Annotated in this window: 53 protein-coding genes and 1 pseudogene (2 of these 54 only partly in view); 38 read left to right on the top strand and 16 right to left on the bottom strand. The window is 43.3% G+C overall.

What is annotated here, in order from left to right:
* Both AAJP47_RS02615 and AAJP47_RS02610 read left to right on the top strand, forming a co-directional pair.
* Positions 1-268, top strand: the 3' portion of a protein-coding gene (locus AAJP47_RS02615; RefSeq protein ID WP_346716343.1) for a hypothetical protein. Its footprint begins 44 nt before the window's first position; only the last 268 of its 312 coding nucleotides appear in the window; the start codon falls outside the window, past its left edge; the stop codon is at positions 266-268.
* A 200-nt stretch (positions 269-468) separates the two neighbouring features.
* Positions 469-780 carry a hypothetical protein gene (locus tag AAJP47_RS02610; protein WP_346716342.1) on the top strand — a complete coding sequence of 104 codons (312 nt, stop codon included), beginning with the start codon at positions 469-471 and terminating at the stop codon, positions 778-780.
* Positions 781-903: 123 nt separating this feature from the next.
* Here AAJP47_RS02610 and rpmG read toward each other — a convergent pair whose 3' ends face one another.
* Together rpmG and rpmB are read right to left on the bottom strand one after the other, a co-directional pair.
* Complete coding sequence (gene rpmG / locus AAJP47_RS02605) at positions 904-1,059, bottom strand: 50S ribosomal protein L33 (RefSeq protein WP_010201403.1); 156 nt, start codon at positions 1,057-1,059, stop codon at positions 904-906.
* Positions 1,060-1,189: 130 nt separating this feature from the next.
* On the bottom strand, positions 1,190-1,426 hold the full coding sequence (gene rpmB, locus AAJP47_RS02600) for a 50S ribosomal protein L28 (RefSeq protein WP_346716341.1): 237 nt from the start codon (positions 1,424-1,426) through the stop codon (positions 1,190-1,192).
* Positions 1,427-1,909: 483 nt separating this feature from the next.
* On the opposite strand from rpmB, the gene AAJP47_RS02595 reads away from it, so the two are divergent.
* Together AAJP47_RS02595 and purU are read left to right on the top strand one after the other, a co-directional pair.
* A complete protein-coding gene (locus tag AAJP47_RS02595) occupies positions 1,910-3,949 on the top strand; it encodes an Ig-like domain-containing protein (RefSeq protein ID WP_346716340.1) in 2,040 nt (679 codons plus the stop codon).
* Positions 3,950-4,149: 200 nt separating this feature from the next.
* Positions 4,150-5,082 (top strand): formyltetrahydrofolate deformylase, encoded by a 933-nt coding sequence (gene purU / locus AAJP47_RS02590; RefSeq protein WP_346716339.1) that lies wholly within the window; start codon positions 4,150-4,152, stop codon positions 5,080-5,082.
* 167 nt (positions 5,083-5,249) lie between these two features.
* Here the strand turns inward: purU and AAJP47_RS02585 are convergent, their stop codons facing one another.
* A complete protein-coding gene (locus AAJP47_RS02585; RefSeq protein ID WP_346716562.1) occupies positions 5,250-6,050 on the bottom strand; it encodes a cytochrome C assembly family protein in 801 nt (266 codons plus the stop codon).
* 406 nt (positions 6,051-6,456) lie between these two features.
* Between AAJP47_RS02585 and ffh the strand changes: the two genes are divergently transcribed.
* From ffh to AAJP47_RS02550, 7 genes are all read left to right on the top strand, one after another.
* Positions 6,457-8,004 carry a signal recognition particle protein gene (gene ffh, locus AAJP47_RS02580; protein ID WP_346716338.1) on the top strand — a complete coding sequence of 516 codons (1,548 nt, stop codon included), beginning with the start codon at positions 6,457-6,459 and terminating at the stop codon, positions 8,002-8,004.
* Positions 8,005-8,250: 246 nt separating this feature from the next.
* The gene (tsaB, locus tag AAJP47_RS02575) at positions 8,251-8,943 is read left to right on the top strand and encodes a tRNA (adenosine(37)-N6)-threonylcarbamoyltransferase complex dimerization subunit type 1 TsaB (RefSeq protein WP_346716561.1); all 693 of its coding nucleotides are present in this window, start codon (positions 8,251-8,253) and stop codon (positions 8,941-8,943) included.
* A 90-nt stretch (positions 8,944-9,033) separates the two neighbouring features.
* The gene (locus tag AAJP47_RS02570) at positions 9,034-9,876 is read left to right on the top strand and encodes an undecaprenyl-diphosphate phosphatase (RefSeq protein WP_346716337.1); all 843 of its coding nucleotides are present in this window, start codon (positions 9,034-9,036) and stop codon (positions 9,874-9,876) included.
* Between the two features lie 177 nt (positions 9,877-10,053).
* Positions 10,054-10,938: a class I SAM-dependent methyltransferase gene (locus AAJP47_RS02565; RefSeq protein ID WP_346716336.1), complete on the top strand. Its 885-nt coding sequence runs from the start codon at positions 10,054-10,056 to the stop codon at positions 10,936-10,938.
* Positions 10,939-11,166: 228 nt separating this feature from the next.
* The gene (locus AAJP47_RS02560) at positions 11,167-11,406 is read left to right on the top strand and encodes a hypothetical protein (RefSeq protein WP_346716335.1); all 240 of its coding nucleotides are present in this window, start codon (positions 11,167-11,169) and stop codon (positions 11,404-11,406) included.
* A 13-nt stretch (positions 11,407-11,419) separates the two neighbouring features.
* Positions 11,420-12,358, top strand: a complete 939-nt coding sequence (gene ubiA / locus AAJP47_RS02555; protein ID WP_346716334.1) for a 4-hydroxybenzoate octaprenyltransferase — start codon at positions 11,420-11,422, stop codon at positions 12,356-12,358.
* A complete protein-coding gene (locus AAJP47_RS02550; RefSeq protein ID WP_346716333.1) occupies positions 12,351-13,010 on the top strand; it encodes a DUF4112 domain-containing protein in 660 nt (219 codons plus the stop codon). Before ubiA ends, AAJP47_RS02550 begins: the two co-directional genes overlap by 8 nt.
* A 252-nt stretch (positions 13,011-13,262) precedes the next feature.
* Here the strand turns inward: AAJP47_RS02550 and AAJP47_RS02545 are convergent, their stop codons facing one another.
* From AAJP47_RS02545 to AAJP47_RS02520, 6 genes are all read right to left on the bottom strand, one after another.
* Entirely contained in the window at positions 13,263-13,883 is a 621-nt protein-coding gene (locus AAJP47_RS02545) for a hypothetical protein (protein ID WP_346716332.1), read from the bottom strand.
* 229 nt (positions 13,884-14,112) lie between these two features.
* A complete protein-coding gene (locus AAJP47_RS02540) occupies positions 14,113-14,550 on the bottom strand; it encodes a secondary thiamine-phosphate synthase enzyme YjbQ (RefSeq protein ID WP_346716331.1) in 438 nt (145 codons plus the stop codon).
* Positions 14,551-14,799: 249 nt separating this feature from the next.
* The gene (gene mnmC2 / locus AAJP47_RS02535) at positions 14,800-16,863 is read right to left on the bottom strand and encodes a tRNA (5-methylaminomethyl-2-thiouridine)(34)-methyltransferase MnmC2 (RefSeq protein WP_346716330.1); all 2,064 of its coding nucleotides are present in this window, start codon (positions 16,861-16,863) and stop codon (positions 14,800-14,802) included.
* Between the two features lie 112 nt (positions 16,864-16,975).
* Positions 16,976-17,374, bottom strand: coding sequence for an SH3 domain-containing protein (locus tag AAJP47_RS02530; protein ID WP_346716329.1), 399 nt, complete (start codon positions 17,372-17,374; stop codon positions 16,976-16,978).
* A gap of 44 nt (positions 17,375-17,418) precedes the next feature.
* Positions 17,419-17,760, bottom strand: a complete 342-nt coding sequence (locus AAJP47_RS02525; RefSeq protein ID WP_346716328.1) for a YciI family protein — start codon at positions 17,758-17,760, stop codon at positions 17,419-17,421.
* Positions 17,761-18,096: 336 nt separating this feature from the next.
* Positions 18,097-18,648, bottom strand: coding sequence for an inner membrane-spanning protein YciB (locus AAJP47_RS02520; RefSeq protein WP_346716327.1), 552 nt, complete (start codon positions 18,646-18,648; stop codon positions 18,097-18,099).
* A gap of 204 nt (positions 18,649-18,852) precedes the next feature.
* Here AAJP47_RS02520 and AAJP47_RS02515 point away from each other — a divergent pair, with 204 nt between their 5' ends.
* Together AAJP47_RS02515 and AAJP47_RS02510 are read left to right on the top strand one after the other, a co-directional pair.
* Entirely contained in the window at positions 18,853-19,734 is an 882-nt protein-coding gene (locus AAJP47_RS02515) for a PHP domain-containing protein (protein WP_346716326.1), read from the top strand.
* 155 nt (positions 19,735-19,889) lie between these two features.
* Positions 19,890-21,335, top strand: coding sequence for a GGDEF domain-containing protein (locus AAJP47_RS02510; protein ID WP_346716325.1), 1,446 nt, complete (start codon positions 19,890-19,892; stop codon positions 21,333-21,335).
* Between the two features lie 160 nt (positions 21,336-21,495).
* Here the strand turns inward: AAJP47_RS02510 and truD are convergent, their stop codons facing one another.
* A complete protein-coding gene (gene truD, locus AAJP47_RS02505; RefSeq protein ID WP_497198676.1) occupies positions 21,496-22,641 on the bottom strand; it encodes a tRNA pseudouridine(13) synthase TruD in 1,146 nt (381 codons plus the stop codon).
* 367 nt (positions 22,642-23,008) lie between these two features.
* Here truD and AAJP47_RS02500 point away from each other — a divergent pair, with 367 nt between their 5' ends.
* Positions 23,009-24,616: an FAD-dependent oxidoreductase gene (locus AAJP47_RS02500; RefSeq protein ID WP_346716323.1), complete on the top strand. Its 1,608-nt coding sequence runs from the start codon at positions 23,009-23,011 to the stop codon at positions 24,614-24,616.
* Positions 24,617-24,709: 93 nt separating this feature from the next.
* Entirely contained in the window at positions 24,710-25,306 is a 597-nt protein-coding gene (locus AAJP47_RS02495) for a GNAT family N-acetyltransferase (RefSeq protein WP_346716322.1), read from the top strand.
* Positions 25,307-25,454: 148 nt separating this feature from the next.
* Here AAJP47_RS02495 and AAJP47_RS02490 read toward each other — a convergent pair whose 3' ends face one another.
* Positions 25,455-25,670: a hypothetical protein gene (locus AAJP47_RS02490; protein ID WP_346716321.1), complete on the bottom strand. Its 216-nt coding sequence runs from the start codon at positions 25,668-25,670 to the stop codon at positions 25,455-25,457.
* Positions 25,671-25,874: 204 nt separating this feature from the next.
* On the opposite strand from AAJP47_RS02490, the gene AAJP47_RS02485 reads away from it, so the two are divergent.
* Positions 25,875-26,243 carry a hypothetical protein gene (locus AAJP47_RS02485; protein ID WP_346716320.1) on the top strand — a complete coding sequence of 123 codons (369 nt, stop codon included), beginning with the start codon at positions 25,875-25,877 and terminating at the stop codon, positions 26,241-26,243.
* 198 nt (positions 26,244-26,441) lie between these two features.
* Here AAJP47_RS02485 and AAJP47_RS02480 read toward each other — a convergent pair whose 3' ends face one another.
* Positions 26,442-26,894 carry a threonine/serine exporter family protein gene (locus tag AAJP47_RS02480; protein ID WP_346716319.1) on the bottom strand — a complete coding sequence of 151 codons (453 nt, stop codon included), beginning with the start codon at positions 26,892-26,894 and terminating at the stop codon, positions 26,442-26,444.
* Between the two features lies 1 nt (position 26,895).
* A complete protein-coding gene (locus AAJP47_RS02475) occupies positions 26,896-27,684 on the bottom strand; it encodes a threonine/serine exporter family protein (protein WP_346716560.1) in 789 nt (262 codons plus the stop codon).
* A 131-nt stretch (positions 27,685-27,815) separates the two neighbouring features.
* On the opposite strand from AAJP47_RS02475, the gene AAJP47_RS02470 reads away from it, so the two are divergent.
* From AAJP47_RS02470 to AAJP47_RS02445, 6 genes and pseudogenes are all read left to right on the top strand, one after another.
* Positions 27,816-28,097: a DUF503 domain-containing protein gene (locus AAJP47_RS02470; protein ID WP_346716318.1), complete on the top strand. Its 282-nt coding sequence runs from the start codon at positions 27,816-27,818 to the stop codon at positions 28,095-28,097.
* 336 nt (positions 28,098-28,433) lie between these two features.
* Positions 28,434-29,276 carry a M48 family metallopeptidase gene (locus AAJP47_RS02465; protein ID WP_346716317.1) on the top strand — a complete coding sequence of 281 codons (843 nt, stop codon included), beginning with the start codon at positions 28,434-28,436 and terminating at the stop codon, positions 29,274-29,276.
* 183 nt (positions 29,277-29,459) lie between these two features.
* Positions 29,460-29,621: pseudogene (locus AAJP47_RS02460) on the top strand (DUF503 family protein); the annotation flags it as partial.
* Positions 29,622-29,966: 345 nt separating this feature from the next.
* Positions 29,967-30,932, top strand: coding sequence for a P63C domain-containing protein (locus tag AAJP47_RS02455; protein WP_346716316.1), 966 nt, complete (start codon positions 29,967-29,969; stop codon positions 30,930-30,932).
* A 30-nt stretch (positions 30,933-30,962) separates the two neighbouring features.
* A complete protein-coding gene (locus AAJP47_RS02450) occupies positions 30,963-31,238 on the top strand; it encodes a hypothetical protein (RefSeq protein ID WP_346716315.1) in 276 nt (91 codons plus the stop codon).
* A 172-nt stretch (positions 31,239-31,410) separates the two neighbouring features.
* Positions 31,411-32,040: a LysE family translocator gene (locus tag AAJP47_RS02445; protein ID WP_346716314.1), complete on the top strand. Its 630-nt coding sequence runs from the start codon at positions 31,411-31,413 to the stop codon at positions 32,038-32,040.
* Positions 32,041-32,264: 224 nt separating this feature from the next.
* On the opposite strand, the gene AAJP47_RS02440 is transcribed toward AAJP47_RS02445, so the two are convergent.
* Positions 32,265-34,130: a P-loop NTPase fold protein gene (locus AAJP47_RS02440; protein ID WP_346716313.1), complete on the bottom strand. Its 1,866-nt coding sequence runs from the start codon at positions 34,128-34,130 to the stop codon at positions 32,265-32,267.
* 123 nt (positions 34,131-34,253) lie between these two features.
* The gene (gene uvrA, locus AAJP47_RS02435; protein WP_346716312.1) at positions 34,254-37,160 is read right to left on the bottom strand and encodes an excinuclease ABC subunit UvrA; all 2,907 of its coding nucleotides are present in this window, start codon (positions 37,158-37,160) and stop codon (positions 34,254-34,256) included.
* Positions 37,161-37,935: 775 nt separating this feature from the next.
* On the opposite strand from uvrA, the gene AAJP47_RS02430 reads away from it, so the two are divergent.
* The 13 genes from AAJP47_RS02430 to AAJP47_RS02370 all read left to right on the top strand — a co-directional run bounded on the left by AAJP47_RS02430 (position 37,936) and on the right by AAJP47_RS02370 (position 52,984).
* Positions 37,936-39,300: an MFS transporter gene (locus AAJP47_RS02430; protein ID WP_346716311.1), complete on the top strand. Its 1,365-nt coding sequence runs from the start codon at positions 37,936-37,938 to the stop codon at positions 39,298-39,300.
* A 143-nt stretch (positions 39,301-39,443) separates the two neighbouring features.
* The gene (gene ssb, locus AAJP47_RS02425) at positions 39,444-40,049 is read left to right on the top strand and encodes a single-stranded DNA-binding protein (RefSeq protein ID WP_346716310.1); all 606 of its coding nucleotides are present in this window, start codon (positions 39,444-39,446) and stop codon (positions 40,047-40,049) included.
* A gap of 927 nt (positions 40,050-40,976) precedes the next feature.
* Positions 40,977-41,636: a hypothetical protein gene (locus tag AAJP47_RS02420; RefSeq protein WP_346716309.1), complete on the top strand. Its 660-nt coding sequence runs from the start codon at positions 40,977-40,979 to the stop codon at positions 41,634-41,636.
* Between the two features lie 91 nt (positions 41,637-41,727).
* A complete protein-coding gene (locus AAJP47_RS02415) occupies positions 41,728-42,246 on the top strand; it encodes a BLUF domain-containing protein (protein WP_346716308.1) in 519 nt (172 codons plus the stop codon).
* Between the two features lie 53 nt (positions 42,247-42,299).
* Positions 42,300-42,737 (top strand): BLUF domain-containing protein, encoded by a 438-nt coding sequence (locus AAJP47_RS02410; RefSeq protein ID WP_346716307.1) that lies wholly within the window; start codon positions 42,300-42,302, stop codon positions 42,735-42,737.
* Positions 42,738-43,458: 721 nt separating this feature from the next.
* The gene (locus tag AAJP47_RS02405; RefSeq protein WP_346716306.1) at positions 43,459-43,782 is read left to right on the top strand and encodes an H-NS histone family protein; all 324 of its coding nucleotides are present in this window, start codon (positions 43,459-43,461) and stop codon (positions 43,780-43,782) included.
* Between the two features lie 234 nt (positions 43,783-44,016).
* Positions 44,017-44,841, top strand: a complete 825-nt coding sequence (gspN, locus tag AAJP47_RS02400) for a type II secretion system protein N (protein ID WP_346716305.1) — start codon at positions 44,017-44,019, stop codon at positions 44,839-44,841.
* Between the two features lie 2 nt (positions 44,842-44,843).
* Positions 44,844-45,731 carry a type II secretion system protein N gene (locus AAJP47_RS02395; RefSeq protein WP_346716304.1) on the top strand — a complete coding sequence of 296 codons (888 nt, stop codon included), beginning with the start codon at positions 44,844-44,846 and terminating at the stop codon, positions 45,729-45,731.
* 169 nt (positions 45,732-45,900) lie between these two features.
* Positions 45,901-48,168: a type II secretion system secretin GspD gene (gene gspD, locus AAJP47_RS02390; protein ID WP_346716303.1), complete on the top strand. Its 2,268-nt coding sequence runs from the start codon at positions 45,901-45,903 to the stop codon at positions 48,166-48,168.
* A 464-nt stretch (positions 48,169-48,632) separates the two neighbouring features.
* Positions 48,633-48,818: a hypothetical protein gene (locus AAJP47_RS02385; protein WP_346716302.1), complete on the top strand. Its 186-nt coding sequence runs from the start codon at positions 48,633-48,635 to the stop codon at positions 48,816-48,818.
* Between the two features lie 174 nt (positions 48,819-48,992).
* The gene (locus tag AAJP47_RS02380) at positions 48,993-50,003 is read left to right on the top strand and encodes a TatD family hydrolase (RefSeq protein ID WP_346716301.1); all 1,011 of its coding nucleotides are present in this window, start codon (positions 48,993-48,995) and stop codon (positions 50,001-50,003) included.
* Positions 50,004-50,282: 279 nt separating this feature from the next.
* Positions 50,283-51,164: a tRNA threonylcarbamoyladenosine dehydratase gene (locus AAJP47_RS02375; protein WP_346716300.1), complete on the top strand. Its 882-nt coding sequence runs from the start codon at positions 50,283-50,285 to the stop codon at positions 51,162-51,164.
* Positions 51,165-51,184: 20 nt separating this feature from the next.
* Positions 51,185-52,984 carry a GAF domain-containing hybrid sensor histidine kinase/response regulator gene (locus AAJP47_RS02370; protein ID WP_346716299.1) on the top strand — a complete coding sequence of 600 codons (1,800 nt, stop codon included), beginning with the start codon at positions 51,185-51,187 and terminating at the stop codon, positions 52,982-52,984.
* Positions 52,985-53,165: 181 nt separating this feature from the next.
* Here AAJP47_RS02370 and efp read toward each other — a convergent pair whose 3' ends face one another.
* Positions 53,166-53,738 (bottom strand): elongation factor P, encoded by a 573-nt coding sequence (efp, locus tag AAJP47_RS02365; protein WP_346716298.1) that lies wholly within the window; start codon positions 53,736-53,738, stop codon positions 53,166-53,168.
* 157 nt (positions 53,739-53,895) lie between these two features.
* Between efp and epmB the strand changes: the two genes are divergently transcribed.
* The 3 genes from epmB to AAJP47_RS02350 form a co-directional block, all read left to right on the top strand.
* Positions 53,896-54,933: an EF-P beta-lysylation protein EpmB gene (gene epmB / locus AAJP47_RS02360; protein ID WP_346716297.1), complete on the top strand. Its 1,038-nt coding sequence runs from the start codon at positions 53,896-53,898 to the stop codon at positions 54,931-54,933.
* Positions 54,934-55,343: 410 nt separating this feature from the next.
* Positions 55,344-57,431, top strand: coding sequence for an EAL domain-containing protein (locus AAJP47_RS02355; protein WP_346716296.1), 2,088 nt, complete (start codon positions 55,344-55,346; stop codon positions 57,429-57,431).
* 176 nt (positions 57,432-57,607) lie between these two features.
* Positions 57,608-57,671, top strand: partial view of a c-type cytochrome gene (locus AAJP47_RS02350; protein WP_346716295.1) — the beginning only. 401 nt of this gene lie beyond the right edge of the window; the window shows 64 of its 465 coding nt (coding positions 1-64); it begins with the start codon at positions 57,608-57,610; its stop codon lies beyond the right edge, outside the window.

The raw sequence follows: 57,671 nt of genomic DNA, 5'->3' as shown, positions 1-57,671 counted from the left end.
AGATTTACCAAACGGTTTGTTTACAAGCTTGATTGTAGCCTGTCTGCTGATGGGCTTGGCCTCATTGCGTCATGGTACGGACTTACAAGGTTGGCTGAACGTCATTGAAAACTGGCTGCTTATGCTTTTGATACTGCCAACGGCGACTGCCACAGTGGCATTACCGTTTAAATATCGCGACCCCACGCTTGAATTAAAGCTTGTTTATTATCTTGGCATGTTTGTTGCTTTCTTATTTACAATAGCAAAGCTTCGCTATTGGCGCTAATGGGGTAAGCCCGCTTATTTTAAAATAGCATTCTGTAGAAGACTTATAGAAGAGGCCTTGAATTTTAAGCCTAAAGCGTCCATTGTATAGGTAAGACAGTTTTACCCGCGTTACTAATTTATCCGTATTGCTAATAAAACGGTGGCTTGCGATATAAGGTTTTTTTGCAAGTATTACACGGGACTATAAGGAACAAGCGAATGCCATACGATATCGATAATGATATAGAAGTAGACAACGATAATACCGATCAATTTGCAGGATTTGCCAAGGAAACCACGCTTGAGCTGGTCGAGGCTGAAGATGGTAGATTGTTATTGCGTGATGCCGAACAAGATGAGGCACCGCTTATGACCATTGATTTTTCTGATAAGCTAAAAGAGCTGCTCGGTAGTGACACTCAAGCAGTTGGACAGCATATGATACATGCTGCGATACAGATCATTATGCAAAAGCAGATGAGCCAGTGGCACGCGCACGTTTATGATAAAGAACCAACCCACTATAGTTAAGTTTGATAGGTTTCTAAATAATTTTTGAATCGGTCTTCCATTAAGTTTATAACCATAAAAAAGGGTTTATCTATTGATAAACCCTTTTTTGTGTTCAAACAAAACTGTCGATAAAAACAGTTATTATTTGATTTTGGCTTCTTTAAAGATCACATGCTGGCGTACTTTTGGATCAAACTTTTTGATTTCCATTTTGCCTGGCATAGTGCGCTTGTTTTTAGTAGTGGTGTAGTAATACCCAGTACCAGCAGTCGATACTAACTTAATCTTATCTCTCATGATAGCTTTCCTGTAAATGAGGGGTCTTAAAACGATAGGTATGCGTCTCAAGTAATAAGTTGCTACCTATGGCAGCACAAAAGCAGCTTACTAACGAAATGATCGCTATAGATAAGCTGCTAGTGTTTACTTATACTTTTTGACCTTGTGCGCGTAGATCCGCTAGCACTTTATCGATACCCAGTTTGTCAATCATGCGCATACCTTTGGTAGACACACGTAGACGTACAAAACGATTTTCAGACTCTACCCAAAAACGATGGTTGTGTAGGTTTGGTAGAAAGCGACGACGGGTTTTGTTGTTTGCGTGCGAAACATTATTACCCACCATAGGGCGCTTTCCAGTCACTTGGCAAACTCGAGACATGGCGAACTCCTAATCTATGAGGTATGAGGTTTTCTCATACCAGTCTGGGCAAGTTGCACGTTTTTGCGGCATGGACACAGCAAGCGGCAGCTTTGCACCAAACAAAACTATATGAAGGTTGAGCTGGTAAAACTGCTATCTAAAGGCAAATAACAGCCTGACCAATTCAGAAAATTTTAAAGCCGACATTTATACCATAAAATAGATGAATACTCAAATATTTTTATGATTATTGTTGGTTTAAAGGATGAGTATTATACCCTGAAATGCGTGGGCTATGTTGTTGATTATTTAATAGTAACCCGTAATTTTTAGTTGTAAGTTATAACAAAAGTCAGTAAAGTTGCTGTTATATATTTAATACATTCTGTTAATACTACTTGCCTCAATGTAAACCTATGTATCATTACCAATCTATTCTGAATCTGTGTAATGTTTTTGCTTATTTGCTCGAATAAATTACTGCTCATGCGGAGTCTAAAAATGTCATATAGCTCATTACCTTTTGCTTCCAAGCTATTTAAACTCACTTCTTTGACTTGCGCACTAGCGTTGGCAGGTTGTGGAGGCGGAGATGGTACTGATACGATTGCACCTGAGCCTGATACGGGTGTGACTCAGCCTGGCAATGGTAATGATGGTGGTAATGGCCCAGTCACACCAGTTGACGCCATACAGGTAACGCCGATATCATTAACTGATGTGAACGGCGATGTCACTCGTATTATTACGTCTTCAGGCGCCAATGCAAGTGTGGTAGTAAAGGACGAGACTGGCGTACCTGTTAGTGGGGCATTGGTGGCTTTTGTAGGAGAAGCGGTCACGTTTGGTACGGATAATGGTAAAGTATTAACTAATGAAGATGGAGAGGCGAATATATCGGTCAAACCATTAGATAGTACCACCACGGGTAGTTATACGCTAAATGCAACGGTCAGTTATAATAACCTGACAGCAACCACTCCAAATTATAGTTTTTCACTAAAACCCATTGACGTAATCTTAGCTGATTTTGCCTTATCTTCTACAAGTCTGAATTCAGGCGGCACTGCAAATATTACATTAAAAACAAAAGATTCTAGTAATAATATGGATCAAAATGATGTCACGGTTAATTTTAGTACTAGCTGTGGCACTTTTGACAACAACAGTATGATCTCTAGTAATCAAGGGGATGTCATTGCTACCTATACAGCCGTAGATGCAAATGGAAATTTATGTGCAGGCACACAAACCATTACTGCTACTCCTACAAACAATCCAGAAAATGGACAAACAAGAACGATCAGTATCGCAAATGTTGAAGCAAGCTCAATATTTTACACGACGACTGATCCGGTACAGCTAGGTGCTAGCAATAGTGGATCATCAAGTTCTGGACAGATAGTATTCACCGTCTATGCAAATGGTCGTCCTGCTGCCAATCAGCAAGTTGAAATCAGTAAAGTATCTGCTCCTAGAGATTTTAGATTTGTGACATTAAACAATCAGGCATCTCAAACAGTGACCAGTGATTCTCAAGGTAACGTAGTTGTTAACTTATACCCTGGTGCTTTACCTGGACCTGTAGAAATAAAAGCAGCCTTAATCTCAAACCCTAACGTCTTTGCCTTATCTAAAGACGTCTCCGTAGCAACAGGGCGTGCCACTCAAAATGGCGTGAGTATCTCATTAAGTAAAAATGTATTGGCCGTTAGTGCTGATGGTGATACCGCTACGATTACCGCAAGGCTGGTCGATAGAGTAGGGAACCCTGTACCAAATGGTACAACTGTAAGTTTTGTGAGCGAAGGTGGCAGAGTGACGCCAAATTGTGCGACTCAAAGTGGCGTTTGTTCGGTTGAATTTAGTACACAAAACCCTCGCCCAGTAGACAACCGTATCTCGGTCGTTGCCTATGTTGAAGGGGACAAGGACTATATTGATAGAGACGGTGATAACCAGTTTAGTGCTGGTGATGTCTTTACTCGTAATATCGGTGACTTCTTCCGCGATGACAATGAAAACAATCAATATGATTCAGAAGCAGGTGAGTTTGTGTATAGAAGAGACGCTTCAGGTGCTGCTTGTGCCCCTTCAACCTTTAGTCAACCAAATATCTTGGGTACGTGTGGTAATGGTTTAGCGACTATATTGCGCTATCAGTTTGTACTAGGCTTGGCTGCAGATACACCTTTACTTGCAGGTTTACCTCTTACACTAACACCTAATCCCATCAACAATTTAGATACTCCTAGAACTATCAGTTTTCAAATGTTTGGCAACTCAGCTCAGACAGTGTCTATGGCATCGGGCACTACTATAGGTATTGCTGCAGAGGGTGGGAGTTGTGAAGCTGAATTTACCAGTGGAAATTTAACGGTCCCTAGTGTAGTTGATCTTAGCAATCAAACAGTAAATGCTAGTAACGTTAGCTATAGATTCTCTTATACTGGCTGTCAGAGAAATGACAAAATTAAAATAACGGTTACTACGCCAGCCCCATCTGCTACGACAACGACTAGAACTTTATTGGTACAATAAAATAAGATTCTTTCTAAAACCCCCAACTCTACGTTGGGGGTTTTTGCATTAACCGCTTAAATAATTTAATTACCCTAAATAACCAAAAACAAGCAACTCGCTCAGCAAAGCCTAGCGAAAAAGATTAAAATAGTCGATTTCCTATGCTGCTGATAGCATTTAAATTTAGTGATTATTTTATTTTTTTAATTGGGCGTACTATGTCAGACAATACCAAGATGGCTTCCTCATCGAATATCCAGCCGAACATCCTCTCTACTGAATCACCTGCGAGCGAGGCTATTGATACCGCAACGCTTTTAATCAAATGCAAAGATCAAGCGGGTATCGTACAAGCGGTATCTGAGTTTATTCATCGCTATGGTGCTAATATTATTACGCTCGATCAATACTCAACCGCTCACGAAGGCGGTCAATACTTTATGCGTTTAGAGTTCGCTTTGGCAGGGTTGAGTGAGATCATCGACAATTTTGAAGTCAGCTTCGGACATACCGTTGCCAAACGCCACAACATGGATTGGCGTCTACACAACAATGCGATTAAGACCAAAGTGGGTATTTTGGTGTCCAAGTTCGATCATGCATTATTAGATTTGTTATGGCGTCATCAGCGCGGCTTGCTGGACTGCGAGATCACCTGTGTCGTCAGCAACCATCCTGATTTGCGTCAAGCGGTCAAAAACTTTGGTATCACGTTTCATCATGTGGCCGTTAATAAAAACAATAAGGAACAGGCAGAAGAGCAGATTCATAAATTGATGGAAGGGAATGATTTACTGGTACTAGCGCGTTACATGCAAATACTGTCACCAGATTTTGTGAAACGTTGGCCGATGCAAGTGATTAATATCCATCATTCGTTCTTGCCAGCTTTTGTGGGTGCAGATCCTTATCGTCAAGCTTATGATAAAGGCGTCAAGCTGATTGGAGCGACCGCGCATTACGTGACCGCCGAGCTCGATCAAGGGCCTATTATCGAGCAAGACGTCCACCGTGTGACCCATCGTCAAGGTGTGACAGAACTGCGGGCCATTGGTCGTGATATCGAGCGCAATGTATTGGCGCGTGCTGTCAACTGGCATGTGCAGAATCGTGTAATCGTCGCGGGGAATAAGACCGTCGTTTTTAATTAAAACGGCGTTTAAGTATCAGCATTCTGTTAAAAGCTCATCTCATTTCTGAGTAGATGTTATTCAAATAATATTTATCTAAACGGTATTTATCTAAAAAACATCTAAATATTGTTTCAGTTTGCAGTCAGCGAAAGTGTTAGAACTACTGCTTGCCATTTCCTATTACATCAGCCAATGCCAAGCAGTAGTTCTAACACAAACTTGCTGCCGACAAAACCAATAGCCAATAAAATAAAAGCGTAAATGGTGATGTTGGCGGCACGTTTGCCACGCCATCCGGCGCGCCAATGACCGAGTAAAAGGGTGCCAAACAACAACCATGAGAGTACACTAAAGACCGTTTTATGGACAATATGCTGCGCCATCAAATCTTCTACATAGATAAAACCGATGCCGAGCGCGATACTGAGTAAGACAAATCCCACCAAAAGCATGTCAAACAATAAGCTCTCCATACTCTGTAAGGACGGTAACTTATTGACCCAAAAGCGGTGAATGGTTTGGTGCTTGAGTTCACGGATTTGGAGACGCAAAAATAGCGCTTGTATCGCGGCCATCAGCAGCACACAATAAGCGGCAAAAGACAGCAGAATATGAGCCTCAAGCCCAAGGCTGATATTGGTTATCGGTTGATAAGGGGCGCGTCCGATATAACCAACGGTCATACCCACCAACGCCGATGGCGCCGCTAAAATGCCAAGACTGACAATGGGTCGATACAAGCAAAACAGCACATAAAAGAATAAGAAAAATAAGCTGATTAAGCTAATAACGTTAAATAAATTAAAATTTAGACCGTAAAGCGTGACCACGTAGGGATACAGTAATACCGCGTGCGCGACCATACCAACCACCAATAAGCCCAAACTGATGCCTTTATTGATAAGTTTGTCCTGAGTCAGCGCAAAACCAATGTAAATGCTGACTAAGATATAAGCTAGGCTAGCAAGTAAGAATGCAAGGTGCACAGACATAAAGCCTCATCTTATATTGAGCGTATAATGACTGCTCAATGCAATGCGAAAGTGGTATTATCGGAATGATTAGAATAATTGTCCAATTTATCATAAAATGGTGATCAATTGAGTACCATCTTGCGTATTCCTTATAATTGCTCGACTAAGTCACGCTGAACCAAACCCAATAAGCATAAACGACGGCTTAGATAGTCAAGCCTTTTGCAAAACGATGATAATATTGGCGTCATATTTTGCTATAGTATTGATAATAGACTGTTTTTTGATCATTGGTTTGTAAAATGCGATCTGATATTTATCAATTACACCCCATATTACCTGTAAGCCATCTAAATGGTTGCACTAAAAGCTATTTTAACAAAGAATTATTTTAACGGATTTTAACTGAGAGTTATTTATGTTTGATACCTTAACAGAACGTTTATCGTCGAGCCTACGCAATATTGTGGGGACTGGGCAACTGACTGAAGACAATATCAAAGACACCTTACGTGAAGTGCGTATGGCGCTGCTAGAAGCTGACGTGGCACTACCAGTCACGCGTGACTTTGTGAAGCGTGTCAAAGAGCAAGCGCTGGGTGCTGAGGTCTTAAAAGAGCTGGCACCAGGACAAGCTTTTGTCAAAATCGTCCATGACGAGCTGACCGAAATGATGGGCAGTGCCAACCAACAGCTAGAGATGACGGGCAAGCCGCCCGTTGTTTATTTGCTAGCGGGATTGCAAGGGGCAGGTAAAACAACCACCGCTGGTAAGCTTGCCAAATTCTTACAAGAGCGCCATAAGAAAAAAGTCATGTTGGTTTCAGCTGACGTCTATCGTCCGGCCGCTATCAAGCAGCTTGAGCAGGTAGCGGGTCAAGTTGATGCCAAGTTTGTAAATTCAAGCACGGATGAGAATCCGATTGATATTGCGCGTCGAGCGATAGAAGAAGCCAAAATTCAGTATCAAGATATTTTGATCATCGATACAGCAGGTCGTTTGCACATCGATGACGACATGATGGATGAAATTAAAGCACTCACGGCGGCGGTCAATCCTTCGGAAACGCTGTTTGTTGTCGATGCCATGACCGGTCAAGATGCGGCCAATACGGCCAAAGCATTTAATGATGCGTTGCCATTGACAGGGGTGATCCTAACTAAGACTGACGGTGATGCTCGCGGCGGTGCAGCACTATCGGTACGTGCGATCACAGGTAAACCGATTAAGTTCTTGGGTCGCGGCGAAAAATTAGATGCGTTAGAGCTGTTCCATCCAGAGCGTATTGCTCAGCGTATTTTAGGTATGGGTGATGTTCTAAGCCTCGTCGAAGAAGTTGAGCAAAAAATTGACCGCGATAAAGCCGAAAAAATGGCGAAAAAGATGCAGAAGGGCGGTGATTTCGACCTTGAGGATCTATTGACTCAGTTCCAGCAAATGAAGAGCATGGGCGGTATGGCAGGATTTTTAGACAAAATGCCAGGTATGGGCGGCTCTGACATGCAAAAAGCGGTCGAAGATGCCAAACCTGAAGAAAAAGTGCGTGAGATGGAAGCGCTGATTAATTCTATGACCCCATTTGAACGCAAAAATCCTGACAAAATCAATCCAAGCCGTAAGCGCCGTATCGCTGCAGGGTCAGGTCGTGAGATTCAAGACGTCAATCGTTTGCTCAAGCAACACAAGCAAATGGCAAAAATGATGAAAATGATTTCAAAACCTGAAGGCATCAGCAAAATGATGAAATCAATGCAAGGCTTAATGGGCGGCGGCGCTGGTGGTAGCGGTGGCGGCGGTCCATTGTTTGGCGGCGGTCAGCAAGGCGGTGCCAAGGATGTAAACCCTGAGCAAATGGCAAAACAAATGGGGCTTGATCCTAACAACATGCCAAGCACCGAAGAGATGCAAAAGCAAATGCAAGAGATGCAAAATCAAGCGCCAAAGAAGTTTAAAACGCGCTTTTAATCACTTGATAAGTAGTGACTAAATTTAGATAACTAACCTTGAATGATTAAGGTTGTTGTTTATAAAACCTCAAAGCTAAAATAGTTTTGAGGTTTTTTTATACCTGTCTTGTTTGAGCCAGTTGTCATGAATAAAGTGTGAAAAATATAGAAAGTAATAAAAATGACCTGGCCTAAATGCTATGATAGGCCAAATTTATTAAGCCAATGCTTTTTTATAATACCGACAGTATAAGCCGAGAGTATGATGTTTTTATCCATGGATACCGTGTTTGATCAGTGCTCAGTTGCGATTTTAGATTCGAATGGCCAAGTGTTATCGAGTCATACCGAGACGGGCAAGCGCCAGCAGACCCAGCAGATTCTTCCAATGATTGATGCTGCGCTGTCTGAGGCTCAGTTAAAGCTTGCTGATATACAAGCCTTGATATTCAACAGAGGCCCTGGCGCGTTCAGTGGTATACGCATCAATACCGCCGTGGTACAGGCACTGTCTGTGGCGCACGACATACCTTGTGTGGGCGTATCAAGCTTACAGGCGATTGCCCAATGTGCCTATCTACAATATGGCTTAAGCGATGTATACAGCGCGCTCGATGCGCGTATGCAGCAGGTTTATTTTGGCCACTATGCTATAAAAGATGCTGATCGTTTAATAATGCAGCCAGTGTTCGATAACGATAACGATAGCACAGAGCAACTGCTTGATTACGATGTCCAAACCATGCTCAATCTACCGATTGTTGGTAATGGCTCGGTACTGTTAGCGCGGCAGGATGAGCAAGTCTGCCATGAAGATGTTTGGCCGGATGCGGTCGTGATAGGACAGCTGGGTATTGTTCAATTTATGACCTCAGGTGGAACCGATGCCGCCAATGCATTGCCCAAGTATTTGCGCAATCAGGCATGGAAAACGTTAAAAGAGCAAGGGAAGGCGTGATTATTACCATTGCCATTACTCGTTAAAAATATTAGAACATACTAAAAACTATACTGAACCATCAGTATATCTTCGTCTAGGAAAGTCATTGTGGATATCATTTTATTAATTCAAGCTGTCATCATGGGTATCGTTGAAGGTATCACTGAGTTTTTACCCATCTCCAGTACTGGCTATTTGATTCTATCAGCAGATGTGATGAGCTTTTGGACCAAAGAAAAAGTAGATTTGTTCGTTGTGGTGGTGCAGCTTGGTGCGATATTGGCGGTTATCTATGACTACTGGGGCAGACTGTGGCAGGCTTTGATAGGCTTGTTGACGGGTAAAGCAGATGGCATGGCAAACCCAAGACAACTTGGATTGAGTCTGATTGTGGCGACGATTCCAGTGATGATCGTGGGTTTTACCTTCGCTGATGAGATTAAAGCCTATTTGTTTAACCCGATTGTCGTTGCAATTATGCTAATCGTTGGGGGCTTGTTGATATTTTATGTTGAGAAGCGTCCCAAGCCAATCATTGCTCAAGAAGCGGAAGATGTCAGTCTAAAAACTGCTTTGCTCATTGGTCTGTTTCAGTGTATTGCATTGATACCAGGGACGTCGCGTTCAGGCTCCACCATTATTGGGGCGTTATGGCTTGGGGTATCACGTAAAGCGTCTGCTGAATTTTCTTTCTTTTTAGGTATTCCCGTGATCGTGGGTGCAGCGCTATTGGATCTGTTCAGACATGGCGATGTGTTGACCAACAGCGAAGATTGGCTGGTAATCGGTATTGGAACCGTCGTATCCTTTGTGGTCGCGCTCCTTTGTATTCGCTTTTTGGTTGCATGGGTGAGTCGTCGTGACTTTACGATTTTTGCGTGGTTGCGTATCATTACGGGCGTTATTGTGTTGATTGCAGCGTGGGGCTTTGGCTATCAGATGACGGCTTAATGTATATCAACTATAGTATATTTAGTCCTAAATAAAAAAAGACCACCTATTATCACGCCCTACTGAAACAAATTTTTCTTGCTTGCTGTGCCTTCGCAGACAGAGGCGACGTAAAACTTATTTCAGTAGGGCTGTATTGGTTTTATAGGGGGTAAACTATAAGAAGCAATGACTATCATGACCCACATACAACAAGCATCAAGCCTCTTTATGTATTGCCAACTGTTTTATGCAAGCGAATTGCAGCACGCTCAGGTAACAGCATTACAGGCGTTGATAGATCAGCACCAGTTGCCCATCGTTTTAAATCCTGAGCTGCTGACGGAAAAACTTACTCAAAAACGTCGCCAGCAGTTGTGTCAGCTATCTATCCAACCGCTATTATTATTGGACAATAATAATGCGCTGTCATGGCTGAGCGATGGACTCAGCGTTGCACCTGAATGGGACAAATTACAACGGCGTGTAGTAAGCGCGGGACGTAAGTCAGAGTTGCTATTACAGGCGGCAAAAATCACATCGGATAGCGCAGTTATTGATGCCACGGCAGGTTTCGGCCATGACAGTCTGATATTAGCCAGTACGGGCGCTCAAATTATTATGCTTGAGCAGCAACCATTGATGGCGTTACTATTATTGGCAGAGCAGCAGCGTATGAGTCAATTGGCGAATTGGCAGAAGCTAATGACACGTCTGCAAATCATTAATACCGATGCGCTCAGCTACTTTGAAATGGTGAACAACCAATCCGTATCTGAAAACAATAAGACAGTTGATGTGGTTTATCTAGACCCTATGTTTCCAGAGGACAGCTATCAAGACCGCAAAACGGGCAAAGGTGCCAAAGTCGGCAAACATATGCAAGCCTTGCACCAATTGGCTCGTCCACCAACGGTGGATGAAGAGCAGCAATTACTACAAGGTGCTTTGGCGGTCGTCGGTCATAATGGATCTAGGCGGGTCATTGTCAAACGTCCACAATTTGCGCCACTACTTGCCAATCAATCGCCAAGTGAGAGTTGGCACAATGAAGCGGTGCGTTTTGATGGCTATTTTGTTTAAGATAGTCGATGCACTTTAAACCCAATATAGTGCTGCCAAGATAAGTTTTTTGTAGCCTCTGTCACGCCTGCGAACAGCAAGCAAGAAAAACTGTCACAATAGCGCGCAGCTACTAAAGTATCGATTTTATATTGAACTGGCTATAGTTATTTTTTGAAGGCTATTTCGATCCATTCAGTAAATGGATTTACTGATGAAGCTTATATTACATTAATCTAGGAGCAGGGAATGTCAGTGCTGATTATTTGGGTCATGGGTGCTATTTTGCTATTGATAAACATCATGCTACGGACTCGAATCCTACGGCTCGAAGCACGGCTAAAAGAGCTGAGCAATCCGCAAGAGCAATTGGCATTTTTGCGCCAACAAGCTTCCAAAAAAGAAAAAATTGCCGCTATCAAAGCGTTGCGCAAACAGTATCCTGAGATATCACTGATGGAAGCAAATCGCTTATGGCAGCAAATATAGAGACCTCCATATTATGATACAAACTCATTCGCCCCTGACATTTACCCAAAAGCTTCGCGCCTATATGCAGCTGACTCGATTTGATAAGCCTGTTGGCATTGAGCTGCTCTTATGGCCGACGCTATGGGGCGTGATGCTGGCTGCAATGGGACAAGCGCAGCAGCAAGGGCTGACGGCAGGTCTGCCAAGTCTGAAAGTATTTGTGTTATTTGCGCTAGGTGCTGTATTCATGCGGGCCGCAGGTTGTGCGATCAATGATTTTGCTGATCGTAAGGTAGATGGTCATGTGACTCGCACCAAAGGTCGCCCATTGGCTGATGGTCGTTTATCGGGCAAAGAAGCCATTGCTGCCTTTTTGGTATTGGTTATATTAAGCGCAGGTTTGTTGGTCTTTTTGCCCATTGCTGTGTTCTATTGGTCGTTCGGTGCTATCGTATTGGCGTTTATTTACCCCTTTATGAAACGCTACACCCAATTGCCGCAAGTGTTTTTGGCAGCGGCATTTGGTTGGGCAATACCGATGGCGTATGTGGCGGTGCAAGGCGCGCCTGATATCTGGTGTTGGCTGCTATTTCTTGCCTATATGTGCTGGACCGTGGCTTATGATACCCAGTACGCCATGGCAGACCGCGAAGACGATTTAAAAATCGGTATCAAATCCACGGCGATATTGTTTGGTCGTTTCGATGTGGTGATTATTTCTATCTTACAGGTGTTATTTTTACTGATAATGGGCGTGGTGCTATGGCACTATTTTGCGCCAACCAGCTTGAGCATCACACCCATATTTGGCTTAGCGCTTGTGGCGATGATGTTTGCCAAGCAGAACAGCGCTTGTGCCAGTCGTCAGGCGCTGGCATGTTTTCAGGCTTTTTTGGCCAATATTTGGGTAGGGCGTTATGTCTTCGCGCTCATCGCTATCGCTTGTCTATGGACGACTTTCAATGGATAGATTCTCAAAGTTAAAGAGAAAAAGAACACCCAACTCGGGTGCTTCTGCCATCAATTATGAGGCCAAGCTGGCTGAACATGGATTAACGCGTCAGCAAGTGATCGCAGCGGAACGTAAACTGGCAAAGTTTGCCAATGTCATGGATTCGCTTGTACGGATTCCCTTTACCAAGCAGGGCATGGGTGCGGATGCGGCGCTTTCAACCATTCCGCTGGCAGGCGATTTGGCAGGATTGGCCTTAACCAGTTATGCCTTTATATTGGGTCGCCAGTTGGGTGTGCCGGCGCATAAAATGACGCCTGCTGTCAGGCTGGCGCTTCTCGACATGGTTGTTGGTATCGTGCCGGGTATTGGCACGCTATTGGATATCTTTATCCGTCCCAGTCGTAAGACGTTGGGCATCGTTCATCAGCACATACAGGACGAGTACGGCATCACTGATGTCACGCATATTGATCGACCATTTTTGCATCAGTCGCTAGAGAATAAACAGCAGAAAAGTGGCTTTTGGCGTAATCCGATTATTGCTTGGCTGTATTTGCATATCCCTGATATCCTCGGTTTGATATTTATTGTGTTGCTTGGTTGGGGATTATGGGCAGGAATCAGTTGGCTTGTCGGTCTATTTGGGAATACGACGGGGTTTGGTTAGAAGCTCGTAAGCCTACTATTCAAAAAGGCGGCAACGATATCACGTTTGCCGCCTTTTTTTGGTCAATAATTTGGTCCTACTGTTAATCCAACATAAAACTAAGACATACAGTCACAACGCTCGACTGATATTAATTTTTCTCACTGGCTGTTCGCAAGCGTGACAGAGGCTTCAAAAATTTATTCTAGTTGAACGGTACTCTTTTTAAAATGGATCGACTATATAGAGACTAGAACCGAGTATTTATTGTTATTATTCTGCAACCACCTCGGCCTCAGCACTGACCGCATCAAAGCTTGTGATTTTATTGTTGCGAATGAGATCGATGCTGCCGCCACCCGCATGGCTGACCAGCTGAGTACTGCCGTCGCTTGAGCGATAGGTCGGGTTATTGCCTTGACCTTCAGGAGCAGTCAAGGTCATTTTTGGTTTGTTGGGCAGCGTTACAATCGCATTAAGCAAACCTGCTGCTGATGTCTCAAAGACAACAGACAAGGTTTCACCTGCGGCGCTCTTGTAACGTACATCCGTGATCTGTGCACCTTTAATGGCTTGCTCAGGATTGGGCGCGGCGCTAGCTGGTGCTGCATCGGTGGTTTCAAGATCGTCTTCTAATTGGGTTAAGCTAATATCGCGCTCGGTGTCAGCTTTACCCTCGTTTTCTACATTTTCACCGTCAACATTGCTTTCAGGCACATTGACATTGGTTGTCACGGGCGTTGTTTGTACATTTGTCTCGCCCTGCGTGTCAGTAGGGGGTTCAGGTTCGGGTGTTTTTTCGCAGGCAGTCATAAGTAGCGCACTAACGAACACGATAGGAAGTATGCGAGAGGAAGACTTAGCGTTTGTGCGAGCCAATGTGTGATGCTTCATAATAAATTTTCGTCCGTTAAAAGCGCTTTATCTAAGCACCGTAAATCGTGAAAGATAAACTGAGTTTGACTACACTACAGGTAGTCAATCCAAAATAAAAGTAGTACAGACGCTCCTCATGTTCTACTGGTATAAATTTTTCTCACGGGCAGCTTACAAGCGTGACAGAGGTTTCGTAACATTCATACTAGTAGAATAGTACTCTTTTTTAAATGGATCGAGTATATGGTTAAGTATTTACCGTAATGACCAGCTTTCGTTGGCCGCCCTGCTTACTAACAAGGTTTCTATGTTCACACAAATAGACGCCTTGCCATGTTCCTAGACCCAACCTGCCATTGATAAGCGGCACCGTTAAACTAACACCAAGCATCATACTTTTAAAATGCGCGGGCAAATCATCTGACCCTTCTAATGTATGGCGGTACTCCGGCTGATCGGCAGGTGCGATTTTATTTAACCAATCTTCGGTATCTAGTCTGACATCGGGATCGGCATTTTCGTTAATGGCAAGACTGGCTGAAGTATGCTGCAAAAACAGGTGCACCAAACCGGCTTGAGACGTATGAGGTATCAGTTCATCAATGGCGTCTTCAATCAAATGGGTGATGATATGAATGCCACGCGAATGGGCAGGGAGGGTAAGGGTGGTTTGATAATAGGGCATGTAGTATGTCTCGTTATGACAATCAGCTTCAAGATCCATACTACAAGATAGTTGCAGCTGTGGAAAGCGGCGACTTAGATATAGACAGTCCTAGATAAAATGGTCGCAAATATTAAGGTGCGCTACTAAGATAAGGTTTTCTTGTTTGCTGTGCTTGGGCAAACAGAGGCTGCGCAAAACTTATCTCAGTAGCGCTTTATATGTTCTATATTGAATCGACTACGATTCGAATACTTACATAAACTTAGTTTAAACAAGCGGCGTCTGCAAACGCACGCGATTTGGCGATAGACGGGCGAGCATTGCTGCTGATAATGGTGTAAACGTCCCTGTCATCATATCCGTTAATGCCTCCGCACAGATGGGCGCTAGTGCATACCCTTTGGCACCCATCGCGCTCATCACCCAAATTCGTTTGCTGTCTGATAAGAGGCCGACGATTGGATGATAATCAGGCGTTTGGGTGCGAACACCGGCGCGTCCTTGCCATAAACTGACATCGGTGGGAACGATATTACTCATCTCAGGAATAGCTTTGATCAGCTTATCGCGGCTGATCTGATGCTCCTCAAGATGAATACTCGTGTCTGTATCATTGCGGATAAAACTGGCACCTAACAAAAACTGAGGCTGGCATGCTACTACAGGGTTCAGTTGTTCATCGCCTATTTGAGCAGTGAAGAGCGCACAATAGCCACTGTATTTAAGCGGTATTTTAGGTAAGTGCGTGAGCTGCTCAGCAGTTGGCGTGAACCAAGAAAGCTGTCCACGGATTTTGCGACAATCAAAAACGCGCTTGTCGATTTGATGACTCTCAAACGCGGCGCAGATTACTACGTTATCAGCCGAGATAGCTTGTTCAGACTTGTCTTGATCATATCCCTCAACGCGGACTTGGTGCTTTGTTTCTTGAATACTAGTAACGTTCAATTGCTGAAAGCGAATGAGCGGATGAGTCAATATGGTTTGCTTCAATGCTTGTGGATTGACCAAACCTGACTGTGGTAAATACAAATTTTCTGATAGGTTTTGCTCTCTTAACCCGCTGATGGCTTGTGCCTGCTCAGCGGCTAGCGTGGTTGCCATCGCATTGGGATAATCAGCGATTTGCTCTGTGCCGATATTGGCTTTGATCAGCAAATCAAGCGCACCCGTTGGTTCAAGTATCGCTGGTGTTTTAACTGGCTTATCTGCATGATCAAGCTGTCGATACAGTCTGCTGCTATAAAGATAACCGATGGTGTGCAAGTGCTCATCGACATGATGAATGGGCGTCATTTTAGGAGCAAGGAGGGCACGCGGGTTGCCTGACGCACCAGCCAGAGGCGCCGACTTATCCAATAACGTGACTTGGATACCGCGATTGGCGAGTGACCAAGCCGTGAGTAGCCCTGAGACACCTGCACCAATGACGATGCTATGATTGTCAGGCAAGGTTGTACTATTACTAGACGCCGTATCGATATCTTTTACATGGTCGTCAAACTCTTGGTCTTCTAAACCTACCGGATCGACCATCAGCGCGGTTAGCATCTCACGCTTGCGGCCAAAGCCTTTGACTTTATTGATTTGAAAGCCGTGCGACTTCAAGGCACGTTTGACAATACCAGCACAGCTGTAAGTAGCGGCAGTCGTGTTTGGACGCGACAAGCGCTGCATTTGCGCAAAGATATTTTCCGCCCATAACGCATGGTTGCAGGACGGGGCAAAACCATCTAAAAACCAAGCATCCACATAAGGCGTGGTCTTAATAGATTTATCTGAGGATAATTTGCTTAAACTCTCGCTTGCGTCCCCAAACCACAGATCGATTATTATATTGTCGTTATGAAAATTTAAACGATGACAGCCTGCAATAAGCGGCGGGTAAGCGGCGAGTAGCGATTCAATACAGTCGCTCAATTCAGGCGCACGCGCACGCCATAAGGCAAGTATCTCGGTTAAATCGGCAAGCGGTATGGGATATTTTTCAGTCGTGATAAAGTGCAGGCGAGCACTTGCCAAATGTGGATGCAGACCACGCAGCTCACGCCAGAGTTGCCACGTTGCCAAAAAGTTGAGTCCGGTGCCAAAGCCCAATTCAGCAATGGTAAAGCATTGCGTTGGTGCAAGCTTTGCCAGTCGCTCTGGCAATTGATTGTGCGTCAAAAACACATGACGGGTCTCTGCAAGGCCGTCCGCATGTGAGAAATACACATCCCCAAACTCACCCGACACCGGCACCCTATTGCCAGTATCATCCATTTGCCAATCAATGTTGGCAGGCGTAATCATGTTTAATGGGGCGTCAGGTTGAGTATGAGTAGTAGACATGTCGCGTTTCTTAAAGACGTGAGTGGGTTGAGACAAGATTATAAATCAAACAGGAAGACGAACACCTTTAAAGACAGCCGCGAAATAAAACGCTGGGTGCAAAGTAAATACATTACCAACGTTCACGGCGGACAAATACCAGCCAAGAGACAAAAATACCGACCAACAAACTGATCAAGACGGTGAAAGCGCCGTATAAAAACAGTTGACCTCTACTTTCATAAACCAAAACATTGGCCTGTGTCTGTAAGTCATTCACTTGGCGTTGAAGCTGTGCATTGCGGCTTAACAGCTCTTGATTGGCATCAGACAGCGCCTTATTAGAAGGCTGTAGTTGGGCTGCCAACAAAGTATCGTTTGATGCTTGAGGCGCGCTGGCTGCTGCTTCTTGACCTGTCGTCGCTGTTGTTGCTGGCGTCGGTGTCGTCGATGTAGACGCGCCACTTTCAACTGCATTGGTTGTCGGGGCGGCGTGTGTCAGTACAGTGGTTGATAGCACAACGCTTGCCACGCACGCTTTACACAATCGAGAACTTAGGAAAGATAACGGCTCTCTCACGATGCGGTTACCTGTGCTGACGGCGCATGGTTAGGTGTGTCATTGGGCGCTGGCAACGTTTGCACGAAAGGTTTGACATCCACATGGCTGTAGACACCGTCGCGTAAATAAGGTTCAGCGCTTGCCCATTGCTGCGCGGCATCGAGAGAATCAAAATCGGCGATAATGAGACTGCCTGACATCTCGTTTTTGCCATGTTCAATCGGCGTTGGCCCTGCAATAATAAGTCGCTGCTCACGGCTCAATGCTTGCAAGCGCTCAACATGCTCAGGGCGAGTAATCTGACGCTGCTTACTGCTGTCGGCAACGTCGTGACCAATAATGGCAAATAAAGACATAAGGCTTCCTCAATAAATAATAAAAATAAGCGCTACGGGCTCTAGGGCGTGTCCTCAATTCAATCGATATTCATCTAAATAGGCTAAATTTTGCCAAACCGCGTCAAATAGCTGATGAGTATTTCGATACTATCTCGATACTATGTACGCTGTGATGTGCGCTATTTTCCTTGTTTAGCTACAATTTATTTCATTTTTATCGTCATTTTAAAATGGGGACACGGCCTAGTAGTATTTATAATCAAGTTTTATGATTGGTTAATAGTACGATGAGTATTGCAAAATAGCGCCTTATTTTAAGGCAATAGCTATCAGGTAATAGTTATAAGGCCATCGTTATTTGGTGGTCTTGTCGGTCAATGCTGGATTGAGATGCTTTTTCAATGCCACAAATTGAACCACAACAAACACCAGCATAATCGGAATCCAGCCATAGGTTTTGAAGTTAATCCACGCCTCATCCGACATCATAAACGCTGTGATATAATGTAAGACAGCCATAAAGGCAAAAAACAACGCCCAAGCGACCGTCAGTTTTTTCCAACCACTCAATGTGAGGGTGAATACCTCTTTCATCGCAAGCTGCATCAATGGTTTATTGATGGCGGCGCTGACAAATAGAGTCAAAGCAAAGATGCCATTGATAATGGGTGACTTCCAGCGCAGATAGATATCATCGCGCAGGAGCAAAGTGCCCCCACAAAATAAAATGGTGAGTAACAAAACAACCCATTGCTGCTTATCAAACTTGCCTTTTTGACGTACAAAGTGAATCGCATAAATAACAATGGTGGCAATGAGTAAGGCGCCAGCTGCCGCTAAAATACCACTGTGACGAGCGGCAATGAAAAAAGCAATTAAGGGAATGAAGTCTAATAAGGCTTTCATAACAAATAGGATGTCCAACAAAAACGTATGGGGTAGTTTACACGTCTACTGCGCCAAAAAAAAGCAATCAACACGATAATCGTCTTATATGACAGGCTCTCGCTATTTGTCACGCATATTACGAACCCTACATTTATAATCGATCGCATACAATCAACCCTATATTCTGATGAATTTTCCCTTTAATAATTTAAGGCCAGCTTTATGAAAATTGACTTACATTGTCATAGCACCTGCTCTGACGGCACTTATGCCCCAACAGAAGTCATCCAACGTGCTCATGCGGCGGGTGTGAACGTATTGGCATTGACCGATCATGATACGCTCGCAGGCATTGATGAAGCACGCGAGGCTGCTAATGCTTGCAATATCCAGCTCATCAATGGGGTTGAGATTAGCTGTGAGCATACGCTAAGCGGCGGTTATGGCAAAAATAAATCCACCAATAAAATCATCCATGTGCTGGGACTTGATTTTACTGATCGCAAAAAAATGCATCAAACGTTGCAGCAGCTGCAAGACAGCCGTGCCTTTCGCGGACAAAAAATGACTGAAAAACTCAGTGAGCTGTTGGATGTCAACTATGATGCTCTATGGCAGGCCATACTTGAAAAAGCAGGCGGCAATCCGCAAGCAGTCGGACGGGCTCATATCGGGCAGGTATTGTTTGAGCAGGGTCATGTAAAGACCGTACAAAAGGCGTTTGACAAATACTTGGCTGATAATAAGGCCGCTTATGTCGCTATTGAAGCGTTGACGATGCAGCATGGTATTGAGCTGATACATGCGTGCGGTGGCAAGGCTGTGCTGGCGCATCCGACACGTTATCAGCTCTCAGCGACTAGAGTACGTAAGCTTATTGAAGAGTTTGCACAGCTTGGCGGCGATGGTTGTGAGTTGCCTGCCAATAGCGAGCCTGTTAGCACCCGTAAAATGGTTGATCGTAGCATCGCTGAGCACAATTTGGTTGCCTCCATCGGTAGCGATTTTCATGGAAGTAATATGCCATGGCGACGTTTGGGTGATGTCCCAATATTGAACCCTGAGCAGCAAGGTATTTGGCAGTCATTTTCGGCATTGTCTTAGACTAAAGAGTCATCGTTACAAACATCATGGTCAAGCATGATAAGCTACGTGGATTATAAATGTCACACGAGCGAGTTTAGATCTCATATAAGCGGTATTTTTGATCGACTACTTTGATTTTAACTTAGCTATTTTTACTGTCTGCGGTATTCCTTATGGCTGTATCGATATCTCATCTGGGCTACAAGAAACTCTCTCGCGTCATTTTTGAGTGGCAGGCTGCTGATAGGGCGTCATTACTGGCTTTGTTTGTACTGATGGAAGTGACCTCACATTGGCTTTGGTGTTTGTTTGTTTGGTGGCACCGAGCGATTTATGCGTCTTATGTCGATATGGACTTGTTTTACCCTGTGTGGATTGGGGTATCACTGACTGGCGTGTTCTTTATTTGGATGGTGAGCCATTTGTCACCGCTAAGAAAAGACAATGGCTCGCTACGTAAATGGCAGGCGGTTTTGGTGACGATCTACAGCATCTATATTGCTGTCGTGATTTTGGTAATGGGGCACAGTAGCTTGGTGTCAGGGGTCTCGCTCGTTGGCGGGGCCATGCTGGCAATGATGCTCATACGTCGCCGCTACATATGGAATGCCTTTTTGGCGCACATTCTATTGATTTTGGTGTTTACTATTTTTCCTTATTTTGGGTTTGCGTTGCCCAATCTGCGTCAAACCGACGTTAGCGCTTTTCCCGTCGTGACTTATAGTTATCTAGGCTATAGTGAAGTGACAGCCGTTGAAAGCACGGTTCAAAATGCAATCGTTGAAAACGATAAGCCCGGCTGGGATCTTTTGAGTCAATTGCGCTTTTCTTCCACATTTTTTTGGCGTGCCACACATCTTTATATGGCGTTACCAAAAGCTATTTTTATCATTTATACCTTTCGCACGCTGCTATTGATATTAGATGCCAGTAAAAAAGAAATACTACAACATGCCAATCAAGATGAGCTGACTCAGCTCAAAAGCCGCCGTTATGGTCTGACACAGATGAAAGCGGCGCTATTAGCCGTCGAAGACGATCAGGACTTTAGTGTGATTCTATTGGATTTAGATTGGTTTAAAGAGGTCAATGATAAGTACGGGCATGAGGTTGGGGACCGGGTTTTGATGGAAGTATCGCAAACGCTTTTGCAATCTTTAGATGAAGAAACGATTATTAGCCGCTACGGTGGTGAGGAGTTTTTGATCGTGTTGCCCGATACCAAGCACGATAGCGCGATGTGCATTGCTGAACAATTGCGTCTTAGTATTGCAGAACATGTGATCACGGTCGATGAGAATAACAAATTTCATGTGACCACCAGTTTGGGTTTATATACCTTGACGCATGAAGAGCGCAACTGTATCAAACAAACGCACGAAATGCTGACGCAAAAAGAGGCGTCAAATTCGCTTTCAGAACCCAAAAAGATGAAGTCATTTATCAGCAAACACTCTATTAGCAAAGATTCAAACGCCCACCTTCCTCATGATATTTGCCAGCGTCTAATTTGCACAGCAGACAAGGCATTGTATGAAGCCAAAGACCGTGGCCGCAATCAGGTGGTGAGTGCCAACGAGATGTCTGCTGTAAATGAGGCAGGTATCGCGTCACTTTAATGTGTCTATCGTGACGCAGTACTGATAAAGTGATTAACCTTTAACCTTTAACCTTTAACCTTTAACCTTGGGTTTCCTGCTCTTTGTTAACATGTTCTTTTTTCCATATTCGTTATATCGCTCTTACCTATTATTTTATGCACGACTATAACCACGATAATTAAGAGTCTAATCGCTGCACCAAGCTTGCCAATACGCTGGTTGCAAAGCTGCCAGTGGTCAAGGTGAAACTCAATACTAGCGTCTGCTCGTCATTCCATGTCCAAGACAAGTCATCAATGGGCAAACGTAGCGGTCGCCGTTGAGCCTTAATGTCACGTTTCTCTAAGCCTGTTGCCAACTGCATCAATAAGGGATTATGTTGCACCGTGTCTTTTTCAATATTGGCTGCCGCGCCACTGACTTTATCGTTATCTGTGCCCCACAACACGCCCGTTGGGTGAATGTCACCGCTGGCAAGTCGCGTACGTAACGTGTCGTCGATCTCTTCGCTGGTAAATATCGATCCTGATCCATCTAAGTTAAACACTTCACCTGCTAGTCCTTGATTCCAACTGCCATTACGGACTCGTGCGGCCAATATCTCATTAAAGATCAAACTGCGTGCAGCGGACAATTCCATGGTATTTTGCTCACGGGGGGCGCGTTTGCGTTTGCTCTTTTTGGGTTGCGGGCGATCCTCACGCGGTGGACGCGCAAACAGGGCTAAGGCTTCTCTCACATTATTGCCATTACGACCAAAGCGCTGCGGCCCAAAATAATTGGGTACGCCAGTTTTACTCATGGTGGTTAAATGCTCTTCAACCTGCTGCTTGGCAGAGCGTGTTTGCTCAGGTGTGTCCGCTGGCAATGTTTCAAATTGAACCTGACGCAACGTAATAATAAACTCATTGGCTTTATGCGTGCCGCGGTTGAGTTTTTTATTGTGCCAATGCTGGGCGAGGATAGTGATCGACTCATTATCACCGATATCTACTGGGGCAAATTCAGACGCGGGTAACTGCTTTTTGGGTATTCGTAGACTAAACCACTGCGTCGTCAACGCATGGCGGTCTTTGAGTCCTGAGTAGCCTACATCGCGTAAGGGAATGTCTGCCCATTCTGATAATAATTTAGCAAGGTAGGCGGTATTGATGCCTGACTTTTGGATATGCAGCCATAAGTGCTCACCCTCGCCAGTCAATGCTAATGGCAATATCTCATTGACGATAAAGTCCGTGGCATCAGTTTTATAATGGGCTTGGGCTAGCGGTGGCGGCACTGGTTGTGGTAATTGAGAAGTATCCGTGGCATCAGTGATAGCCATGCTTAAGACCTCAGTGCTTGAAACATCAGTGCTTAAGACCTCAGGGCTTAAGTTATCAACTGGCTCACTACCAATTGTCTCACTTTGAACAGCGGTTTTAGTGTGGGTCGTTAGGTTTGTCGTTTTATCTTGAGAAGTCATAACAGGGTCTTTTATTTTAACCATACATTTTAAATAGGCTAGAGGAGTAAATTGCCGCCAAGGATTACGTTTTGCAACGCAGCGAATGTACAAAAAAACATGGTGAACGAACGGATCTTGTTACTATCGATAACTATGCTGTTTTGGATTTATGGGTGTATCACGTAATACGATCGTCCTTAACAGGCACTTATCAAAAAATAACTATAACCGTTAAGGAAAACTTATGAGCAATACAACGATTCCGACAGTCACCATCAATAAGGCTGACATTCCAAATGGTGGTATGAAGTCTTATAAACAAGATGATGATAGTATCATTTTAATCACTCGTAATGAGGATGAGTTTAGCGCATTTGATGGCAAATGTCCGCATGCAGGCGCCGACTTAGGAGAAGGCCTGCGCTGTGGCAATCGCGTGGTCTGTCCATGGCATCATGGCACTTTTGACAGTCACGATGGTACGTTACTAGAGCCAGTAGCGATGGCGGGTTTGAATCAGTATAAATTGACAGAGGACGGCGACAACCTGACCGTCGATACCTCGGCCAAAATCAATAAACAGATTGAAAATGACAAATTAGTCGACACGCAGACCATTATCGTAGGTGGCGGCGGTGCTGGATTTATGACCGCTGATCAACTACGTAAGACTGGCTACGGCGGTAAAATTACGTTAATTAGCGCTGATACCACCGCACCTTATAATCGTCCTTTATTGTCCAAAGCGTTTTTGGCAGGCAAAATGGATGAAGAAAAATTGCTATTGGGCGGCACTGATTGGGCCAGCAAAAACAACATTGAGCTGCGTTTGAATCAAGTGGTCAGTGAGGTATTGCCAAATGAATGTACCATTGTGATGACAGACCATGATGGCAATAGTGAGCGACAGACGGCTGACTTTTTGGTGGTGGCAACGGGCGCTGAACCAAAGAAGCCGTCATTTGCAGGCGTGGATCTTGAAGGCGTGTATACACTGCGCAGTATGGATGACGCAAAAACCATCAAAGCTGCGACTGATGATAAGCACGTCGTCATCGTTGGCACAGGATTTATCGGTATGGAGACCGCTTCGGCATTAATACAAGCGGGCAATGTCGCCTCTGTCACTATCGTAGGTCGTAACCGCCGCGTCATGAGCAACATTGTCTCTGAAGCGGTGAGTAATGCTTTAATTAACCTGCACGAAGAAAAAGGCGTTAAATTTGAATTCGGTGCTGGTGTTGAAACGATTAATGGGGATAATGACTCAGTCAGCGGTGTCACGCTATCAGATGGTAGTACGCTTGCAGCAGACGTCGTCATTTTAGGCACAGGCGTGTCTCCACGTACCGATTTACTAAACGCGGTCAATGATCCTGATGGCGTGCAAGTGGATGAGCATCTACAATTGCGCGATGGCGTTTATGCGTTAGGGGATATCGCTAAAGCACCCAATCAAGTGGGTCGTCTGCGTATTGAGCATTGGCGCGTGGCTCTGCAACACGGCTTTGTGACAGCCGCCGCGATATTGGACGATGACGCTGTCAACTCACTAAAAGAGCGTAGCCCTTTCTTTTGGACGGCGCAATATGGTAAAAGCCTGCGTTATAGCGGCCATGCGGCAACTCCAGACAACGGCATCTTATTCGGCACGCCTAATGACCTTGATTACATCGAGTACTATTTTGATGATGAAGGGGATGACACGCGTGCTAGTGCGGCAAGCTCGCTTGGATGCGACAAAGAGCTGATCGCCTTTGCTGAGCTGCTACGCCGTGGTCATGCGCCAACGCGGGCACAAATCAAGGCAGGATTCGATATTATCGATCAAGCAAATGCCTTATCGCCCTAGCATCTAGCGGATGATACGTATTACTATAAAGGCTGGTCTGTTCATTCAGGTCAGCCTTTTATGATAAGTAGATAGAAAAAGGACAAAAATAAGATGAATAAAGACACAGTATTTTTGCGTCAAGCGCACGCGGATGACATTGGCGCGCTTGAACAATTACTCAATCGTTGTTATCGGCAGACGGAAGGCTGGACCAATGAGGCTGATTTGATAGGCGGCATCCGTACCACTCCTGCTGAGCTGGCAAACACCATTGCCAATCCAACCCACTATCTGTTTGTTTATCCAAAAACGACGACAGGCGGGCGTGAGGCAGAAGAGACAGGCGAATTGCTTGGCTGTATCGCCGTCGATATGAAAACCGATGCGGATGCCAATAAAAGTGCGTATATCGGCATGTTTGCCGTCCATCCTGAGTTGCAAGGACAGGGCGTTGGTAATGTGATACTGCAAGCGGCAGAGACGTTTGCTACTAGGCATTTGCAAGCAGGCGCGTCCAACACTCAAACAAAACCTGCGCGCTTGACCATGTCTATATTGAGCCACCGCCCTGAGCTATTGGCCTACTATCAGCGCCGTGGTTATGAGCTAAATGGCCATAAAATGCCATTTCCAAACGATGGCAACAATGGTGAACCCAAGCGCCCAGATTTAGAGTTATTAGAATTAGAAAAACTCGTTAACGAGTAAAGCTTAGAGCTGATGTGCCGTGCAATCCATACGCCGCGACTATGATATATTTTACCCAGCCTCTGTCTGCGAAGGTACAGTAAGCAAGAAAAATTTGTCTCAGTCGCGCGTGATCAAGCTTGTTTTTTATTTAACACCGGTTATGTCTCTATCGACCCCAAAAATGTCCAAAGGTCATAAATAGTCCGATACTGAGTAGCAAAAACGCCACGATAATTAAGCGTTTAAACCAGTTAAATGCTGGCAAGCGTGTGGCATTGTCATCAGACATAAGATAAGCAAATAAGAACAGTAAGCTTGCCGCCAACGTCATGATGCCAAGACCAATCGGTAAAATAAACAAATACACCTGCCACACAGTCATCTCTCAACAGTCGTTATTAAGGGCATCATAGCAGTAACGGGATTGCGCTGTCAGTAGACGCTGTACTAAAACCCGATTTGCCAAAACCGTCAGATTATGAAAGATAGAAGGTTAAAGCTTAAATAAGGGCCATAACATCAAGTTGGGTTGAGAGATAGTAACTATCTATGGTTCAAATAACTTTATAAATATAGGAAAAATGACGTGAAGCAGGTAAAAAAACTCACCGTGATAGCGTCACTGGCTTTACTATTGACGGCATGTTCGAAGCCGCCTTCTGAAAGCATCGTTGAAAGTCTTATTGAGGCTCAATATGAGCAAACTGATAAGGTAATAGAGGATGCAGTGGCGAATGCAAGTAATGATAAAATGGCAAAAACCATGAGCAATATGATGGAACGCATGATGCCAAGGCTTGAACGTATTGACAATATCAATTGTGATAATACAGAAGGCTGGAACAATTATATATGTACAGCTGATATTACCCAGACGATCGCTGGTACTAGCCGAATCGATAAGACTCGCTTTAACGTGTCTAAAGTGAATGGTGAGTGGGTGCTGGGCGAATAGAGCACAAGTCACTGACCGTTATGAATCAACGACTCATATAAAAACAGAAGTATAGGCAGTTTAAAATGAAATCAATACGTTAATAGCACCGTACGACTGGTATAAATTTTCCTTGCTTGCCGTTAACACAGAGGCGGCGCAACATTCATCCCAGCCGTCCTATCTCACTTTTAAAGTGGATCTATTATAACCTAACATCTAAACAATAGGACGACGTCTATAAAACAACAGCCCCGGAATGGACAAGCCCAATACCAGTCCTGAGGTCACAAACAAGGCTTCAAATAAATACACCATCATTTGACTGAATAACTCGTCTGAAAAACCAAAATAGCCAATCTGCACCATGCTCACCATCGCCTTATAAGCGGCAATACCTGGCATCATACAAATGACGCTTGGTGAGATGAGCGCTTTGGGTGGTAAAGTGTATTTTCTAGAAAAGTAGACGCCCAAGAAGCTGGCAAGCATCGCCCCAAAAAAACTCGCAACCACGATATGTATGTGTTGATAGACAAGCGCGGTTTTTAGCCCAAACCCAAAAGCCGTCATAAGTAAACAGGGTAGGATATAGCGCTTGGGGACAGTGAACATCAGCGTCCAACCAAGGGTAATAATACAGGCCAGCACAATCGTTTCAATAAACCACATCTCAAAACCCCCAGTGCTGTATTTGCAGTAACACCAGCGCCATCACAATACCAACGCAAGCCGACAGGGTGAGCATATAAGTAAATACCGCTCGCCCAACCCCGATATTGACATAGCCCTTTAAGATATCTGAAAAAGAGTTAATCAAAGGAAAACTCGGTATCAGTAGCAGCACGCTGGAAGCAACCGCGATATCCGCATTATTGCCAATGTCAAAGTAATAGGTCGTTCCTCCAATTACAGAAGCAATAAAAGCCGTAGCAATGACGGCGATAAAGGGATTAAAGTGGTGCTTGGACAAGTAAATACGCGTCAGCATCGCCACCATACCCGCAGTAAAAGTCACAGCGGTAATCGACCAACTCCCGCCATTCAGATAAGCGAACGCGGCACAAGACGCACCGACAAATATGCTAACCAGCCAAGGTGGGTAAATCGCTCTGTCCAACTCATCAAAAGCACGCGTGGTCAGAGCCGTCAGCTCCTCCTTATCAGTAGTCGCTTCGGTTTTATTAACGATTTGCTGAATTTGTACCAATAAATTGACATTAATACTTTGATTGATTGTGTCTCTTGTGGTCGTGATACAGCGCTCATCGCAGATAGTGGTCAACGTCAACGCATTAAAATTGAGCGAACACTCTACGCTGTTCATCCCCAGCGCAAGGCCTAGGCGTTTGGATAAGTCTACCACCACGGCAGACTCGGCACCATACTGCATAAGGAGTAAGCCGCAGCGCACGCATAGTCGAGTGATACGCTGCTGCTGGACGTAGCTGGTAGAGGTCATGGGTGAGATACGCAGATTGGTTGACGATTGATACGCTATTATAAAGGGTATAGATGCTGACGCGTAGGCATTATCAGACATTATATTAAATGCGACAACGCAATATAAAATTTTTTGCCAAGGAGAATAAAATGCATATCGCTATCTTAACGCTCACCTTTACTTTGCCCGGATGTGGCTCGCTAAAAGAAAAGCGCCAACGTATGGGCGGCCTACATGAGCGCTTCGGTCGCAGTCCAAGCGTGGCAGTATGTGAAAGTGGCGAGCGTGATCGACACGACGTCAGCGAGTGGACGTTTGTGATCGTCGGGCTGTCTAAACGTGAGGTTGAGTCGCAATGTAGTCAAATTGAGGAGAAGCTAGAACGTACGGTAGATGCACGGGTGATGAATGTTGAGCGGGAGTTTATTTAGTTGGATTTATTGCAGGATACTATCTAGCCAATAACCTTCTAACCAATGACCTTGATTGAAAGAATAGAATTGCCTGCTTTGAATTAGACGGGACTTCTAAATGCCAGCAATAAACAATAGACGATTAAATTAATAGACTTTTGTTTTCTATAATGATAATCTCTCCGTTGATAATTAAGACACATTGCTTACATATTAGTTACATTATCGACTACATATGGGTCTCAATTACGAGATTGCGTGACATAGATTTCCATAGCAGAATTTTAAGTTTATTAATTCGCTATCTTCAGTCTGGTTATTTAATCTAATTGCATCTCTCAACTAGGACGTCTAATGACAACTGTTAATAAAATAAAAAATGCTCTATTGCTCACGACTATTACTACTTTAGCGGGTTGTACTACTATTGCTGATATGTCAGGGTATGATACTGCGACACTAAATACCGATGCGGCTAAAAGTTACTCTCAAGTGATTTCTCAAGCCAATAGTCAAGGCGCAGTCGATAATACTTCTAATACGGCCGTTCGGGTCAAAAGAGTCTTTAATCGTATCAAGCCCTACGCCGTTCGTGCCAATACAACAGGCGTCCCTTTCGATTGGCAGATCACGGTTATACGTTCACCTGAATTAAATGCTTGGGCAATGCCCGGTGGTAAAATGGCTTTTTACACAGGTATTGTAGAACAGTTAAAGTTAACAGATGCAGAAATCGCTGCAATTATGGGACACGAAATGACCCATGCATTATCTGAGCACGGCAAAAAGGACGCTGGGCAAAAAATTCTAACAGGATTAGCGGTTCAGCTAGGCGGTGCGCAATTGCAGGCAAAAACAGGATTAAATGATGATGCGCTAGGTTTAATTAGCGATCTTGGCATCGATAAGCCATTTTCTCGTAGTCAAGAATCAGAAGCCGATGCTGGTGGTTTACGTCTGATGGCGCAGGCAGGCTACAATCCAGAAGCTGCCGTTTTGGTATGGAAGAAAATGGAGGCTGCAAACGGTCGTAGCAATACTATGGCTACGTTGATGTCTACGCATCCAAACTCTGGGCAGCGTATCGCTAAAATTCAAGCACTTTTACCGACAGTTATGCCAATTTATCAAGCGGCGGCTAAAGCAGATACTAATTCAACTAATGGCGTAACGACTAGAACCATTAAACGTAGATAGATCAATAAATGCTAACAACTCAGTAAACACTAAAAAAGGGTGAGTCAAACGACTTACCTTTTTTTTGCAAAGGAATATCGAAAGATGGCTGATTTGTCCTGTATCTAACGTCGTGAGGTTGGATGTTGCAGGCTACACCATAAGCAAACTTACGAGCTTTGGCAATATTCAGGCGTCGCCGTCTGTGAGAGTGGCGAGCGTAATCGGCATGATGCCAGCGAATGGACGTTTGTGATTGTTGGACTCTCTAAACGTGAGATCGAGTCGCAATGTAGCCAGATTGAGGAAAAGCTAGAACGTACGGTAGATGCGCGGGTAATGAATGTTGAAAGGGAGTTTATTTAGGAAAGGCTTAGTATTTATTAGTCAATCCCGCTTTTTGCTTATATCTGGCCGCCCACTAGAGCGGTGAATAAGAGCTAGTAGCATTCTTGTTATCATATGTTGCTCCTAGCTAAGTCTCCGCAAACAAATGGTTGACTAAGGATAATCGCTATTATCGAGTTTAATATTTTGAGAGATTCTCACTACTTATTTCTATGGAAACTAAGGCTTTAATTTTACCAACACTGTATTCAATGTAAATTACTTGTAAAAATTATTTTACAAGTAATTTTCAATAAATTTTATGTTTACAAGTATGTTACTTGTAATTATAATCAGTACTTATTTAATAATAAGGTAAAGAATATGGGAAGCGAAAATAGTGGTAAAGCGACTGCTTCGAAAATGACAGAAGTAGAACTGAAAGCTCGTGCTATGAAGGGAGTAGAGGTAAAGAAATATAGAGCTAGCCTACCTAAAGCAGGCTACGAAGGTGAAATAAAAATCGGAGATAGTAGTCTAGACGTAGCAGTAGTTGAAGGAGACATACGTATCATTAGGCAAAGTGCAATTTTTGATGCACTCGATAGACCTGTACGAGGAAGTGCAAGACTAGTAAACGTTCCTACATTCATGGATGCTAAAAACCTACAACCTTTTGTATCTGATGACCTAAAAAAAGTAATCAAAAAGATAGAGTATATTGACTTAAAAGGTAACATCCAAAGTGGATATGATGCGAATATACTTCCATTAGTAGCTGATTTATATTTAAAGGCCAGAGAGGAAGACAAATTACATGCGACGCAAATAGAATCCGCTAAGAAAGCAGAAATACTGGTAAGAGCCCTATCACAAGTAGGTATGACTAGTTTAGTTGATGAAGTTACAGGTTATCAGGAAGCTCGAAAAAAAGATGCTCTTGCCAAGTTATTTGAGAAATTTATAGACAATGAATTACAGGCTTGGATTAAAACTTTTCCTGATGATTACTATAAAGAGCTATTCAGATTGTATGATATGCCCTATCCTCCTGAAAATGGAAAGGTAAAGCGTCCAGGGTTCTTCGGACATGTTACTAATAAAGTAATATATAAAAAGCTAGCGCCTGAGATACTACCAGAGCTTAAAAGTAAGGCGAAAAAATTAGGTAATAAAGGTACTAGATTGCATCAAGTTCTAACTCCAGATAAAGGTCACCCCGAGTTATTACAACTAGTATCTTCTGTTACTACTATTATGAAATTATCTAAAACGAAAGAAGAATTTTTCGAAACAGTAGATAAAATACATCCAGATTTTTCAGAAAACTATGATTTATCATTAGTTTGATATTTAATCATTACTTAACAGGAAAAGTATATGCATAGTTCTAACCGCGGTATCAATTTAGAAGATATTTCTGTGAATTTTTTTATTCTACTTATTATTTTTCTGCCTTTCTTAGGATCATTATCCTTAATGGCAAATAATACTGGTACTGCTCATAGTCTATGGGCAGGTGTGGCTGGCACATCTGTTATAGCGATGCATTATGTATCGAATAAGACGGGCATCGGTAGTGCTAAAGTTGTTAATAGCATAAGTGTTGTCATGATAATTCTTATCATATGGCAAATGATATTGCACATAAGCTAAACTCTACCCAGCAAAAAAGGCCGCTCCCTAAAGAGTAGCCTTTTATCACTAACCAATTTTTATTAGCTGACGTCTTTGAGCTTAAAAGTATTCTAAAACAGTCATACTGAACTAGAAATATGTTTGTTCAATAAATTATACTTAAGTACCAACATACCTATAAAGGACTGTCATGACCATCACCACTATCCAGCTATTTACTTTTATCATTGCTGTATTCATATTTATCATGACGCCGGGTCCTGGTGTGTTTGCCACTATTGCCAAAGCCATGACACAAGGCTCTTGGGCGGCGCTACCTTTAATCATTGGCATTGCCGCAGGCGATACTATTTATATGGTGTTCTCCGCTTATGGACTGAGTGCATTGGCAAGCAATTTCAATACATTGTTCACTATAGTTAAGTTTGTAGGTGCAGGTTATTTGTTTTACTTGGCGTACAAGATGTGGACGACTGTGCCAAGTGAGATTATTACTGGAAATGTAGCGCTAAAGAATAAGAATGAGGGGTTAAAAAGTGTAATGTCGGGCTTTTTGATATCTATTAGCAACCCAAAAGTTATTTTATTCTACATAAGCTTGTTACCGAGCTTTTTTCCAGTAACCAGTCTGACTGGGGTAGATATTACAATTTTATGTCTGGTAATTTTTGGCTGCGCCATTGTTGCCATGATGATGTATGCCTTTATGGCAAGCTATGCGCAAAAGCGTCTAAAAAGTCCTAAAGCCCGTCAGAAATTTAACCGAGTAGGGTCTTCATTTATGGGGTTGGCTGGTACATGGTTGATAGCGAAGGGTTAGGTTTATAATACAAGGGTGGATAAATAGCTCTTTGGATAGACGTTTATCCAAGTGGATTAAAGTGGCCAAATTGAGGAAAAGATAGAACGTACGGTAGATGCACGGGTGATGAATGTTGAGCGGGGGTTTGTTTAAGTAAGGTCATCTTTTATAGGGAGCCAGTCCTGCTTACCTTTCAGTCTTTAGTCTAGTAAGTCGGTTTCTTTTTAAATATATTCGTAGACCTAAGAGTTTAGGTTCTTCAGGTTATTTGAATATTCCAACCAGTTTTCAATAGCTGCTTTACTATTAGGGTTATCGGTAACTCTTTTCTTTAATAATTTCAATGTCCAACGTCTTACTTCTTCACTCTTAAGGATAATGATGGAAGGTTTATAGGGGGTGGGGAGTATATTTTTCCGATAATTACTAGTTACTAATATCCAATTTTCATCACTTAGTGAAACTCCGTTAGTAAATATAGTCTGCACTATTTTTCTAAATCTAAAGGCAGGATGTTGCAGGGTTTTTCGGATATACTGCTTCCGGTCTCTTTCATCATCAATAGGTTGCCAAAGAACTGCGCTTAAGTCATCTTCTTGAATATCTCTCATAGCTTCGAATAGCTCTTCACTATGATAGCCACTTTTATAAAAACGTTTGAAAGCTTCACAAATCAAATCCATGTCATTTGTTTGCTTTATTTCTAGTTGTCTATCTTTGACTACCTGAACTAGATAATCATAGAATATATCATGAGATTCTACACGATGTGAATACCACTGATGCTTATGCCAAAACTCTGAGCTCTCTAGAACTTTACTACTGATATACATTTCTATTTGTTCTTGTAATTGATTAGCTAGATCTATAGCACCGTTCTTTCTGAGTATATTGCAATGAAAACTTAAGTTATTAAGGTCCTCCTTATCTATATCAATCCTTCGAGTCACATTATCAAAAAGTCTTTGGTTAAATCCATTTTCTGGACTTAAGCTATGATACTCAGTCATCAAATCTCGCTTTTCCCTATCACTTTCTAAAGATTTTTCATTGATTAAGTCTTGGTTTAGCAGTCTTTCGAATTTTTCACTATCTATATCAATATTTGTAATAAGTTCGATAACAACTTCAGTCCACCCTTCCATACGAAAGTTAGGGTAGAATTTTGAAAGCTTTTCCTCTACATCGTCTTTCTTAGTTCTAACAGTTGCTTTTAATGCTTCATCATCACTTTTTAAAAAGATATCTAATCGGTCATCGAGACCATCTTCGGAAAAATACGTTTCTAGCTCTCTCATGTCGACATCAAGAACTTTAGGAATGTCATTAACAAGTTTGATAATAAGAATTTGTCTTAGTATTTCTTCCTTGCTCAACTTTGATAAAGATGATGAGTGTTTTATTATCTCTTGATAGATTTTCTGAACGCGCTGATAAAATCTAAGATTTCTAACCCCCATAGTTTGATAAAATTCCTCGTATATAGGAAAAATTTCATCATCGTTAACGGTTTCTTTAACCATTGATAATGAATCATTTAAAATTAGTATTTCATCAAATACTTTTTCCTTATATTCTCTAAATTTCTTATCTGCTTTACCTTCATGTAATATCACTACTACTTTACAATTTTTTTCTAAGCTTAAATGATTCACTAAACCCATCACATCTTTAATGTCTAAGTTTTTAGATAGCCTTTCAATATCGTCAATGCAGATCAAAGTATCTCCAATAAGACTGGTAATGGCACTACTAATTAAGCCTTTACCAAGAGACAAAGTGACACCTGTACCTTCGAGTTTTGGTAAGTCTATAGCATCCAATCCTTTCTTAAATATACCTTTCAGTCCAGTAAGGTAGTCCTTCTTTTGAGTAGTAGCATGAGTGCTAAGTGCAATCTCAAACTTCAAAGCATCTATTGAATCAACGCCAAATAGCGAAACATAAGAGTATTTACTGACTCCTAAATCTTTGTGTTTTTTATGATAGAACTCTTTCCAAAAATGAGTTTTCCCAATTCCCCATTCGCCAGTTAGTGCAATAGCAAATGAGCTTTCTTTGTCAATTAGATCTGCAAGTCGTTTTTCAAGACTTTCTACATTTGCCATTGATAACTACCTTATAGATGCTCTTAGAATAAAAATTATATTATCACCAAACTTAAAACCTCACCAACAAAAAAAGGCCACTCCCCAAAGAGTCGCCTTTTATCAATCATTCACTGGTTTGTCTTAGCTTACGTCTTTTAACCCTTGCTCAAGCATTGGCTTTAAGAACTCACCAGTATATGAGCCTTTGACTTCCGCTACTTCCTCAGGTGTACCTTCAGCGATGATGAGTCCGCCACCTTTACCGCCTTCAGGGCCAAGATCAATTACCCAGTCCGCCGTTTTGATGACATCGAGATTATGCTCGATGACGACGATGGTATTACCTTTATCACGTAGCGTATGCAGGATATGGAGCAGCTTATAGATATCATGGAAATGCAAGCCGGTAGTTGGCTCATCCAAAATATATAGCGTCTGTCCCGTATCACGTTTGGCAAGCTCACGAGCCAACTTCACACGCTGCGCTTCACCGCCAGACAGTGTGGGTGCAGACTGACCCAAACGGATATAGCCAAGACCAACATCCATCAACGCTTGCAAGCGACGATAAATCGCTGGAATGGCTGAGAAGAACTCAGTCGCGTCTTCAACGGTCATATCCAGCACATCAGCAATGCTCTTGCCTTTGTAATGAATCTCCAAGGTTTCGCGGTTATAGCGTTTGCCTTCACAAGTGTCACACGGCACATACATATCAGGCAAGAAATGCATCTCAACTTTGATCAGGCCATCACCTTGGCACATCTCACAGCGTCCGCCTTTGACGTTGAAGCTAAAGCGACCGGGCTTATAACCACGGGCGCGCGCTTCTTGCGTTTGCGCAAACATCTCACGCACAGGGGTAAACACGCCCGTATATGTCGCTGGGTTCGAGCGCGGCGTACGACCGATGGGGCTTTGGTCAATATCGACCATTTTGTCCAAATGCTCAAGACCACTGATACTCTCATGCTTGTCCGCGATAAGCGTCGACGCATTGTTTAACTGTGTCGCCGCCAATGGCATGAGGGTGCGGTTGATCAGAGTTGATTTACCTGACCCCGATACGCCCGTTACACAAGTCATCACACCAACAGGAATGGTTAAATCCACATCGTGCAAGTTATTGCCTGATGCGCCTTTTAGCTCAATCGTCATCGGTACTTTTTTGGCTTTGGCCTTACCTTTGACTTCGACGTCCATGGTTTTGGCTTTATGACGAATGGTTGGAATCTCGATCTGTCTCTTACCTGACATATATTGTCCAGTGAGTGATTCTTTATTTGCCATAATGTCATCGACGGTGCCTTGAGCGATGACGTGACCGCCGTGGACACCTGCGCCGATACCGATATCAATCACATGATCCGCTTGACGAATGGCGTCTTCATCATGCTCAACGACCAGTACGGTATTGCCCAAATCACGCAGACGCGTTAAGGTTTTTAGCAGGCGATCATTGTCACGCTGATGCAGACCAATAGATGGCTCGTCAAGCACATACATGACGCCCATGAGACCCGCACCAATCTGACTGGCAAGACGAATACGCTGTGCTTCACCGCCTGATAAGGTTTCAGCAGAGCGAGCAAGCGTCAGATAGTCCAGACCGACACTGACCAGAAAGTTTAGACGCTCATTAATCTCTTTAAAGATTTTCTCCGCGACTTCGCCTTTATGACCGCCAATCTTCAGCGTTTTATAATAGTCGGCGGCATCACCGATAGACAATTTAACGATTTCGGCGATGGTTTGGTCATCGACGCGGACATTGCGTGAAATTTCATTGAGACGAGCGCCATCACAAACGTTACAGGTGGTATCAGCCAAATATTTGGCCAGCTCATCACGCACGAGGTTGCTTTGTGTTTTAGCATAACGGCGTTCTAAATAAGGTAATACGCCTTCGAACGGCACGGTTTTATTGGTTTTGCGACCGCGCTCATCCGTGAAGTTAAAGGTCAGCTTTTCTTTGCCAGAGCCATGCATGAGGATATCTTGCTGCGCTTTTGGCAAATCTTGCCACGGCGCATCCATGTCTATCTTAAAATGTTTGCAAACCGTTGAGAGCAAGCCAAAATAATAAGCATGACGCTTATCCCAACCATTAATCGCGCCTTGGTTGAGTGATTTTTCATGATGCGTAATCAGCTTTTCGGCAGCGAAATACTGACGTTTGCCCAAACCATCACAGCTTGGACACGCGCCGTAAGGGTTGTTAAAACTGAACATGCGGGGCTCAAGCTCAGGTACGGCGCGATCACAGATGGGGCATGAGTGTTTGGCTGACATTACTTGATTGGCATCGCCACCTTCTTTAGGATTACCATCCATAAAGTGTAGCGTGACAAGTCCCTGACCCAAGCGTAGGGCGGTTTCTAAGCTTTCGGCGACACGGTTGCCCAAGTCATCACGGACTTTAAAGCGATCGACCACCACTTCGATGGTATGTTTTTTCTTCTTATCGAGTGTTGGTAGCTCATCGGTATCATACACATCACCATCAACGCGTACACGTACAAAGCCCTGACCAATCAATTGCTCAAGCAGCACGGTATGCTCACCTTTACGCTCACGAATCACGGGCGCTAAGATCATGATCTTGGTGTCGGCTGGCAATGCCATGACTTGATCGACCATTTCAGTGACCGATTGCGCGACCATCGGCTCACCATGCTCAGGGCAGAAAGGCGTACCAATACGGGCGTAGAGGAGACGCAGATAGTCATAAATCTCGGTAATCGTTCCCACTGTTGAGCGCGGGTTATGGTTGGTCGATTTTTGCTCGATGGCAATCGCAGGAGATAAGCCCTCGATACTATCGACTTCCGGTTTTTCCATTTGGGATAGGAACTGGCGGGCGTAAGCGGACAAACTCTCGACGTAACGACGTTGTCCTTCGGCATAAAGCGTATCAAATGCCAGTGACGATTTGCCTGAACCAGATAGACCTGTAATTACCACGAATTTATCTCGCGGAATGTCCAAGTCAATGTTTTTTAGATTGTGCGTGCGAGCGCCGCGTATTGCAATATGGTCATGTGCCATCGTTTATGAGTTTCCTATTTGCTAAAATTATATTTAAAAGAATGACTAAAATTAAAAAAGGTGAGTTAAGTGATTGATCAAAAACGTGGGTAGTAAATTATGTATTTTAATTTTTATGTTATTTGGTTTCTGGGTTTCATGGTACTGATAAGCTACTGAGCGAATTTAAATCAAATAAGCATTAAGTAACAGCCATTGTCTGTTATAGATTTGGTCAGGTACTGTCATTTTATAGGGGCATTTGTCACAAAGCTTATCGAGCAATAATATTTAAGACGCCTTACTTTATTGTCACGATTGACCCATTATTCAAGGTAAAGTGGGATAGTAGATGCACTTGGTAACAAAATTATCATGACGCATTGGTAGATGGTGGTTACCACGCTATAAAGGTGGTATAAGACTTTCAAAATGAATCTGTTATGGCGCTGCATCAAGCCCAACGAATTATAATTGCCTGCGCTAATATAAAAAAATTTACCAGTGATATACAGCTATTAATGATTCAAGGTACTGATTTTATTGGGCTCTAGTGATGACAAGGTTAGGGTTGATAATAGTGCGCAAAGACAAAAGTCTCGGCAACATGATGGCGAATGTCTTATACTAGAGGGCTTGATTTTTAGGCTGCCGCCTTGATAGAGCAGTAACGACAGATCAGAGGGTAATGATCGTAATTCATAGCGTACTTATAATAGGTCAAAGTGCCGTTGTGATGCGTTGCGCACAGTAGTGATCAATCAAAGCGCAGTTGTGATAAACCAGTGAGGCCAGTATGAATAGCGTAGAGAAACGAGCAATCCTCGGAGTCGGTGGTATTTTTGCTTTACGAATGATTGGCTTGTTTATGATTGTGCCGGTGTTTTCGGTCTATGGTAACAATTATGCGCATGCCACGCCGTTTCTAATCGGTTTGGCGGTTGGTATCTATGGGTTAGGGCAGGCCATTTTTCAGATACCCATGAGCCTGGCCGCTGATAAGTTCCCGCGTAAGCCGATTATATTTTTGGGTTTAATCTTATTTGCGCTAGGCGGTATGATTGCGGCAAATGCGACAGACATTTATGAGGTGATCATTGGTCGAGCGCTGGCAGGTAGTGGCGCGGTTTCTGCGGTGCTCATGGCGTTATTGGCAGATGTGACGCGTGAAGAGATGCGTACCAAAGCAATGGCGACAATGGGATTGACCATTGGTACATCCATCATGCTTGCTTTTGCTTTTGGCCCGTTATTGGTGGGTGCGCTTGGTATTTCAGGACTGTTTTGGTTGACCTCAGGCTTTGCTGTTTTGGCCATGTTGTTGCTGTTGTTTGTGCCCACACCACTACGCGTGCTCAAGCACAATTTAGATAACAAGTCGATCCGTGAGCAGCTAGCCACTGTCCTCAAGATTGGGGATTTAAACCGCTTGCATATTGGTGTGTTTGCGCTACACCTCACCATGACCGCGATATTTGTCATATTACCGCACCAGCTTAATGAGGTACTGGGTTTGTCAGTTCGTCAACAAGGCATGGTGTATTTGCCGCTCTTATTCGTCGGCTTTGCCATCGCCATTCCCTTTATTATTATCGCTGAAAAACAACGTAAAATGCGCCAAGTGTTTTTAGCCGCCATTGCACTGATGACCGCAGCCTTAGCATTGCTTGCCTTTGGCAGTCAGGTCGGTGTTGGCATTATCTTGGGACTCTTGCTGTACTTTATGGGTTTTAATTTGCTTGAAGCCACGATTCCCTCATGGATCTCCAAGCGCGCCCCTGTCGCCAATAAAGCAACGGCGATGGGTTTGAATTCATCGAGTCAGTTTTTGGGTGCTTTTGTTGGCGGCGCGATGGGTGGTTTGTTATTGAATCAGTCCAATTTGCTCGCATGGGGCTTACTGGCATTGGTCATGGCCGCCGCTTTGTTTCTGATTATCCCCATTGCCCAGCCGCCATATTTATCAAGCACGACCGTAACGATTCCAAAAAACATCAATATACAAGACTGGTCACGGCAGATGCTGGCGGTAGAAGGCGTGGATGAGTTGGTCGTTATGGCAAAAGAGCAAGTCGCTTATCTAAAATTAGATAAGACCCAACTGACAAATGAGTCGCGACAAGCGCTGTCGCATTTGGCGCAGAGCCCCCTAGATATTTAAACAAAAATTGGTTAAAGTGACATCAAATTACTGATAGTATTCATTGGTGCTATAAAATTAGTATCTATTAATACGATTGGATTCGTATTTATTAATGCGACTAAAACGATTCAACAGATCATTCATAAGAAGAGGACGGTATCATGCGCGGAGTTAATAAAGTTATCATTATCGGTAACCTTGGAGCAGATCCTGAGGCACGTCAGTTCAACAATGGCGGCAGCGTAACCAACATTTCGGTTGCCACGTCAGAGCAGTGGACAGACAAGCAAAGTGGTGAAAAAAGAGAGGCGACGGAATGGCATCGTATCTCACTGTTCAATCGTTTGGGCGAGATTGCAGCACAGTATTTGCGTAAAGGCAGTAAAGTCTATATCGAAGGCAGTTTGCGCACCCGTAAATATCAAGATCAAAATGGTCAAGATCGCTATATCACTGAAATTCGTGCAGAACAAATGCAGATGTTAGATGGCCAAAGTGGCGGTCAGAGTCCGGATAATAGTAATTTCGGTGGTCAAAACCAAGGCGGCTATGGCAATCAAGGCGGTCAAAACAATTTCGGCCAGCAATCAAACAATCAGCAAGGTGGCTATAATCAAGCAGGCGCTGCTCAAGGTATGCAAGGTGGTCAGAACGGCTTTAATAACACACAGAATGCCCCAGCGCAACAAAACCAGTTTAACCAACCAGCACAGTCTAAGCCTACTGCCATGCCTGACGGTCCTGTAGATGATGATATTCCGTTCTAAATCCTATAGTGAGTTCGGTATAAAAACGATACAGCGGGACGTGTATGAATTTTTTGCAGCCTCTGTCTGCGCAGGCACAGCAAGCCAGAAAAATTTATATTAGTTCCGCGTCATAAAATAACGTATCTGTTTTATTTAGACTCGACTATATACGAAGAAAAGATAGAACTTAATACGACTTTTTATGTGTCAAAAACTCTGCTACGGCAGAGTTTTTTTATGTCCGATGATAAATGATACGGTCAGCCCCCATAAAATGGTTGCGTTAAGAGAATCAGGTAACCAGTCGCAATTTTCTCGCAGATTTTTGTCTCAAAACGGCGAAGCCTTTACTTTACTGGCATCGCATCACATTACAGTAGCGCTAATATAAATCGATTATCCATACAGAGTAGAGTAAGAAATTAGAGACTGAAAAGACCAGAAATACTTTCTTAAAATAATAGTAATGGTACCAGCAAAAATTAGTTTGCTATCTTTTATAAGCTTTTTAAAAAACGTTTGTTTATTTTCAATAAAAAATACTATTTCTTATTATGAATGATTGAAGAATTCATAGTTAAAGTATCAATGGCTAAAGTATTTAAACAGGTTTAAAAAATAAATAATTATTGGTATGAGCGGAATAATCAGGTTTCTATGAGAATTTCTCTACCTTAAAATTCTTAAAAATTACCTTTCATACCCTATATTAACCGTCTGTTCTATTGGTTTAATTATTAGTAGAGGTTTATTTAAAGGGGTTGATATAATCCGTTCAAATGAAGAATCCTGATAATAGGGAAGATTGGATTTTTCGCTAAAATCGTTTTTGACGATCAACATAAAATTAGAGTTTGGTCACTTAATGGCTTTAAACATAAAATTCATTTGGTCGGCAGCTCATTATAAAAGCGCCCACCTTACTGTTACTGCTGAGTACAAAAAATGAATTATGATCATGTATTTCAAAAAACTGCTTTGGGTAGAGAAGAGATAAAGTCCCAAGCTCAGGGTATATTGCCAAGAGAGGCAAGAACATTACTCATCATGATTGATGGCAAACGAGACTACAAAAGCTATCTTGATACGCTTGACCAAAGCAAAATGTTTGCAGGCTTTGGGGGTGTAACGCCGATTTTTGAGCTTCTTTTAGAACTTGATTATATTGACATTGTTGGTGGTGCCAAAACGACCTCTCAAACGTCTATTGTCTCTGACTCTCAACCGTTAAGTCCACAACCAGTTGACTTTCAGCTCATTAATTCTCAGCCAGTAGCGTCCTCTCCTAATATAAATACTGAGACAGAATTTGATCGTACGTTCAACGATAACTCGCCAAGTAAGGCGGCAGGGATGGGTAAAAGCTCGATAGGAAATATGTTTAAATCCAAATTGTCTCGTAATAACTATGAGACGATCAAATCAGATTTGGCGATTTTTATCGAAAAAAACGCCCCTTCTGTAGAGGCGTGGGGATATTTACTGATGCTAGAACAATGTGAGAACAGTCGGCATTTATTGACGTTAGTACAGGAAATACAGAATACCAGTCATGGAGACTTAGGGCGCGGCATGAATACATTCATCAAAAGAATTCAGTACTAATATTTTTACTGTCTATGCAGTAAATAGCAGGTTGTAAAAAAGTACTAAATGGACGTGTTTGTAAAAAATAACGAACGAAATGGAGTATGTGATGGAATCAGTTGAATTGTCAGAATTAAACCGCCTAAAAATGCTCCATGGAGAGCATATCATCGTACGTCTGACCTATATCAGCCGTTATAACGATGATAACCCTAATGGCGAAGTGACGCGCATCCTTGCCCAAGCTCAAGAAAACAACGAGCGTAATGGCATCACTGGCGCATTGGTATTTAACCACAATTACTTTTTGCAAAGTATTGAAGGGTCAAGACCTGTTATTAATGAATTGCTCAGAAAGTTGGTGAAAGATGATCGGCATTATGCCTTACAAATCATTGAATGTTGTGAAGTCGAGCAGCGTCACTGGAATAAATGGTCAATGAAATATTTAATTCCAAGTGAAGAAAATAAAGGCTTAGCACTTAAGTTTTCAACTGGCTCTCAGTTCAATCCTTATTTAATGAATACCAATCAAATTATAATGCTGATTGAGACGTTATCAGAACTTCAAGAGCAAGAAGCAGCTAACGCTTCTCAAAAGAAGAAATCTTGGTTTTCTATTGGTTAATCGGTGTTTATAAAAACTATCAACCCCTATGACACTTTTATGAGAGATAAAATATGAAACCAGAGACTTCAGATGCGCATATTTTAATGAGCATGACATACGCTAGCCGCGCAAACCCAAATGTATCTGCTAAAGATTTCAATGAAATCTTAAAGCAAGCCCAAGTGAATAATGCCGCTAATGGTATTACTGGTATGCTAACGTTTAACAAAGATTATTTTTTGCAAACCATAGAAGGGCCAAGAGCGCAGATCAATCGTCTACTTTATAGTTTGATTGCCGATGAGCGACATTATGATTTGCAGGTTATTGAAACTCGGGAATTGACACATAGAGTTTGGTCGGAGTGGTCTATGAACTATGCCACACCGACTGAAAAGAATGCGGCCATTTACTTGAAGTATTCTACCACGATTGATTTTAATCCGTATTTATTGAGCGCTCAATCAGCGAACGATCTAATGGATGAGCTTAGTAGTAAACATAACTAGAACGAAAGAATCTGTTACTTAAATTTAAAGATTGGCTATTTATCAAGCAGCATAGGCGCTGTATAAATGAAGACAAAGGTGGCTAAACGATAGCATCAGCAGTCAATAGCTTCACCACTTGAGATTCACTACTTGAGAAAATAGTCGCTATAGTGAGTTCGGTATAAAAACGATACAGCGAAATGGATATAAATTTTTTGTAGCCCTTGTCTGCGAAGGCACAGCAAGCCAGAAAAATTTATATTGGTTCCGTGTCATAAAATAACGTATCTGTTTTATCTAGAATCTACTATAGAACAACAGATTTTTTATATATGGATTTTTTAGCCTATTATTTATTGTTAGTTATAAGTTCTTATAAATAAATGTTTATAAAAAATATCTTTTAAAATTAAAAATGTAAGTATTGTTTTATATAGTTAATGAATAAAGACATTGTTTGCTTGTTTGTTCTTAATGTTATTGAGCCTTATATAAAATTCTATTAATTTTATATTGATTTTTTATGAATATTTGTTTATATTATAGGCCAATATAAAGCTTTAAATAGAATCTCATTGACCAACTAAAAGTAAAAAAGGTTAATAAATTTATTTTCTTGTTTAATATCAAACGAATAAACGGTTTTTAGATATGAATATATGTATCAATACTATATTGATACTGGTTTTCTCATTATACCGTTATCCCCTATATCTTTCATTATACGACTGGATTTACTATGAGCAAAAATAACGCAATTGACTTAGATAGCCTAAACGTGGATGAGCTACGCGCGATCACTGAAAACGCTCAACAGCTTATCGCCCAAAAACAACATCAACGTTTATATGATGCCTACATGCAGTTTGAAGAAATTGCAGAAAATAGCAATGCAACTATCGAAGAGATTCTAAAAGCGGGTGAGAAGCTGGAGAAAAAACGCAGCATCAAATACCGTAATGTCGACAATAATGAAGAAACTTGGACAGGTCGTGGTCGTAAGCCAACTTGGTTGGTTGAGGCGCTAGCCGCCGGTCGTGATCTTGAAGACTTTGCTATTTAATAGATAAATGATCACTCAGACCGTCTAATTTGCTTCAAATGTAGCGTTGATCGACAGCCATTCATGCACCAATAGTGAACGTTGTGGTCATTAACGCTTGCATTGATAGTAGGTGAAAGCCAGTATCTGTATTGCCAATATTTTGGTAAAAAGATACTGGCTTTTTTTCTGTCATCTGTATGCCATTGTTTGCTATGATAATGACGTTTTGTCTCATAGAAGAGTTACGCAACCGTGCCCCAAGTATCCGCATCGTCTCATAAGCGTCCTCGCAAGCTATGGTGGCTAGTTGGGTTCATCTTGTTTGCCCTATTTGCTATATTGCAAATGCCAGCGTCATGGCTAGTGGAGAAGTATGCCCCTGATACGCCTTATGTACAGCACGTCTCTGGTAACTTGTGGCAAGGCTCAATCATTTGGCAAGTGCCTTTGACAGCGATACCGCTCACAGGGACGGCCGAATGGTCATGGCAGCCATGGCATCTGTTACTAGGCAAACTTGGGGCAGATGTCGATATTCATTCAGACCAAACCCGATTAAACGGACAAGTAAAAGTAGGTCTTGACTCATGGCAAGTGGTTAATATGAGTGGCAAGATTGCCCCTGAGACGCTCGCCAGTGTGGTCGACTGGCAACTGCCGAATACGCCTATCCAAGTCAATAATGTATCCTTAAAACGTCAATCTGGCTCAACTACGGCAAGTACTGAAGCAAGCAGCAATAATGCTGGGTTTAGCGAAGCGGACGGTCAGCTAATATGGGTGGGCGGCGAGGTGGGTTATCCAAGCGGTAACAAGGTTTTTTATCTCACGATGCCAGTGATGCGGGCTGAGCTAAGCGCAGAGCAAAAAAACAATAAAAATCTTTTACACATCAATTTACTCAACAATCAAGATAAACGTCTAGGTGACTTATATATCGATAACGATATGATGCTGGATGTCAGTTTAACTCAGCGTTTATTAGAGAGCATGCCTGAGTACAAAGGACAAGCGCCGCAGGATACGCCAGTCGTCAGTGTCCGTCAACCGTTACTCACTGGATTGGGGACGCGCTAGATATGAATGTCTCCCAAAGTATGAAGCCTGTGCTTAATGTCTTCAATCGCTTCTCAGGATGGTTGTTGCTATTAGCCATCGCTTGGCTATGCTGGACAGTAGCTAGGCTATTGTGGTTGTTATTGGCGCCGCCGCTTGCGCCTGCCTTGCCACTTGCGCCTTTGCAAAACAATGCGGCTTCTAATAAAGATAACAGTAGCTTATTCGCTATCTTTGCCGATCCTGACCCGGTTGCTGCCGCAGTACAGCCGCCGCCCAACATTGGGCTGAAAGGAATACTGCTTGCCATTCCAGAGAGCTTGTCATCAGCCATGCTCGACGTCAATGGCGAGGTGAAAAACTATCGCATTGGTGATGAGCTAAAGGGTAGTAACTATACGCTTATCGCTGTCGACTGGAATGCTGTTATCATCGCTGATGCCAATGACAAGCAAACTGTTATCAGAATGCCAGAAGCCATGCCGCTGGACCAAAGCGATATGATAGCGGATGGTATCAGTAACCAGCGTTTACCAACCAACAATATGCCACCAACCAACCCTCAACCCCCTCAAGATCCTGAATCAGCCAATACTGCTAGCGAAAGCAGCCCGCAATCAGCGATTGAAGAGGCGGTCACAGCGTTGCAAGAAAACCCAGCCAGTTATTTGAGCAGAATGGGAGTCATGGCATCGGGTGACAACTATCAGGTGACAGCAGCAATGCCATCCAAGCTGCGTAATCGTCTAGGGCTTGAGCCAGGCGATCAGGTATTGACGGTCAATGGGCAAAGCGTGGGGAACAATCCGGCACAGGATGCTGGCGTGCTTCAACAGGTACAGCAAACAGGTGAAGCACAGATAGAAGTGCGACGCGGCGAGCAAGTTATTACCATTCGTCAGCAATTTTAGGCATTTTAGACAGGCTAGAGGGATGAACCTCTTATTTTAAACCAACAAAGCTTTAGTTAGTGTTATTGTGAGCACCTCTCTCATCAAGTGCTCTCAGTGTAAAATCAAATGCTCGGCATAAAATCAATCCAGTACCTCCTAAGCGACATCATTTTAGGTAAACATAAATATGGTAAGTTCTCGTAATTTTTCAGTCACGCCTTTGCACCATATCTTGCAGCGTCTGATGCGCCTGTGTCGTCCCCTTTGTCTTGCCGTGCCCTTATGGGCAGCCAGTGCAGGCCTTGCAAATGCTGAGAGCTGGAAGGTCAACTTACAAGATGCCGATATCAAAGCCTTTATCAACGAGGTGGCGACCATTACGGATCAAAACTTTGTGCTTGATCCTCGTATCAGTGGTAACGTCACAGTGATTTCTAATAAAGCTTTATCGCGTGATGAGATTTATCAACTATTCTTGAGCGTCATGCAAGTGAATGGAGTGGCCGCGATTGATTCGGGAACGACCATTAAACTGGTGCCAGACAATGTGGCCAAACAGTCTGGTGTCGCGGTTGATTTGCGCGGCAATAGTGTGGGTGAGACGTTGGCCACGCGTGTGATTTACTTAACCAACACCCAAGCGGCGGAAGTACTGGGTGTTATTCGACCGTTGATGCCGCAATCCGCTCATGCCGCTGCCGTACCGGGCGTCAATGCGTTGGTACTGTCTGATCGCGCCGAGAGTCTTAACCAATTGACCGCCCTTATTCGAGATCTTGATAGTAATGTCAATGATAGCCTACGTGTGATACCGCTACGCCATGTTGATGCCGAACGTATGATGGATTTAATCAGCTCGCTAGTGATGACGACAGGTGGCGCCGCCGGACAGGCACAAGGCGGCAACAACCAGCTTAAAGTTATTGCAGACGCCGCCAGTGATCGACTGCTAGTCAAAGGCAGTCCTGAGATGATTGCCAAAGTTCAAGAAATGGTCAATCAGTTGGATACAACGCCGACAAGACGCTTGAGTGGTCTGCGCGTTTTTCGATTGAAATACGCCAGTGCCGGTCACATCGCAGAGATGCTCCGAGGCTTGCTTGCCAATCAGTCACTCAATAGCGCCAGCGCGGCTTCCTCATTAGAGTCAGCGTCATTGAACAATGCCAGTAGCACCACAGGCACTTCATTGGGTGGTGAGACCAGCGGTATCAATACCAGTGCGGCGAACTCACTTGCTTCTAGTCCTAGTCCAAGTGGTGGTGCTGGAACGGACGCAGGTGGTCGACCGTTTAGTATCATTGCCGATGAAACCCAAAACGCTGTCATCGTCAATGCCGCACCTGAGCTGATGTTTGAGATTGAAGATGCGGTTAATCAATTAGACAATCGCCGTGCGCAAGTCTTGATTCAAGCCGCTATTGTGGAAGTCTCAGGAGATGATGCCACTCAGCTTGGCGTACAGTGGGCGCTTGGGAATGCCAATAGTGGTTATGGCGTGGTTAACTTTAATAACGTTGGTGCCAGTGCGACATCGTTGGCAACTGCTGCATTGGCAGGTACTGGTACGGCTGGTGCAACAGCGCTTAGTAGTGCTGCCAGCTCTATTGTTGGCGCCTTGGTAGGAATTGGTGACAGTCGAAAAGACAGTCAAGGCAATACCCAGTTTTATGGTGCCATTTTGCAGGCGCTTGATTCATCCACCAGTGCCAATTTACTGTCTATGCCATCGCTCTTGACCTTGGATAATGAAAAAGCCAGTATCTTAGTGGGTCAAAACGTGCCTTTTGTGACGGGTTCTTTCACCACCAGTGGCAACAACTCAAACAACCCGTTCCAGACCATTGACCGCCAAGATATTGGTATTAATCTGAATGTTATTCCGCACATTGGTGATAATGGCACCGTACGTTTGGAAGTATCACAAGAAGTGTCGTCAGTGGTCCCAGGCAGTACAGGCAATGCCAGTGGCCTCATTACCAATAAAAGCCTGATTAATACGACGATTTTGGCCGATGATCAGCAGACCATCGCGCTAGGTGGCCTTATGCGTGACAACACGACCACGCGCCAACAAAAGGTGCCCGGTCTGGGAAATGTGCCGGTCATTGGTCGCTTATTCCGCTCGGATAATGACACCACCCAAAAGAGTAACTTAATTATCTTCTTGCAACCCACCATCCTGCGTGATGGCGGCGCGGTCGCCAGTGTGACTGAGCGCAAATTTAATCAAATGCGCGTTCTACAGTTGGTCATTGATAAAAATGGCACTATTAAACAATTGCCATTGAGTGGTACAGAAGGCTGGAATGGCGATGTTAGTGCAGATTATGAGTTGATGCCACTCAACCCACTTATTCCCAAACGCGATCAAACGCCAAAAGCGGCGCCTCAAGGATTCACTCGGGTAGACACACCTAATAACGGTATTACCACTTATCCCCTAAACCGCTGATGTCTTAAAAAAGGTGTTTTTATAATTCTTGAATCTAGATTTTTGAATCTAGCGCCTGAGTATAGTTCTTTGACATAGTTCCTTAATGTAGAGGCTGTACGCTATAGTCAGTCCTAAATAAAAAAGATACGCATATGCTCATGCGACACTGGCAACCATTTTCCTTGCTTGCTGTGCCTACGCTGACAGAGGCGGCGCAAAATGGTTGCCAGTGTCGCTGTATTTCTTTTATAACAGATCGACTATATCTCTTGAGACAGGCAATTCACGATAAACCTTACATTAGTTTGCATATTCATTACACAGGTAAACACAATTGTCTCTATACATTCGTATACTAGAAACTATCAAATGCTAAAAGCTGCTAAAAGCTATTGAGCACCTGATAAATTCTATTGAGAAGACGAGCTTGCCTGCAAGCGTATAAAGGTGAAGAGAATACAAAAAGGGAGATCAAGACGAGAATGGAGGCAGCAAACATAAAAAAGTGGGTTACGTTAGTAGGTGTCGCCGCCGCCTTGTTAGTGATTCCAAGACGCAGCAGTCAAAAATCTGACCCAAGGCATCCCAATAAAGACCCTATTGGCAGAGACAAAGATAAAGACAACAAAGAGGAGAGTAAGATTTCTAATGCAAAAGGTAAGAATTAGAGAGAATAATAGTCCATATTGTGTCTTATAAGAATTAAAATTAGTGTTGTTAATCATTAAACTCATCGTTGTAAAGGAGCGATAAGGTCATTATTAATCATTATTAGCCTATGTTTTTGTCCATTGATTCACAACGCAAAGCTTGGTTAAAAGTATTAATTTTGGAGTTTATAAATGACCACGAACGATTCGCATATTCAATCTGAACCTATCTTACCTCGTATCTATCCATTGATTGATACGCATACCCATTTTGATGCCCCAGTATTCGATAATGACAGAGACCTTTTAACCCGCAAAGCCTACGAGCAAGGTGTGCGCCATCTTGTACTAGTGGGTTACTTGTACCAGCATTTTGAGCGCATGTACGCCACTGAACAATCAATCAAGCAGACCTTACAATCCTCCATAACAGATAACGATGCGCAAGATAAATCGGCTCCTAACGTCCATATTGCGTTAGGTTTGCACCCTTTTTATATTGAACGTCATAACGAGGATGACCTTAAAAACGTGGCAAAAAAAGTGGCAGAGCAGCGACCATTGGCCATTGGTGAGATTGGTCTTGATACCTTTACGGCTACTATGAAAGAGCCTGATATATTTGCGAAACAAGAGCGATTTTTTAAAGCACAACTGGATATAGCGGTGGCTCATCAGTTGCCAGTGATGCTACACATTCGTAAAGCTCATGCAGAAGTATTAGCCATACTAAAGGCTCATGAGTATGATGCTCACAAGCTTGGCGGTATCGCGCACAGTTTCAGTGGCGGCGTACAAGAAGCAAAAGCGTTTGTAAAATTGGGCTTTAAACTCGGGGTTACTGGTCAAATCACCAACCCAAATGCCAAAAAGTTACGCCTTGCTATCCAAGGGGCAGTAGAGGAATATGGGTTAACGTGTCTGGTTATAGAGACTGACTGCCCTGATATGACGCCTATCATGTGCCAAAAACGAGACAGTACCCAAGGCAATACACAAGACAGTCGCTCATCAATGCACAGCCAGAGTACAGGTGATGAGTATGATGATGTGCCGATCCATGATAGAAACGAGCCAGCCAATTTGCCTTGGGTGCTATCAACGCTAAGCGAATTACTCGATGTAGCGCCTGCTGTCCTCGCTGAGCAATTGTGGCACAACAGCTGTACTGCTTTACAAACGACATGGACTTATTCAAAATGAAGGTTGCAATCTGTACAGACAATACAAAGATAAGGGTGACCGTTGTGAGTGGACAGGGTTTTTAACGACTCATTACTGTCCATTACTATCAGCCACCATGCATAATTACAAAGCGTGAATAACTACAAAGACAGCGACTAATCTTCCATTAACGATGAAAGCAGTGGTTGATCTATTAGTGATTAAAATCGTCATCGTTAAATTGGCACTGACTAAATTGGCACTGATTAAAATAAAGATTATGAAAACCATTCAAGATAAAAGAGCATATAATTGGCTATGAGTGAAACACAACCACCTGAATTACTTACAAGACCACTTGTCGACTCTGACGCGTCTACGTCGCAAGAAGTCGTTGAAGACAGTAGTGAGCAATATGAACGCCGCTTCCAAGGAACGCAAACGCTCTATGGTACAGCAGCCGTTGATACGTTTGCTGCCGCTCACGTCATTGTTATTGGCATTGGAGGCGTGGGTTCTTGGGCCGCAGAAGCCCTAGCTCGAACCGCAGTTGGGACAATCACTCTGATTGATTTGGACATATTGGTGGCATCAAACGTCAATCGGCAACTGCCCGCGTTAGATAGCACGTTCGGTCAAAGTAAGATTGAGGCAATGGCGACACGTATACGTGAGATTAATCCCAAAGTAATGGTAAGCTTGGTAGATGATTTTTTGACAGCAGACAATGTAGAGGCGTTACTACCCAGCCGTCAAGAAGCCAAGGCTGCAGCTGACCAAGGTCGTCCTATAGTGATATTAGATTGTGTCGATGATATGAATGCTAAGCTGGCTATCGCGCTGCATTGCCGTTTTAACAAGTTAAAATTGGTTTGTGCAGGCGGGGCTGGTGGTAAAATAGACCCTAGTCAAATCAGGGTAAGCGATTTGCGTGAGAGTTATCAAGACCCGCTGCTTGCCAAACTACGTAATAAGCTGCGGCACGAAAAAGGCATCAATAGTACGCTAAAAGAAAAGTTCGGTATCAAATGTGTTTATTCTACAGAACCGCCTCGAGTAGATAAGAGCTGTCAAACGGGTGGATTACATTGTGGTGGTTATGGCTCAGCAGTCGTTGTTACTTCGGTTGTCGCAATGATGATGGTGAGCGAGGCATTACAGTTGCTGATAAAACAGACGAGCACTAAACCTAGCGTCTGAATTACTTAAGGGAGTCTATCTTGTCTATACTTAACTCACCTAAACCCAGCTACCCAGTAGCGTTAGACGAAGCCGAGCGCATTAATAAGCTTAGGAAGTATCAAGTGCTTAACGATAACGAAGAACCTGCGTTTAGACGTCTTATTGACCTTGCAAAGCTGTTTTTTGATCTGCCAGTCGCTACCATTACCTTTATGGACGAAGAGACACAGTTTTTAAAATCAGCCTATGGACTTGACAATGTTTGTCAAACGCCACGCGACGTCGCGTTTTGTAACTATACCGTCCTATCTAACGATGTTTTTGTCGTTCCAGACTTAGCTGAGGACAGTCGCTTTAGTCAAAACCCTTTGGTAACAGAGCCGCCTTATCTGCGTTTTTATGCGGGTGCGCCTATTATTTTGCATGAAGACAATAAAAGCTACCGTTTGGGATCTTTGTGTCTGATGGACATGAGTCCTAACTATAATTTTGATAAGCAGCAAGCGAAGATATTGGCTCAGTTTGCAAAAATGGCAGCAGATGCCTTGCAACTACAGGACAAGCAGCGTGATGCCAAACATGCCAACGAGATGAAGTCGGACTTTTTGGCCAATATGAGTCATGAAATTCGCACGCCGATGAATGGTATTATTGGTATGGTCGAGATGCTGGGTAACACCAAACTGACCAGCGAACAGCAAGAGTATATTGATAACATCAAGGTTTCTAATGAACACTTGATGTCTATCATTAATGGCATTTTAGACTTATCAAAAGTAGAATCTGGAAAAATGACTATTGATTCTATTCCAGTCAATTTGTCTGCTTTATGCAATGAAGTGGTGAGTCTCTTTGCCGTCAAAGCGCGTCAGCGAGGTTTGATTTTAGATTATCACTATACTGAGTCACTATCGCCTTATGTCCAAGGCGATCCGGTGCGTCTCAAACAAATCATCGCAAACCTTGTCAACAATGCCATTAAATTCACTCGTGAAGGTGGACGAGTCAGTATTGACGTCAAACATCTGCCAAATTGTCATTGTCACGAGCATGATGAGCAAAACTCTGAAGAACGTTCAAACGCTCAAAAAGATCTTTTGAGTAAAGATGCGTCTACCCATTCGCCTCATGACGTCATGACCCTATGTATCGAGGTCAAAGACACAGGCGTTGGTATCAAAGCTGAATCGTTAGAAGCGATATTTGATGCTTATGACCAAGCGAATAAATTTACACACCGTCTCTACGGTGGTACAGGGCTTGGACTTTCTGTTTGTAAGTCTCTAGTTGGTTTGATGGGTGGTTATATTGATGTAGATAGCGAAGTGGGTGTCGGTACTGTTTTTAGCGTGCTGTTGCCACTACCGACCATCAACGAAAACCAATATGAGACGTGGCAAAAGTCCCATGATTTCAACTTGGTTGAACCCACTCATGAGCGGGCAGGTCACATCTTGCTCGTTGAAGATGATGCCGTCAATGCCATTATTGCCAAAAAAGCTTTGACCAATAGTGGTCATACCGTCACCCATGTCACCGATGGGCAGCAAGCGATTGAGATCTTTGCGCTGTCTCCTGAGCGTTATGATGTCATCTTGATGGATCATCATATGCCTATTTTGGATGGGGTACAGGCAACGATTAAGTTGCATGAGCTGTATGATCCGCAGTCGCTACCGCCGATCATTGCTTTGACCGCCAATGCGATGGATGGTGAGCGTGCCAAATATTTAAAAGTTGGTATGCAAGATTACTGTACTAAGCCATTCAAGCAAGAGCAGTTGAATGCCTTGGTACAGTACTGGCTCATACAAAAGCAGTTGGACAACGAAGAGTAGATGGTCAAAAATAGTTGATCATAATTGCAATTGGCCTAACCGCGAGCTTAAGTCTGGTAGTTACAAGCATGGTGGTTATAAAGATAGTAAGCACCGATACAAAAAAGCTGAACCATTTTATGAGTGGCTCAGCTTTTTTGTTAGACGATAGACAGAAAATGTCTATTGGTCTTAAGGGTGATTAGTTGACGCGAGTCTGATAATCACCAGTACGAGTATCAACACGTACCACTTCGCCTTGCTGTACAAACAAAGGCACACGTACAACGGCACCAGTTTCTAGCTTAGCAGGTTTGCCGCCGCCGCCTGAGGTATCACCACGCACACCAGGATCGGTTTCAGTGATTTGCAATTCAACAAAGTTTGGCGGAGTAACGGACAAAGGCGCACCGTTGAATAGAGTAATGATACACAAGGCGTTACTGTTTTCTTTTAACCACTGAGGGGCATCACCCATCGCATTCTTATCTGCTTGGATTTGCTCAAAGCTTTCAGGGTGCATGAAATGCCAAAACTCACCATCGTTATACAGATAGTTCATTTCAGTGTCCATCACGTCAGCAGCCTCTAAGCTGTCACCTGATTTGAACGTTTGTTCCAACACTTTACCGCTACGAAGATTACGCAATCTAACGCGGTTAAAGGCTTGGCCTTTACCAGGTTTGACAAACTCGTTTTCGAGGATGGCGCAAGGGTTGCCATCGAGCATAACTTTTAGACCAGCTTTGAATTCATTAGTAGAAAAACTTGCCACAAGAGACTCCTAGGGGTTGTAAATATGATGATAGGTAGGGCTTACTGTACAAAAAGCTGCGGTTACGCCAAATGCTGAGAGGGTAACTGGTAGACTTTGATAGGGTGCCCTGTAAGGGCGTATAATATCGCCTTTTAGGCACAGATAGTAGGCTGTCATGATAAACCATTTAATCACACAAAAAAACTGGCAAACGCAATTATCCGAAGCCATTACTTCCGTTGACGAGCTACTAAGCATCCTACAACTTGAATCCCTACGTGCCGACGTCTATGTGCCCAAGCATTTTGAGCTGCGAGTGCCGCGTGCATTTGTGGCAAAGATGCGTGCTGGTGATCGCAATGATCCTTTACTCAAACAAGTATTACCAGACCAGCGCGAACTAACCAAGGTAACGGGCTATGTGGCTGACCCTTTGAGTGAAAACTCACAAAATCCTGTTAAGGGCATGCTTCATAAGTATCAGTCAAGGGTATTGTTAACCATTACTGGCGCTTGTGCTATTCATTGTCGTTACTGTTTTCGTCAGCATTTTGACTATAGTGCTAATATGCCCACGGCGAATGTAAAAGCGCAAATTGTCGATTATATTACGGCTCACCCTGAGATTAATGAAGTGATTTTGAGCGGCGGCGATCCATTAAACGTTACAAACAGGCGTTTATTTGCTTGGTTGGATACGCTAGAGGCCATACCGCAACTGACCACCATTCGCCTGCATACGCGCCTGCCGTTAGTGATTCCAACCCGTTTGGATGAGGCGTTGTTAGATAGGTTGTCACAAAGCCGCTGTCAGATTGTCATGGTCATTCACTGCAATCATGCGAATGAGATCGATGCATTTACCTCGGCGCAGTTACAGCGCGCGCAAGCGTCTGGTATTACTTTATTGAATCAAGCCGTTTTGTTGGCAGGTATTAATGATAGCGTGGAGGTTCAAGCACAGCTAAGCCAGCGTTTATTCGCTTCTGGCGTTTTGCCTTATTATTTACATGTATTAGACAAAGTGGCTGGCGCTGCTCATTTTGATAGTGATGAACGGTTGTCAGTTGCGCTTTACTGGTCAATGTTAGCCGCACTGCCAGGTTACTTGGTGCCAAAGCTAGTAAGAGAGGTGCCGAACAGACCGTTTAAGGTGCCAGTTAACATTTACAATGACGACGAAAATAGACACTATGGTCGGTTGAAAAATTAATAAAAAAGAGTGAGGGGAAAACAGAGATTGGTTTTTTTGGTCTCTGTTATTTGTTATATATCTCTAGCGTTTTATGCGTTGTTGTTGTGTGTTATTAACCTCTATATCAAATGGGTTTGCCAGTCATTATAAAATACCGACAAATTATATTTTATTTAAAGAAACTAACGGGTTTTTGGTGACAAGTTAATCTGCAGCCAATTAAATTATTGTCTATAATGACAGGCAAGGTTACTCTAGCCTATAAGATACCCCTGATCTACGAGCATGTCAGCCCAATCCAAACAAACATGCCAGTATAATAAAAGTCGCTAAGCCTAATATTTTATCAGCTGATTGATTTTTGGAAACGGTGTCTGGTCGCTATAGTAAAATATGAAAATAAGATCACAAGATTCAAAAGGCTTCTTATGCGTACTCAGTCCATTTTAAATCTATTAGTCATTGATGATGATCAGCTTTATGCTGAGCGTCTTGTACACTTGTTAGACGGTTATTACGATACCGTAAACTTAGGATTTTTGGATGATAAAGAGGAGCTGTTAAAGTCGCTGCGGCAATCGTGGGACACTTTGGTGTTTGGTAACGCCTATGACATGAGTTTTACCGATGTGGTGGGTATTGTACAAGATCAAAGCATTGACTTACCGATGATCTGCTTAGTGAATGAAGAGACGGCTGCGGCCGCTAATAACGATAACGCGCTACCTGACATTATCAGCGGTACCATGGTAAAAGCGCTTAGAGTCGATCAAGAGCTGGCAGTGGTGATGTCAATTTGCTTGCAGCATGACAATTTGCACAGCCGCCGTGAACTTCAAACGTTGCGACATGTCATCTCTGAAGCTGAGCAGCGCGCCAATGTGTTGATCAAAAACTCTAAAAGTGCGGTGGCTTATATTGATCAAGGCATTCATATCTTTGCCAATGACCCGTATCTTCAGCTGTTTGGTTTTCAGTCAATGAACGAGGTGATTGGTGTTCCTATCATTGACCTGATTGCAGGTGGTGATAACGTCAAGGCCTTCAAACAATTCCTACGCCAGTTCGATAAGGGCAGTCGACATGAAGTGGAGTTTAAGTTTGAAAGTATACGGACGGATGGCAGCACTTTTGAAGCCAAGCTACAGTTAGCGACAGCGACATTGGAAGGCGAGCCTGTAACTCAGGTCATCATTCAACAAAATACCAGTAACAGTGTAGAAGTCGCCGAACGTTTGGCAGCGGCTGAGCGTAAAGACAGCTTGACGGGCATTGACAATCGCTTGGGCTTTGAAGAGCAAATGACCATCGTGCATCAGCAAGCCCAGCAAGGTCTGCTGACAGCCGCATTATTATATATCCAGCTCGATAATGTCGGTAAAATAAGAAGCAGCCTTGGTTTTCAAGGCGTAGATGCCACGGTCAAACAAGTCGCCTATACGTTAGATGAGTTAATATCAGATGGGCATGTCAGTCGTTTTGGCGATACCGTATTTACCGTGCTGGTAGAAGACAAGACCACATCAGAGCTTGAAAAACTGGCGGAACATATTGGCTCACGTATTGGCGATATGCTGATTGAAGTGGATAAGCGCACGATTAGTACCACAGTGAGTATTGGTATGGTCAAAATTGAAAGAAATACGGCAGAGCCTAGTGTGTTGCTTGAACGCGCCATGCACGCCATCAACCAGATTATGATAGAAACCTCTAATCATGGCGGGACTTATCATCTGTACGACCCAAGTGAACATGCCAATAGTGACGATCATGCGCTGGCTGAGTCTTTGGTGGATGCGATTACCCATAACCGCTTTGAGCTAACGTTCCAGCCGATTTACGATATCAACCACGATCGCAGCGACTTTTTTGAGGTGTATTTGCGTCTGCCCCTGGCGAATGCTGATAACACGGTGTTGACGCCCGATCAGTTTATGTCCGTTGCCAGCGCTCATAAGTTGTGCGAAAAAATAGATCGTTGGATGTTAATCAATGCCTGTAAAAAAATCAATGATGTGCGTAAAACCCATCCTGAAGCCAGATTATTGGTGCAATTGACCAGTGCCTCATTGATCGACAAAAAGCTACCTGAGGTCGTCAGCCAACTTATCAAAGCAGTAGGCGGCGCTGCGGGTATGTTGACATTGCAATTTAATGAGAAAGACATCTCGGATCACTTGACGGTGGCAAAAAACCAGTTTTCCGCTTTGAAGCAAGTCAGTTGTCGACTCAGTATTAACAATTTTGGTTCCTCTGCCAGATCAATAGAAATTGCCAGTTTTGTGCAGCCGCACACAGTACGTCTGGCGCATAGCTACGTAGAAGGGATTGATTCAGCCGATAATTTAGAAACTGTCAAGTCGCTCATTGCAAGTACCAATGAGGTCAATGTCGATGTGCTAATGCCTTATATTGCAGACGCGGCGACCATGTCGGTTGCGTGGAGTGTGGGCGCGCGTTATCTACAAGGTCATTACCTAGAAGCGCCAAGCAGTACGATAAAAATCGCCACCTAAACCCATTGTATTGTATATAACTATAGCCAGCGACCATGACAGTCACAGACCGTCATTATTTTTAGTCATGCTCTTTTTATATTAGGGCGTGTCCTAATCTGATGCTATATTTAATCCCACCTCGCTATGGATACCATTCCCCATAGCTGACACTCAAAAATAAAAGATTGTTAGAAATGTCTATGCTTAATCGATGTCAAATAGGTGGTCTTTTCGCCGCTGTTCTACTGCTTGCTGCTT

The organism is Psychrobacter halotolerans (assembly GCF_039680845.1).
Lineage (GTDB): Bacteria > Pseudomonadota > Gammaproteobacteria > Pseudomonadales > Moraxellaceae > Psychrobacter.
This window is presented reverse-complemented; position numbering and strand designations above follow the sequence as displayed.

Bases quoted from the DNA above. Each gene is read 5' to 3' on its own strand.
- AAJP47_RS02410 (WP_346716307.1), top strand. From the start codon at position 42,300: ATGAAACCAGAGACTTCAGATGCGCATATTTTAATGAGCATGACATAC.
- ffh (WP_346716338.1), top strand. From the start codon at position 6,457: ATGTTTGATACCTTAACAGAACGTTTATCGTCGAGCCTACGCAATATT.
- mnmC2 (WP_346716330.1), bottom strand. From the start codon at position 16,863: ATGTCTACTACTCATACTCAACCTGACGCCCCATTAAACATGATTACG.
- AAJP47_RS02455 (WP_346716316.1), top strand. From the start codon at position 29,967: ATGGGAAGCGAAAATAGTGGTAAAGCGACTGCTTCGAAAATGACAGAA.
- AAJP47_RS02395 (WP_346716304.1), top strand. From the start codon at position 44,844: ATGAATGTCTCCCAAAGTATGAAGCCTGTGCTTAATGTCTTCAATCGC.
- AAJP47_RS02385 (WP_346716302.1), top strand. From the start codon at position 48,633: ATGGAGGCAGCAAACATAAAAAAGTGGGTTACGTTAGTAGGTGTCGCC.
- AAJP47_RS02415 (WP_346716308.1), top strand. From the start codon at position 41,728: ATGGAATCAGTTGAATTGTCAGAATTAAACCGCCTAAAAATGCTCCAT.
- AAJP47_RS02470 (WP_346716318.1), top strand. From the start codon at position 27,816: ATGCATATCGCTATCTTAACGCTCACCTTTACTTTGCCCGGATGTGGC.
- truD (WP_497198676.1), bottom strand. From the start codon at position 22,641: ATGGCTATCACTGATGCCACGGATACTTCTCAATTACCACAACCAGTG.
- ubiA (WP_346716334.1), top strand. From the start codon at position 11,420: ATGATACAAACTCATTCGCCCCTGACATTTACCCAAAAGCTTCGCGCC.
- AAJP47_RS02480 (WP_346716319.1), bottom strand. From the start codon at position 26,894: ATGTGGTTTATTGAAACGATTGTGCTGGCCTGTATTATTACCCTTGGT.
- AAJP47_RS02420 (WP_346716309.1), top strand. From the start codon at position 40,977: ATGAATTATGATCATGTATTTCAAAAAACTGCTTTGGGTAGAGAAGAG.
- AAJP47_RS02545 (WP_346716332.1), bottom strand. From the start codon at position 13,883: ATGAAGCATCACACATTGGCTCGCACAAACGCTAAGTCTTCCTCTCGC.
- tsaB (WP_346716561.1), top strand. From the start codon at position 8,251: ATGTTTTTATCCATGGATACCGTGTTTGATCAGTGCTCAGTTGCGATT.
- AAJP47_RS02550 (WP_346716333.1), top strand. From the start codon at position 12,351: ATGGATAGATTCTCAAAGTTAAAGAGAAAAAGAACACCCAACTCGGGT.
- AAJP47_RS02355 (WP_346716296.1), top strand. From the start codon at position 55,344: ATGCGTACTCAGTCCATTTTAAATCTATTAGTCATTGATGATGATCAG.
- AAJP47_RS02515 (WP_346716326.1), top strand. From the start codon at position 18,853: ATGAAAATTGACTTACATTGTCATAGCACCTGCTCTGACGGCACTTAT.
- AAJP47_RS02380 (WP_346716301.1), top strand. From the start codon at position 48,993: ATGACCACGAACGATTCGCATATTCAATCTGAACCTATCTTACCTCGT.
- AAJP47_RS02430 (WP_346716311.1), top strand. From the start codon at position 37,936: ATGAATAGCGTAGAGAAACGAGCAATCCTCGGAGTCGGTGGTATTTTT.
- rpmG (WP_010201403.1), bottom strand. From the start codon at position 1,059: ATGAGAGATAAGATTAAGTTAGTATCGACTGCTGGTACTGGGTATTAC.
- AAJP47_RS02500 (WP_346716323.1), top strand. From the start codon at position 23,009: ATGAGCAATACAACGATTCCGACAGTCACCATCAATAAGGCTGACATT.
- AAJP47_RS02375 (WP_346716300.1), top strand. From the start codon at position 50,283: ATGAGTGAAACACAACCACCTGAATTACTTACAAGACCACTTGTCGAC.
- AAJP47_RS02520 (WP_346716327.1), bottom strand. From the start codon at position 18,648: ATGAAAGCCTTATTAGACTTCATTCCCTTAATTGCTTTTTTCATTGCC.
- AAJP47_RS02440 (WP_346716313.1), bottom strand. From the start codon at position 34,130: ATGGCAAATGTAGAAAGTCTTGAAAAACGACTTGCAGATCTAATTGAC.
- AAJP47_RS02565 (WP_346716336.1), top strand. From the start codon at position 10,054: ATGACCCACATACAACAAGCATCAAGCCTCTTTATGTATTGCCAACTG.
- AAJP47_RS02475 (WP_346716560.1), bottom strand. From the start codon at position 27,684: ATGACCTCTACCAGCTACGTCCAGCAGCAGCGTATCACTCGACTATGC.
- epmB (WP_346716297.1), top strand. From the start codon at position 53,896: ATGATAAACCATTTAATCACACAAAAAAACTGGCAAACGCAATTATCC.
- AAJP47_RS02405 (WP_346716306.1), top strand. From the start codon at position 43,459: ATGAGCAAAAATAACGCAATTGACTTAGATAGCCTAAACGTGGATGAG.
- AAJP47_RS02495 (WP_346716322.1), top strand. From the start codon at position 24,710: ATGAATAAAGACACAGTATTTTTGCGTCAAGCGCACGCGGATGACATT.
- ssb (WP_346716310.1), top strand. From the start codon at position 39,444: ATGCGCGGAGTTAATAAAGTTATCATTATCGGTAACCTTGGAGCAGAT.
- AAJP47_RS02595 (WP_346716340.1), top strand. From the start codon at position 1,910: ATGTCATATAGCTCATTACCTTTTGCTTCCAAGCTATTTAAACTCACT.
- uvrA (WP_346716312.1), bottom strand. From the start codon at position 37,160: ATGGCACATGACCATATTGCAATACGCGGCGCTCGCACGCACAATCTA.
- AAJP47_RS02510 (WP_346716325.1), top strand. From the start codon at position 19,890: ATGGCTGTATCGATATCTCATCTGGGCTACAAGAAACTCTCTCGCGTC.
- AAJP47_RS02525 (WP_346716328.1), bottom strand. From the start codon at position 17,760: ATGTCTTTATTTGCCATTATTGGTCACGACGTTGCCGACAGCAGTAAG.
- AAJP47_RS02450 (WP_346716315.1), top strand. From the start codon at position 30,963: ATGCATAGTTCTAACCGCGGTATCAATTTAGAAGATATTTCTGTGAAT.
- AAJP47_RS02540 (WP_346716331.1), bottom strand. From the start codon at position 14,550: ATGCCCTATTATCAAACCACCCTTACCCTCCCTGCCCATTCGCGTGGC.
- AAJP47_RS02610 (WP_346716342.1), top strand. From the start codon at position 469: ATGCCATACGATATCGATAATGATATAGAAGTAGACAACGATAATACC.
- gspD (WP_346716303.1), top strand. From the start codon at position 45,901: ATGGTAAGTTCTCGTAATTTTTCAGTCACGCCTTTGCACCATATCTTG.
- AAJP47_RS02445 (WP_346716314.1), top strand. From the start codon at position 31,411: ATGACCATCACCACTATCCAGCTATTTACTTTTATCATTGCTGTATTC.
- rpmB (WP_346716341.1), bottom strand. From the start codon at position 1,426: ATGTCTCGAGTTTGCCAAGTGACTGGAAAGCGCCCTATGGTGGGTAAT.
- AAJP47_RS02490 (WP_346716321.1), bottom strand. From the start codon at position 25,670: ATGACTGTGTGGCAGGTGTATTTGTTTATTTTACCGATTGGTCTTGGC.
- AAJP47_RS02465 (WP_346716317.1), top strand. From the start codon at position 28,434: ATGACAACTGTTAATAAAATAAAAAATGCTCTATTGCTCACGACTATT.
- AAJP47_RS02560 (WP_346716335.1), top strand. From the start codon at position 11,167: ATGTCAGTGCTGATTATTTGGGTCATGGGTGCTATTTTGCTATTGATA.
- purU (WP_346716339.1), top strand. From the start codon at position 4,150: ATGTCAGACAATACCAAGATGGCTTCCTCATCGAATATCCAGCCGAAC.